Source organism: Prevotella multiformis, assembly GCF_018127985.1.
Lineage (GTDB): Bacteria > Bacteroidota > Bacteroidia > Bacteroidales > Bacteroidaceae > Prevotella > Prevotella multiformis.
On sequence record NZ_CP072358.1, the window covers coordinates 1,326,446 to 1,384,116 of the forward strand.

A 57,671-nucleotide genomic window follows, 5' to 3' on the forward strand; every position below is an offset into this window, starting at 1 on the left:
CCCTCTATATCCAAAACAGCTTACATAACAGGGTCAATAATGAAGACTTAACACTTGTGGTCAGGCTAATGGTAGATGAGACTTTAGAACCTCATTGGGTAGTCAAGGCACGTCCAGGATCAGACTTCGATGATAAGCCCATATCGGGTGCAGACAGATCTATGCTGGCTGTTAACTGCATTTCTGATTTTACAGATAATCAGTTTGCCTATAACCGGCAGTCGCCGCTTTACGCACTTACCAAAGCACAGCTTGATAGTGGAAAAACTATCGAACGATTGAAGTCGGAGCTGATACGTAGCATGTCGCAGAGTACAGACAACGACGTGTTAGATCCCCTAAATACACCATTGGGAGATTTGACCATTTCCGCAAGGCAGCTAGGATTGACGGTAGATACACTATGTGCAAAAATTGATATTAAGGAAAACCCATACACAGGTAATAGCATTTCTTTGCACGAAAATTCACTGCCCTATCGTTTGCATGGTAAGGGGAGCAAGCGGCTTATGTCGATAGCTATCCAGTCGGAAATGACTAAACAGGGCGGCATAATACTGGTAGATGAATTGGAACAAGGCTTAGAACCAGATCGCATCATCACATTGGTGAGGAAGTTGAAAGAGACACAAGCTGGTCAAGTATTCATTACAACCCATTCCCTGCATGTCATATTAGAGGCGGAAGCAAATAACCTCTTCGTATTAAACAAGGGGCATAACACACTTGCCAAGGTTGATAGTAATCTTGATTCGTGTCGTCGTACAAATCCGCAGGCGTTTTTTGCCAAGAAGATAATATGTTGTGAAGGTAAAACCGAGCAGGGATTTGTTCGAGCAATCGACAAATGGATATGGGACACATATCATACAACATTGTCGGCGGAAGGTGTTGTCTTGGTCGATGCTAAGGGTGGAGACAACATGTTTACCTATGCCCTAAAATTAAAGACATTGGGATATGACACATGTATCTTTGCCGATGATGATAAACCAAAAGAACTTGCATCAAAAAAACAAAAGGCTATAGAAGCCGGAATTAGGCTATTTCTTTGTGAAGAAGGCAACTGTATGGAAAGACAACTATTTACAGATCTTCCTTGGAAATACATGTTGAAAGTCATCGATTGTAACCAAGATAATTTTCCTCATCATAACATAAAAATTCCAGCCGAGTTAAAGGAGAAAATAGATTGTGCTGATGATACAACACAAGATGCATTAAGGAACGACATTACCAATTTGTCTATCATGAAGGATAAAGAATGGTTTAAGCACATTCCTGGAGGTGAATTTCTTGGCAGGATGTTTATGGAAGCTTATTCGGATGTTGATGACAATAAACACATGAAGCAAACTGTGTCAAACCTTCTCAACTGGTGTGGAATCAAACAATGATAGATTGGAAAGAATTTATAGATTGTTTTCGTGGTGTGTTGATAGCACCTGCGGGGCATGGTAAGACGACTGCCATAGCCGATTGCTTGTTACAGTGTCCAGAAGATTCTTGTCAATTGGTATTGACACATACTCATGCAGGTATAGCATCCTTGCGTACAAAGTTTCAGAAGAAGAATGTACCTGCAAGTCGCTATCATTTAGAGACCATCACAGGTTTTGCACAACGTTACGTGCTTAATTTTTTCGGGAAGTCGGTTTTACCCAGTGAAGAAAATAAAAATTATTTTGAAGTTGCTGTCGAAAAATGCAAAGAGTTAATACAAAGCAGCATTGTTCAGAATATTCTCAAACTTTCATACAATGGAGTATTTGTAGATGAATACCAAGACTGTACTATTGACCAACATTTGATGGTGTTAGAGCTTGCACATGACCTGCCTCTGCACCTATTGGGAGATCCTCTGCAAGGTATCTTCTCATTTGAGCGCAAACGATTAGTGGATTTTACCCACGACCTTAGTTTTTTCCAGCATTTTAACCTTTTAAACCACCCTTGGCGCTGGGAAGAAACGAATCCGGCATTAGGTTGTCTGATCTTTGAAATGAGAAAGAAACTGGAAACAGGAGAATGTATTGAATTGCAAAATAATCCAGCGATCGGCTTTTATGTAATGCCTTGTACAGAGCAAAATAAATATTCTGTGTTAGCAAATATAATCAAATACCATAACACCGATAATATGCTGATTATTTGTCCTTCTTATACGGCAAAAAATAGGCATGGCCAAGATGTACTAAAAGGAGATGTTAAAGATAGGATAGGTATTAAACAGCGAGCTGATTTTAATAATCAATTCTCAATCTTGGATGCGATAGATGGAAAAGAATACTATGCTTGTGCAAGACAGATAGATGAGTATATCTCTAAATGCAAACGGGGCAGGCGAATACATAAGGTGGCTCGTCTATATAATATTTTATCCTTGCTACATTTCAAAATGAGTATAGTACAAGATTGGATAAACCCTAAGGACAACAGATTTGTTGATAGACAAAAAGACAACACAGAAAATTCCCAAAAACTGAAAGCATTATTTTTGTCATTCGAATCAACTCCTTCACTTCAAAACCTTCAACAAATCATCAGTTTTGTAAGCAATCTTCCTAAGGTAAAAAACTACCATAGGGTATTCCTATATACGATAAACAAATGTTTTGATGTAAGCATAATAAATAATATTTCGATGTTCGAAGCCATGAAACTGCTCAAAACAAGAGTGAGGCATCAAGGAAGGAAAATTCATGGGAAATATATTGGTACTACTTTATTAACAAAAGGCTTGGAATTTGATTCGGTTGTTATTTGGGAAGCAGACAAGTTTGAAGATGCCAAGAATTTCTATGTAGCCATATCTCGAGCGTGCAAGAAACTTATTGTTATAACGGAGAAAACAACCTTAAACCTCACATAGTTTCATAGCAGAAAATCATAGAATGCATAATATCCCAAAGAAGTGCAAGGGATAGTATGCGTAGCACAAATACTTCGCATACTGTCCATTGATAAAACCTCGCTGTCCATTGTAACAAAGGATGACAGCTAATCCCAACCAAAGCCCAATCACACCGTACTGGTACATGAAAAGGGTGGCTAAAAGGCTTTTTGTCACGTTGTTCGTCCGAAAGATATAGAACGCACAGATCAGCAGGATGCCGGAATACTCGTAATCGACGTGTACCCATGTGGCCATTCCACAAACGGCTGCCATCAGGACACACAAAAGTAATGGCTTATTGTCTATCTTATTCATGCCCTCCATCACCACCAGTCCCAATAACAGGGTAAAGAATACATTATGTGTATTGTCATGATTCAGTAGCCACCACGGAATATCCGACACCAGGGCAAAGACGAAAAGATTCACCGCATATTTCCTCACAGAACGAGTATGCACATATCCTTCCACCAGCAGAAAGGCGAAGATGGGAAAAGCCATCCTATCTATCGTTCGCATGGCATCGTAGGCCAAGCCATTGTCCATCAGATAACAGGCTATGTGGTCTAATGTCATGGACACCAACGCAATTACCTTCAATGCGCTTCCTGACAGTCCTTTACCTTGAACGAGGATCATGTCACTTTGTTTTCTTTTCTTTGCCCAACAGTTCTGCAATCATTGCATCCACCTCGTCATTGACACGCTTGAAGTTACGACCGAGCATGATTTCTTTCTCACGGTTGGAGGCAAACTGATAGATTTTCGGCAAGTCGGCATACAGCCTTTCCTCCTTCTTTATCTGCGCCATATCGAAGTGCGTCTTACAAAAATACTTGGAGGTCTTGAACTCCTCCGACTTCTCGATGTCGAAGCCCTGCATCATGCTACCTTCGGTCGGAGTGAAGTCACGTGCTGACTGACCAGCCAGCCAACCCGTGACCAAATCCGCTATCTTCGCTGCCGGAACGAGGAAGTCCAGCCGCTCAGAAATAGACGTGGAAACCTTCTGGTCATTGATGGTGATAGATTTAGAAGTCTGCTTCGCCTTGCCAAACACATCGTTCTGTGCCCATTCCAGCGTTTCCTTGTTACGGGCAGCCCCCATGAAGATATTACCGCATGTGGTGATAATCTTCTGCATACCGTTCTTGCCATAATCCGCCTCCAGCTGTGGCAGCTCCTGAAATCCCAGTGTCACCGCCACCTTGTTGCTACGCGCCGTACCTATCAGGCGGTCAATCTTATGAAAATACAATGTCGGCAACTCATCCACGATGATGGAAACAGGGATATTCCCTCTGCTGTTCACACGGGTAACAAGACGATTGAGCACCAACGCATTCAACGCGCTTACAATCTGCTCCTTTTCCGGGTCGTTGGCAATCACGAGATACGAAGGATTGGCAGGGTCAGAAATCTTCAGATCGAAGTCATCCCCTGTAAAAATCCAATAGGCTTCCGGCGACACTAAACGAGCCGCATTGACACGCAGCGTACCCACCATACCTTCGAGCTGATCCATCGCCTTGTTGGTATAAGCCGACTGGAACGGAGCCATAAGCGAGAGGATTTTCTGATCCTGCATCAGGATGTCGAATACATCGCTGTACTGCTTACCAAGGAACGACAGCACATGCGGCATATCCGAGTATTCGCCGGTAATAGTGTCAGGCTCTACCACCTGCCCCTGCTCATCCTCATACCAGGATGAAGTGATATGCACCCGCTGTCCGTTACGGCTTGTATAGGTAAAGTCATTCAAATCCACGAACATGCCATCCTCATCCACTGACACATCATGGCTCAACTCATCCACAAAGTCCAGTATCGTGTTGCCGTCCTTATCTACAGCCCTGTAGTCATGCCAGTTCTTTGTAATCAACATCAGTTTCTTGCCCTTATACTTGATGTACCTTGTGAGCTTCTTACCGTCCTTGAAACCCGTAGGATGGAAATTCACGAAGAAGTAGATGATAGCAGAGAGGAAGTTGATGGCCGAGTTCTGGAAGAACGCTTCAGAGCCACCTTTCTTGTCGCCACCCTTGTTGAGCGATTCGAGCAAGGTCGCTGCCGTCTCCGCTGCCGCCGCCAAGTCAGGGATGTACTTCCGTTGGATAGGATTGATTCGGTTGGAGTATTCCACATCGGTAAAGTTGACGATGTGGAAACCACAGTTCTCCGGCAACCTGCCCAGCTTCTTGTTCTTGCAATACTGATAGAACAGCGTCTTTCCCAATGTCGGGAACTTATAGTCATACACCATCATGGAAAATCCCTTGGCCGCATGCTGACGTATAAATGGGTCAATGATGCCGAATGACTTGCCAGAACCAGGCGTGCCCAGTACGATGGTGCCACGAAAGGGATTGATGATGTTGATCCATCCCTTGTGCATCCGTCCTTTGAAATAGTAAATCATCGGGATATTGACCGAGTACGGATTCTCATTCAGTTCCTCTGACTGCTGAAACGACTCATTCTCAAAATTAAACCGATCCTCGCCTAACTTGTAGTTGTAGTAGCGTGAGATACCGTCCAGCCCCTGATGCAGGAGCATCGTGCCGATGATGGAAGTCATGGCGTAGAGAACACGGTTGGTCGGGAACCCAAAAGAGAGTCCGCCCCAGATGCCCTTATGGAACATCATGCAGAGCGCAATAAACGTGACACCGATGCCGATAGGATATAGCACCATTGTCTTGACATTGAACTTCAGCGCCTTCTGCGGCCGAGTGCCGATGCACGTCACCCCGATGCAAATCAGTTCAACGAGTTTGCAGGTCGGTACCGTGTTGAACACCTTGAAACGAGCAATCAGCTCCAGGATGAACCCTGTAACACGGTTGTCTGCCATGATGGGCAGATTCATGATTAGCTCCACAATCAAGAAAAGATAAATGCAACTCCTGAACGTGTTGTACATCTGCTGCTGTTCCCTTGTCTCTTCTACAGCCATGACTTTACGGTTTGATGATTACAATACAGGCAAGTAAGATACCATCTGCTCGCTGACCCCATCAGCGTGCAGCATATCCTTATAGTTGATGTCGAGCGTAATGACACGCCCCGAAATCTGTTCCTCCGAAATCTCCAGCTTCAGCACCTTCTCTTCAGGGAAGGTGAGCTTGTCGAGTACCAGCACGTTTCGGTATGCCTTCTTGAAACTCTTGGCACTGCTCAGACTATACACCGGTGTCAGTTCAATCGTCTGCGAGTTGGTGGCCTTCAGCTCCTTCTTATCCGCGAGTTTGATGCGCACCTCACTGATGTCATACTTGATTTTGGTGGCATTGTAGAGCGAGTAGTCGATGAAGAAATAATCCCCGATACTGTAGATGTTGTTCACCCCTGCCTTGATACCGTTCTCCTGAGAATGGATATGCTTGCGTGGCTTACTGGCAAAGATGGCCCAGGCGTATGCCGCCATCTCCTTGCGCGGCATCGTCACGTCGGGATTCTCATACCTGCCCATGTTCCCGGCTTTGATGCGGTAGATGAAGTTGGCTTTGGCTGATCCGGCGGTATAGACCACGTTGAGCTGTACGATGTGCCGCTCACCAATCACAGTAATCGTGCCCACCAGCTCATTGTCGTACATTCTCCCGGAGGGTTTGATGCGCACGATATTGTCCGTACACTGGTTGCCCACAATCTTATTGGTCGAGATGTCCACGAGTTTGATATTCTCAGGCATCAGCAGATGCGTCGTCACCTTCTCGTTGACAAACACCACATCCTTGCGCCTATTCTCGTCAAAGATGTAGCTATCCGTGGGCCTTGCGTTGCGGATATATCTCACCGAAACCGAGTCTACCTCAATGTTCTTATACGTTTTCTGTGCCTGAAGGCTGCCACACAATCCCATGAGGGCAACCAAGATAACTAAAAACTGCTTCATATTTTCTACTATTTGATGAATTGTTGAATGCTACTCAGCATTGGTGTTGACCAGATAGACGATGGTATTGTACTTGATCCGTGCCTTGTTCTTCCGGATATTCGCAGACATGGCAGTGGTTGCCGACTGGTACATGTTCTGAAGGGCTTGCAGGACCACCGCTTCGGAACTCAGTCCACCGCCATACCCACCGTCAAAGTTGATATTACTCTGCAGGGCATTCGCCTTGGCATCCTTCATTAGATCACGGAAGGCAGACTCCGGAACATAAAAGCCCTCCATGCCGTCATTGTCATAGACAGAGAGACCCACTTTGATGAACTTATCCCTAACCAGGATGCTGGTGATAGTGGCCATGACACGCTGCTGACCAAACCCCGTCACCGTACCATAGAGGTAAGTGCCCTTTCTTAGTCTTGTACCTTTGAGCGTCACATCATCGAGGAGCTTGAAGCGGAGGCGCGTACCCTCGTGTGCCTTGGTCGTCTTGTCTATCATGGCACGGATCAGCGGTACATCCGTCGTAGGCTCGGCACTGACGGTATTGAACTTATCCGCATTGCCCTCCATCACTTTCTTGACGATGGCTGGTTTCTCTTCGGGCTTACGATTGGACGCATCAAAAGGCTGTGACACTTTTGACACTTTGACACTTTCATCCTCATCGATGCCCATGATCCGCTCCAGAGATTTCTGTCTGGCAAGACTTCTCTTCTGAATGGCCTCTACCTCCCTTGCATAGTCATCCATCTTTGCTTGTCGGGAGTCACGACCGTAGCTGCCCCCTGAACCATATCCAGATGCGCCTCTGTAGCTACCACCCTCATAGGCATTGATATGTTTCCGGGATTGTGCCAGTCGCTGCCGTAGGGCTTCCGTGTCCTTCTGTCGTTTGGCATTGATAGCATTCTGACGGTCTATCTCGTTCAGCTCATCTTCCCGATAGCCGTTACCGAGCGAGTCCTGCTGCCCTTGGTCCTCACCGATACCGTTCACTGCCGATGCCGCATCTTCCTCATTATAGCGTTTGTTCATTTCCGTCATCTTGTCCCCCATTTCTTCATTGGCTGCCGTGGGTAGGGAGGCGTTGATACTGTCCGTGGCGACACCTTTCTTCGTGTTGTCCGTACCACCGAACACCCCCAACAGTTCATAGCCTAAGAACAAGATAGGCAATAGAATAGCCAAAGGAAAGATATACTTGGGCTGTTTGAAGTCGATGCGCCACCAGCTCTTGCCCTGTGACATGGGCTTCACTACGGGAGGCTCTTTCGGACTTGTCTTTTCCCTTTCGTCGGTCTTATCCCCATTCGCTCCATGCGTTTCAGCATCAACCTCCGTCTGGGCTCCAACCGATGGTTCGTACTCCTTTCCCAGTCCTGCTTTGAGTAAGAGTTTCTTTATCAGTTCTTTCATATCATTGATGTTTTAAGTTTGCCACTATCATTTCAAGTTGCCTGTATTTAGATACGATGAGCATTGAATCCTGATGCGTCTTGACAGGGATATGCACCAAGGAGTCCAACTCCCATTTCAGCCGTTGTCCCCGGAGGGTCAGCTGTCCTATCTCCCGTACCTGTACGTTCTTGCCATTCTGTATGCTCTGCAGTCCGGCAAACATCGGCTGCACATTCTCTATCTCTCCCACAATATCCCTGTTGGGTTGTGGGGTATATAGGGAGACGACAATCCCAAGGCCGAGTGAACAGACCAACGCACTGATGGTCATGGTCACCGTACGCTTCGGGTGTTTTGTTGCCCATGCATTGGCCGCATCTATCCGCTCCTGTAACTTCCACTGATGGGAGAGCTTCCTCACGAAGACTTCCATTTTACCCTTAACCTCCTGTTCCCATCTGGCCTTGGCCTCTTTCGCACGTTTCATTTTCTTCTTCATACCCTTAGTAGTCTAAATCCTTGTTCTCCAGCGTTCTCCAGTTGGTAATCAGCAGACCGTGCGGATTGTTCCTTGTTCGCGGCACATTCTCGATACTGCCTACCGTGATAAGGGAGCGTTTCATATCCCTTGAACGGCGTTTGATGATTTGCGTACCGTAGTATTTGAACTTCCTTGACTGCTCATCAAGCCGGATGGAATCACAGATGATCATGCACACGGCTGAAGAAGAGATGATGTCTGAGTAGAATCCATATTCTTCCATCGCCTGTTTCTGTTTCAGGGCCGTACCGTCCGCCATATACATCGCCTTAGATAGTGTCCATTTGATATAATCATCATCGGGCGGCAGATTAAAGAAGTACTGATGGAAGAGTTGGATGTGCGCTTTCGCCTCCATCACGAAGTTCGTCTCCTGTTTGCTCCTTTCAGCGAGGAAAGGAATGTCACCATCAAGGACATAGATCTGATTGCGTTCTTCTGTTACCAACTTAGCACAGTAGAAGATGCAGCAAGCACAGATCACCGTACTACCTATGACGGTCAGCAGCACGGTAGTCAGCGCAAGCCTTGTTTTCTGTTCTAAACTCTGTATTAACATATCCTGTCGTTTTAGTTTATTTTCCCCTGTTGTATGAATCCCTCATGGAACTGCCCATCTTTGATGCCGCCTTGCCTGCAGAGCTTTCGGTAAACATGTGCTTTGCCTCTTTTGCCATACCAGCCGCAGCGCCGCCCATCACTCCAGCCACAGTTGCCGCACCGCCATCGGAATAGCCACTTGCGCCACTCACAGCACCTGCCACACCTGCTGCTCCGAGGTGCGCCGCACCCGATACCGCAGAGCCTGCCACTGGAGTAGCCGTCGAAACGATACCCACTCCTGAAGAAGCGGCACTTCCCATAGCGCCGCCAACGGCACCTGCCACTACACCACCGGCGGCACTTCCAGCACTCGAACTCACACCACCCGGAATCAGCCATGATGCCACTTCGGGGACGAAGCGGATAATATAGGCGCCTACCAACATTCCCATGGCATACATGCAGTTGGATCCGATGCCCTGTATGCCCAGCGCGCCTATCTGCCCCCAAGAGTCCACCTGTCCTTGCAGGAGTCTGCCGTAAGCAGTAAGGTCCTCGCCCAGGTTATACATCAAGATAAAGTCGATGTAGTACAGGCACATATAGGTAACAAATCCCCATAGCGACAAGGACAGGTATTTGCTAATCCATTGCGACCACGCACTATGCCATGGCGGAACGATGGACAGGGCAAACATGATGGGTGCAAATGTGGCAAGAATCGTCATGAAGATACGCTGGGCTACCAAAATGCCGTAATAGGACATCTGGAAAATCAGCTCTCCGATAAAGCGTATCACGTCGTTAATCCATTCCGACACCTTCGTCTCGGCGGCTACGGTTGCACGCTGCGCATAGTTGTTGATGGTCGAACCCAAGTTTTCCATGTTGTAGATAAGTTTGTCCCACCAATGGGCATCTTCACCTATCTCCTGCACTTGTTTTGCTGTCTCAATACTGTCCTGCACCTGCCGGAGCCGTTTCAGGTAATCTGATTGCTTCTGCGCCACCTTCAGTTCGAGGGCAGCCACCTCCTTGTTCTTACTACTTGCCATCTGCTTGGTGGTTGCCTCCAATGCTTTGCCCGGTCGGGCCATCTCCTGACATATCCATGAGCTGTAAGTGATGCAAATGGAAAGCCCCACGATGCGGAGGAGTTTCATCACATCCATTGCCCTACGACCAAGCATCATCATCCAGCATTCGTAGGAACCCACGCAAAGGGCGAGGCACAAGCCGGTGACACGGGCATAGCCCACGGTGTTGCCCAGTACCGCTGATTTGGGAAAGGTCTCCATCGCCACCAGCAGCTTGTCAAGGCTCTCGTCAATGGAAGGCAATCCCATCGTGAGCAGCTGGCTCGTGATATTCATCAAAATGTCTGTAACCATATTCTTAAACCATGATTTATCGTTTGTAATAGTTTTGTGCCATACCGACAAGATGCACCACCCGGCTGACCATCTCCTCCATCCGTTTCTTGTATTGCTGGTAGGCTTTCTGTCGTTTGGCGTTTTCAAGTTCATATCCCACACCCGTCCGATGGATATAGGCAATGTCCTCGCAAATCAGTTCATTCTGCCGGGTTAGTTCATCGACTTGGAATTTCAGCTTGCCTTTGCTTCTCTGCATACAGAAGAGCAGTCCGTCGGCAATGGATTTCTGCATACGGTCGAAGTCGGCTTTGAAGGATGGGTAAACCAGATCGACGTTCCTGTCAGCGGCACGCGCTACCTCTTCCTTGTATAGTTCTTCCATCTTGACACGTTCCTGTTCTGCTTCCTTCATTTTTTGCCTTTGCGTCTCCTCTGCGGTGATGCGGGTGGGCATGATCCGCTTCACATTCGACTTGCTCTCCTTGAACCGCACCCTCCAGCCGGATTTGAGGAATCCCCATTTCCAATAGGTCTCACCACCGCTGTACTTCTTGTACAACAGGTAATAATACCAATCGGGAGCAAAATCCCACGGTCCGTTCTCCATTGACTTCCATTGCTTTTCCTTCTGGTCATAGTAAGTAGGATGTTGGGCCAAGGCAGGGAAAGAGAAGTACAACAACCCCACGATGGCGAATAGATACTTTCTCATACGCTGTTCCATTTATTGATGACGCCCTCTGCTATCTTATCCGTCACCTCACTGTTGAGAATGTCCCAGATGTAATCGTATCTGAAGCCGCCGACGGTAATGATGCTGCACCATACGTTGGCACCGTCGATGATACCACGCATATTCTCAATGGAAGTTCTTAGTTCCATGACCAGGTGCAGTTTCTCATCCATTGAGGCCTTCATCACATTGATGCCGCTGGCGGCAAGCGAGGCATAAAGGGCTTTGATGTTCTTGATTTCTCTTGCACACGCCATGTTCGCCTCAGTATAGTACCATGCCACCATCGGTTTCTTGAAAGTATATTGAAAGGTAGAACGTGTAAACTGGCTATATTCCTGTATCAAACGGTATATGCTGTTGGCCGTCGAACCCAACGCTCCGGCTAAGATGACGTAGGAATAGCCATTGTTCAGTTTGCTGTCCAGAGTTGTCCTGACATTGTTGAACTTATTGGCACCTTTTGTAATGACGCTCTGCTCACCAAAGCTCGTTGTTACCTTTGCCAGAGCCTTGTCCTCTTCGCTCTTGATGAGTTTGTGCAGACTGGTGAGGGCTTCAATGGTGGCCGGATCCCTCGGCGTGGGGATTACGCTGGCAAAGGTGGGAGCTGCTACCATGAGGCACCATAACAACAGCCAACACCTCTTTATATTCCATGTTCTTTTCATAGGCTCAACCCCATTATACACTCAGACCGTTCCAGTTGTCAATCAGCCCATCTACAGAGTTCCGGGCTGTGATATAGGCAGCCCATGACTCTACGTCAATGGCCATGAGCACATCCCTCCAGCTGTTACCAAACTGGCACATCATTACCATGACCTCCAGCTTATAGTGGATTTCGAGCAGGCGACTATAGATTTTGTTGGCCATCGTTAGTCGTTCGTAGCGATTGAGCAGATTATATCCGTCGTTCTTATCATCCTCTTTGGCCGAACCCAGGGGATTGCGTATCTTGCCGTTGTTTACTATATCCACAAAGTCATGCACCAGACCCTCTGTCTCAGACACAAGGTTGGTCATCTCATTGAGGCATACTACATAGTTCTTGCCCGGCGACTTGCCAAGCTGTCTCAGTACGATAGGTACATCCTTGAATATGCTCGCGGTAAGTGAAACTATCTCGCTATAGTACCTGCTTTCCTCCCCAAAGCCCGTGATGTTCTGCATGGAGAGTTGGTAAAGTTCCTTGATGCTTGCCATTGTAGCAGTATATTGCATCAGCTTCTCCTGCTTGGACTTGATGGAATCCAAACGTCCGTTATGTTTATCCTCTATCAATTTCTGCGAGGCAGCATTTGCCGTTACAGTTGCCGTCGTTCTCTTGTCAATCACCACACGCCAGCCAGCCCGAATGTTCAGCGAGGCAAGGAGCATTGCCAGGACGAGGATTACTCTTGACCTTTCCATAAGCTCATAATATTTTGATGTTCGTTGACCTGCCGCGCGAAATCGAGATGTTTTCCTATCCCTGCCTTTCTGCGGTCCTTCTCTATCTCTGTGATAGCACGTTGGATGTTGCCACCATAATGCTTCGTGTATATTTTGAGAGCTTCCTTTTCCGCCCGTTCCGTGGTGTAGACCCAGTAACATTCAGGCGATTCCTCCACGCCATATACATCAGACACCTGACCACGGCATATCCATACCTCTTTGAAGTAGTTACGCCCCTCGTGGTTGTTGAGCGCATTGATGGTGAAGATCTGCTGTCGCTGCACCTCCGTCAGTCCGAGGATGGCGGAGATATCATCGTAGCGGTCTTTGAACTTGCTCTGGTCAAGCAGGATTTTCACGTCGCTGTTGTTAATGATAGCCTCCTTGACAATCGGAGAATCAATCACATCGTTCAACTCCTGCGTCACTACATCGGCGATGCCGTGGAACTTACGTACTGTCTTATACAGATATTTGATATACTCTGCCATCGTAGGCGAGGCAATCGCTTTCCATGCCTCTTCGCTGATGAGTGCCTTGCGCCCTTTCTTGATGCGCATCTTCTGGAGGAACACATCCATGATGATGAGTACTACGATAGGGAACAGCACCGGGTCGTCCTTGATTTTGTCGATCTCAAAGACGATGAACCGCTCATCGAAGAGCGACTGCTCCAAATCATTGTTCAGCGTACTCTCCAGCTCGCCACCACGGTAGAACTGTTCGAGGATGGCAGCAAAGTTATCGATGTCGAAGACGATTTTCTTCTCCGCCATCAACTGTGGAATACGTTCCAAGGCATATTCATAAAAGGTGTTGAAGGATAACTTCTTGACGCTCATCTTCCGTTTGCGCTCTTCCATTTTCTCTATCTTCCGCTCGATGCGCATGAGATAGCTGTCCTCTATCACCTCTGCCATGAGACGCATGAGCTGACGGTTAGCAGCCACTTTCTCGCCCTCCGTTGCTGCCTTGTCATTGACCAGGGCATGTAACTTCTCTACCTGACGTTTTGCCTTGACTTGATGGGCAATCTCTGCCTCGAAGAATATGTTTTCCTCCTGGGCATATTGTGGAGTGGCTATCGGTTGTTCCCCGTTACTATCACTCCGTTCTGCCTTCTCTGTCTTGGTGTCGTGATAATAGCGATGCTCTACCTTCTCACCATACTTCTCATACTCGCCGTTTTTCTTATCCTCCAGCAAAAGACGATGGCGTAGCCTGTCCTTTTCCTCGGAAGAGAAACCACGGAAAGGGTGGAAGAAGGCATCGTAATACTCCACGATGACCTGGTTGATGATGGCATCCTCTATTTTGGAAGGCAACTCACTGCTCTTGAAGATGAGGAAGATGAGCGATTTGAGAAAGTTCTTCTTCTCTCCGAAGTTCTGTCGATACTCCGTCTTGGTAATCTTAAAGGGATTCATGGAAATGGGATGCTCCTTGGAATAGGTAATATAGGTGCCACCGAAGTAGCTGCAGATGCCCTCGTAACTGTCGCCTGTATCGACCATCACCACATCGGTATTTTGCTCCAACAGCTGGCGTACCACACTGTTCATGTGGAAGCTCTTGCCGCTGCCACTGGGTCCGATGCAGAAGAAATTGGCATTGTCGGTGTATTTGTGAGCACCTTCCTTACCGGTAATGTCTATCGCCACGGGCAGTCCTTGCCTGTCCGTATAGTAGTTTTTTAGCGGCGTCTCCTCCGAATGTTTCAGATGCTCCTTGAAGCAAAGACAAAGAGCAGCGTCCGACAATGTGAGGAAGAGATCGTAGTCTGGATTGAAAGCGTAGCCGTTACCCGGAAAGCTGCATGTGAAGAGTTCCAACTGGTTATAGGCCGATCGGGAGGGCATGATGGTGCAGTCGTAGAGTTTCGTTTCGATGAAGGAGGTAACCGGGGTAATATTATCGTGCGGACAACTGACGATGATGTTGAAATTGGTATATACCATCAGTTTGCTATCCACGGCCAGCGTGTCCAGCAACCGTTCTATGTCTTCCTTGGCGATGCGGTTGGACGGGTCGGGCATGGAGCCGTGACGCTTCGCCTTGCCTTGTAGTTTCCGCATGAGCTTGCGCTGGGCAGGTATTTGGATGACCTGATTGTAGATGACACAATCGGTGTGGGATATCTCTGTCAGGAAGGAGAAAAGATCGGTGGCAATGTAAGTGCCGTTGATATTGACCGAGAGGAACGGCCTCACGAAATTGGGCATATTGATTTCGTCTATATCGACAAGGGGAAATGACTTCACCGTCCGGTCGCCAATCTTCAGGTTCTCGTCCGAGCACTTGAAGTTGGTCATGGAGAATGAGCCCTGTTTAAACTGGAAAGCCATGAAGCGGTGAAGGTATTCGTCAATCTTTTGCTTATTCAGCTTGCGGTGGGTGATACCTTTCTCTTGCAGGATGTCTGCCACCTTTGCAACCTTGACGTGGAAGTCCTCCCATCGCTTGGCATCATATTTTACGAAGGCATTGTGCGTACATTCCTGGGTAATGATAAGAAACGTGCGTATGTCAGTGTATTCCCTCCCCTCAAAGTAGTTGAAGTAGCTTTCGGTCAAAAACTCCTGATTGCCTTCTGTCTCATGGTGATACTTCTGCTTGCAGAAGATGTCTTGCTTCTGGAGAGCATAGCCCTCGCCGAGCGTCTTGACGATATTGGCCAGCACATCCTGAAATAGCCGGTATTGGTCAGCATCTGTACAATACTGCTGCACAGGATTTTCTATCTCAAAGAAAACAGACGGATTGCCCTTCTGAGACCACAGCACCGTGTTGAGCAGTTCTCCGTCCTTATCCCTGATGTCCTGTAACTGAGCAAAGAGTTTATCGAATGGTTTTCTTTTCTGTGCCATAGCTAATTGTGTTTGAAGATTCCATGATAGATGTAAACGCCCTTGTCGTGTCGTTTGGAGTGAAGTCCATTGCGTTGCCTGACATAGATGGTGACCAGTCCGACGAGGGCAAGGACAATCATGGCAATGAAGCCTGCCAACTTACCCAAGATGATGGAGAAAAGGATGAAACCGAGAAAGGATACACCGATGGCGATGGCAGCGAAGGTGAGAAACCTGCCTCTGATGCCCATGAACTCCAGCGGCTTCTGAATACCCTTATATATGGGGTAAAAATCTTCCATAGAAGTTAAAATTGGGCAGGAGCCAGACGCTTTGTTGCAGATCCGGCCCCTGCCGGTTGATCACTTGAAGAAAAGCGGAAGAGCCTCCGACATGGCGATGAAGGCCACACAGCCACCGATAGTGAGCATGATGGTCTTTTTCACATCCTGGTCGCCGTTCTGCATCTTGAAATACACATTGAACGCACCAACGAGCACGATAACGGCAGCGATGGCCTTCATCAGGTTGGAAACAGGGGTCTGATACGAAGAAATCTCCGTGGTGGCTTTGGAAAAGCCGCCCGCACCCTTGCTATTGGCCAACGCTGTTCCTGTACTCAGGGCGAACATCCCCACGCCTACTGCTAATTTCAAAGACTGACGCTCCGCAAAGCTCCAAGCACGTCTGACACATTTTACTGCTTGTTCTCTTAATTGCGACATAATCGACTGGATTAGATTTGAAATTCAATTCCATGTTAAAGCCGTAAGTAAAACAAGTTAAAGTGCTACGTCTGAAATATTAAAGATAAAGGTCAATATGCTGTTATGAAGAAATGCCCCCTCTTTCGGGCTCATACTCTTTCCATTCGGCAAGCAAGCCACCCAGTTCACTGTTCTCGCCTTCCTTTGGCAGGTCCTCCACCTTGACCAGCAGGTTGTTTACTTCAATGCCGCCGGTCATCAGGAGCTCTGCCGTTTGTTTTCGCTTCATGGCAGCCGCCTTCTGTTTCTTGGCAACGGGGCGGGTGATGAGGATGGGCGTAAACTCTCTTACCTCACCGGAGATGTCAATGGCTTCTTCCTGCATTTTGTCGTCTTCGCTGGCAGCCCGCTTACTGTTTGCCAGCAGGTCGTAGGCCACCGTACCGAAGTAATAGCAGAGGTAGCAAGCCAGGATAAAGCCTAAAAATAACTGAAAGTTCATGGACAACCGGTATTAAGTGAATAATGGACATTGAACTGATGCGGTAGGATAGGCACTCATTGGCTGAAACCGCAAGCCCAGCCTCTGCCCGTTGCTCTCACGTATCGGTCTGCGCTTCAGCTCCTCATTATAATATAAGGTGTTGTGGCCTGGGATGACAAGATAGCCACACGACTTCAGGACACTCTTCAACACCACCCGTTTCTTGTTGCCCACCACCTTGATACTGGTTTTCTGTGGCAGTCCGAACAAAACGCGGGCCTTCTCCCGTTTGATGATGCACTTCCTGCTGCGCGACCGTATCTGCCGGGTATCGTCAGCCGTTCTGCTAAGATGATGCTTCTTCACGATTCGTGATACCGTCCGGGTGGATATGCCCGTAAGCTGGGCTATCTCACTATGATTCTGTATGGTGATGTTAGGACTAAAGAATGTTAATTTAGGAAGTCTTTCTTTATAAACATCTGTAATTCAACTAATTTTGCAAGAAACGATGAACTTAATGTTGCTTAAAGATTTCTTTCAAATATTTCCTGACGAAGGAAGCTGTATAGACTATTTTCGTCAGATTCGAGAAGATGTAGGAATTACCTGTCCTAAATGTGGCTATACTGACCATAAATGGTTAGATGGCAGAAAAGCATTTCAATGTAAGAGTTGTGGTTATCGTACTCCCCTAACAAAGGGTACTGTAATGGAAAGAAGTCACATACCCTTATATGATTGGTTCTTTACAGCTCACATGATGACTTCATTCAAGCAGGTCCTCTCTGCAAAAGAGATTCAATATCAATTAGAACGAAAAGATTACCCTGCAGTATGGCTGATGATGATGAAGTACCGTGATATCATGGGTAAAAGAGAGTCACAATATACCTTATCAGCACAGGTAGAACTGGATGTGTCTTACTTTCAAACCTCTGTTATAACAGATCCTGAATCCGAAGATATTGAGAAAGAAACCAAAATGGTACAAACGCCTGTATTGGTAATCGCAGAAAGTAAGCCTGTTGATGAAATGTTGAGCGAGTATCTTACAAATATAACTGAAAACAAGTACGTTAACAAGGCGTCAAAACTTCTCAGGAGGTCTTCTACACAGAAAGTCAAGAAGGTTGTACGTTATGTCAGGATGTTCGCTATGCCCGATAGTAAATATGCCTCCATAAAACCATATGCAGAAAAGGCTGTGAGTCCCACTGCTAAAGTTGTGACTGACGGAGGAACAAATCTTATCAGGTTGAGAGAGCTGTTCTGTCATGAATCTTACAGGGAAACGGAAGGGGAGGTGCATGAGGTGGTGACTAAGGTTTTGCCGTGGGTACATATAGTAACAGGAGAATGTCGTAGTGCAATAGAGGCTATCCATAAGGAAGTGGATCAAAGATTTCTCCAACTCTATCTCAACGAGTATTGCTGGAAGTTCAATCGACGATTCTTCCGGGACAGTAAGCTGCCGAAGTATGATTTGTTTTATAAACTCATAAGGACTGTCGCAAATTACACATCTGATATAAAGTGGAGAAACTATAATACAAGATATTAATATTTGTTAGTCCTAACATCACCACACAGAACACTATGAGAGTGGCTGCTGTATAGCCGCTTGACAGAATCTGCCACCGTCATCGCCTTGGTGACAGGACATTTGCGCAAGCCCAGCTCATGCAGCTTCCGGCGCAGGCAGCTGAGAGAAATACCCAATCGTTCTGCTAAGGAGGCGTTGTTCGTCTCCCTGTAGTGGTCGATAAGAAAATCCACCATTGATGCGGTCCAAATAATACTTTGCCTATACATGATTTTGAAGATTGTTGACAATATAATCGTTACTGCGCAAAAAATCTTTGAGGTAGCCACTGTTGGTGCCAATGAAGGCACGGAGGGCAGCGTTAATGATGTCAGTTACAGACATATTGTTGATGTTGCAGAGCTTCAGCAAATCCACCACCTCGTTGTCTATCTCGTAGTTCTTGCGGTCGTTCTTCTTGACACGGTAGCCGTACTGCTGTGCATACTGCTGGAAAAGTTTCCAACTACCATCGGTCTTGTGGATGTCGAGGGGCGGTACCTTGGGTGCAGTTTGCGAAGGAGATGGAACAGATGGCCTTTTCACCTCATTAAACACCCCGTCAATATCGGGCAGGTTGAGCAGGTCGTTGGTAGGTGGCGTTTGCGAATGGGGAATGTTTGCTTTCATTTTGTCTGCTCTTTAGGTTTGAAGATCTGTTGATACATACAATACTCCGTTAATTTTTATGCTGCGTCAGCATCGAAACTAAATATCTCATTAATACTTTCTTTATTTAAAGGCGTGTTCGGGTTTTTCTCGAACACGTCAATAATTCGTTGCGCATAGTAGGCATTGACCATCTGCGCTTTAAGTCGACCGACGGACGTGCCAAGTTCCTTGCACATGATCTTGGCCAGATTGAGTGCCGTGAATGAAGAGTTGAAGGCAAAGTCAAGTTTTCTCTTGTCGCATACCTGACAATCTGTAAGGCCGAGGAACTGCTTTGCGTCGCGAAAGCAAAACTCCTCTTGGAAACGTGTGGTGTAATATTCCACCACATCGCGTCCACTCATGTTCTCATCCGTACAGAAATACAAGCGCCGACTGCCATTAGGCAACTCGTGGATGACAAGCGAAACGACCCTGTGCAAGGACTCGCACCATGCCTTGAGCGCATAAGCCTTGCCGGAGGTCTCCTCTATCTCAGGCATTTCGACTTCAGACATATCGATGTTCCCCACGTCAATCTTGTCACCTTTGACACGGGGACGGCCGGGTCTTCCCGTGGGTTCCCCGTCCCATGTGTAGAACAAGGCTGCGTCATGGCGCAGGCGGCTCACAACATGGAATCCCATCTTCATTACCTTGTCGATGAAGGGTCTTTTGGAGAAGGCTGAGTCGGCGACAAGCACCTTGCAGATACGCTGTAAGGTTACCTTGTCGTCCTGCAACACCTTGGCATACCAGTCGTATAGGCTCATCTCTTTTTTCTCCTCGCCTTTTTCCAATGTGGTCTGCACCGCCTTGAGCATCATGCACTCATGCAGGTCCACGTCTATCACACCGATGCCGAGGATCTCAAGACCGTGCTTTACCGCACCTGCACAGCCCGTCCAAAACGTACCAACGTATGGGGTATGCTTCCCGGCCTTCCTGATGAAGCTCGGGTCTATGACGATGGCATTGCGACCCTTGCCCTCCTTGAAGGCGAAAGCACTCAGCTACATGTTCATCTCAAGCCAGTCCACGCTGCGCTCTGCCGTCTGCCGACAGCACTGCTCGCCACGATTGCCATAGCGTCCCATCTGCGTGAAATTGCATCTCCTTGGGATGACCATCAAAAGAAAAAGCATTTCTATGACGTTTGTCTGGATACTTTTGCTTAACTTTGCCCCATCTTCGGCACTGAATGCTGCTTTGCAGAGCTTCATATATCGGCTAATCAAGTTGGTTATCAGCATAAACTTTATTGTCTTTTTACATTTGTAAAGTTACTGAAATTCAATGAGATAGCCGATTTTATTGTGTTGTATTTTGTTATTTGATCTACTCTTTTTCAGAGACTTATCATGTTTTCTTTCTGCCACAATTTCTGTTGCCTTAGGGACGAAAGCTTCGCAAACCGTGAAAATTTAACGGACTATTGTACATAAAGTCGAAGGTGGGCGATACGATGTCGTTTTGCGGGCCCATCAGTTCGATGGTGTTGTACCGTTGCATATCCGCCTTGACCTCTATGCGTGGTGCAACCAGTCCGAAGTGGCGGAGCCTCTCCTCGGTCTTATCCCATAGTTCCAGTTCTGCCTTCCGGCCATACCGCTTGTCCCATTTGTTCACGACGAAGATAAACCGGCTCTTCATGATGGGCAGCATACGTTGAAGTTTGATGATGAAGCCGATGAAAGTGGCTGTAGAACTGATGGAAGTCGCCTCAAACTGATAAGGGCATACGATGTAATGACTGAGGGCGAAGATGGGCACCAGACCCTGTTGCGACAAGTTGCCGGGCGTGTCCATTAGCACGGTGCCCTTGTACCCTTCGCACAGACTGGTAAGGAACTCCCTGACATTATTGGTATCTTTGATGTCGAAAGGCTGAACGGTATAAGGCAGTCGCATCCCTTGGTATTTCTCCACATCCTCCTTCCGCTTGGAATAAATAGTCTGCTGCCGGTCGAAATCCACAACGAGTACGCTTTCTCCCTTCGCTGCCAGATAATCGGCAAACATCGTGCAGAGCGTTGTCTTTCCGACACCGCCCTTCTGATTGGCAAAGGTGATCATGATGTTGTCGCTCATTGTCGAGGTTGTTATTAGTTGATTGATAATAACAAACTCCTTTTTGGAAGGCCGGTTATCAAATGGAGTTGGGCCCCAGTAGTGTTATTTCGTGAAATAGGCATCTTGCGGATTAAGCATATGATGAAGGTGCTAAATCTTGAAATCATTGGCAAAGATATTATTTCTGCTTCACACTTGCAAATGGGATTATTGCCGTGAATGGTCTCATTTATAGATGGTTAATATACCTTTGTGTATATGTAATAAGACATATAAATAGAGAATATGAAATATTGGGATGGCACTAAAAGTAGACAAAAAATAAAGATTAAGATAGATTAACGGTCGGTGATTCGAAAGGAGGTGACGAAAATAAGGAGTGGATAGTTTTTAGGGCAGCCAAAGGAGAATATACAAAGAATGTCGTATCTTTGTCGTTGGAAATTAAACAATATCATTATCATAATTTTCCTGTCTATGGAGAAACTATTTGTTGACGTATGTGCCAAGATGCTGTCAATTTCAGTGATGGTGCAGCAAACCTTTGAAAGCCAAATCTCAGAGTTAAAACAAAAGATAGAGGCACAGCAACGACAGTTGAATGGACTCTCTCAACGTGTGAGTAAGGTGGAGCAGTTTAAAGTCGATTTACGTAAAGCGATGGACTTTGGCAAGGCCATCACAGCAATGTAGGGTAGCAGTAACGTAACCAACGAGCTTATCTCACTGATTGAGAAAATAACTACAAGTAAAGAAATAAGAAAGAATAATCAATCATTACAATGGCATTAGAGAACATCCAAAAGATGGAAATCCAAGAACTGAACAAGGAGAAGGCACGGAGGCAAGATAACAAGCAACATTGCCAAAAAGATATTGCAAGGTATTGGCAAGTTTGATGATAGCACGGCTCATCGTGCTATCTGGGAATTGGTACGGAATGCACGTGACCTTTCTCGACATTCTCATATCCGCATTGAACTATATGAGGATAAGTTAATATTTGCGCATAACGGCCGACCTTTTAATTTTGATAGTCTGAGTTCACTCATAAAGCAGGTGTCGTCCGAGGAGAAAGAAGATCCTGATGCCGCTGGGCAGTTTGGTACGGGTTTTATGACCACTCATAAGTTCAGCCGAGTGCTTGAATTGTTTGGATCCTATGAAGTTGCTGAGGGATTATATGTCTCTTTGGAATCTTCTGATGGGAAAGGTTTTGTCATCGATCGTAGTTCGGATGACCTCTCAGGTATGATTGAATCAATGACAAATCAATTAAGTAGGTTGGACGAATTGTTGGATAGAGAGACAACTGCAACAGCAGAGCAGGAAACAGTATTCTTGTACCATTTAGACCGTTCAGACAGAAAAGAGGCTGCAAGAACAGGAGTAGAAGCAGCTATCGAATTGATGCCGTATGTAATGACAATCAATGAACGTATTGAGCAGTGTACAATACAGCTGGAAGATGGGACGAGAATTGACTTCCGCAAAGAGAACGAACAAGATACAGAAGGACTTCACTGTAAGAGAATTTGGAAAGACCGGAAGCCGATAGATATATTCTATTTGCAATCGGAGGATGGTAAGGAAATAGTTATTCTACCTCTATGTCAAGCAACCGAGGCTAAGAAACTGAACAATGTTCCTCGTTTCTTCATCTTCTTTCCACTATTAGGAACCGAGCAACATAGAATTAACTATATATTTCACTCGGAAAAATTTTTCCCTACCGAACCTCGTGACCTAATTGTATTACCGGATGGAAATAGTGAACATCAAAATAAGATTGATGCTGATGTAGCGTTGATTGATGAGATGTGCACAATGCTGTTTGAGTATTTAAGGAAACATAGTGCGAATATATCGGGGAGTATTACTTTGGCACCAGTCGGCTTTGAGACAACCGCTATGAAACCTGCGATGGTAGAATACTTCAAGTCGCTTCATACTAAATGGGTGAACGAATTTCAGTCTATTCCCTTCATTGAAACGACAAATGAACATGTAAGTATCAGTCAAACTGACAAAATTAAGGTTCTTGACCATACCATTGTAGAGTTTCTGAGAAAGGAAGGCCATGAAAAATACCTGAAAGTTATTTATGATTATGCCAGCAAGGTTTCCTGCTTACCGAAAATGGAAGAAATTCTTGATTGGAGTGACATTGTCTTTGGATGGGATCCTGAAAAAAGGGAATGGGTTGTGTCGGTAGAAGATATCGTCAACAATATTATAGAACACAATAATAAGACCGGTTTACTGGAGTTCCTAATGTACTTGAAGGAGAGTGGACAAACGGAGCATTTTCGTAAGGCTATAATTCCAAATCGAGAAGGTGTACTTTGTCCGATTAACAATCTGCGAAATGGTGAGAATATACCCGGCAACCTCTATATGGTCATCAAACCATTAGTGCCAGATTTTACCAATCAGTTGGTGGACGAACAATACGCCAAGGTTTACGATGAATGGGTATCGCCAACACGCGAAGATTTGAAGACTGCACTTAGTGGTTTTGTGAGCGCCGAAGAGATGAAGCCGAAACCTTACAGGGATAACTTAGATGCTGTTATAGATTTCCGCATGACTTTCCCAACGTCTACTCCAGGCAATACACGTTACAAAGCCATGATGATCATCTGTGGTATGCACAATAAGCAACTGCAGCTTAATCATGTTCCGCATCTTGGTGATGTGGACAAGGAGCAGCTGATGTATAATGTGGTGTTCGATTCCCTCGTCAAATGGCAATTTAAGCAGATAGAACTTGCAGCAACGGAAAATGCTAAATGGTACGAACATAATCATAAAATATTGTATCAACTTTTGAATGAACTCTCCAACAAGGAGCGTCCAACTGCCTATCAGAAGACCATGCAGGATTATGCGATTTTTCCTAATCAGAATGGCAAACTCTGTAAGTGGGACACACTGCATGTGTTGGCCGATAGTGAAACATATAAAGCCGAGGATATTGATGACTTGAGTTCATATTACGAACGGGTAAAAGGAGAAGATGTACGTGATAAGTGGGTTGACATCTGCTTCAAAGACTTTGAAAAGTTCACAAAGGATAAAATTAAAGAGAATGTAGCCCGTCCTATTGATGATGCCCTTCAAGAATCGAACTATGGTTCCGAAGTTACTCTTGAAATTATCAAGCATCTGGATAGCAAGGATGAGAACTGGGAAGATTGGTTCACTAATATCAGCAAGAATAAGGCTGAAATTTTTCTCCACCGCATTGACGATAATGATTTGCCTAACGTATATACACTCTTGAAAGATAAAACTAAGATTAAGTCGCTGGCTGAACTCGCCGATGATCCTAGGATGCAGGAGATTATTGATGCTGGTCGGAATACCTTGGCTCAAAAAGATTATGAGAATCGTCATAAAGATTTCATCCGTGATTTAGGAAATTTTGCAGAGAAACTTCTTCTAGAGAAATTACAAGATGCTATCAGCAACAAACAATTAGAAGTCGAGGTTTGTGATCAGCAAGGTGGTCAAGACTATAAGGTCTGGCTAGGTGATAAAGTGGTGTATTATATCGAAGTCAAGTCTCGATGGAGTACCAGCGATTCTGTGGAAATGTCAGCCCTCCAATTCAAAACATCAGTAGAGCAGAAGGAACGCTACTCGCTTTGTATAGTAGATATGACATGGAAGAAGGCTGAAGATATTGCCGTTCGTAAATATGACGATTTGGAGACTTGTATCAGGCATACCAAAGTTTTGCATGATATTGGTAAGCGCAATGAGTGGTGTATCGATAGCGTTCAAGACATCAAAGACCGCCCTCATATCGGAGGGGGGTATAGTTTAGTTGTTCCTCAGAAGTTGGTTGAGCCAAGTGGTACACCTGACTTCTATAATCTCATAGAGCGGATTAGATACGTGATTGATGGTGAGAGAAATGTAAAAAGCAAGTAATATATGTTGTTACTTTCTGGGATAAATCCCCCAAAAACGATAGGCCTGGTTAGCCTCAAAGTTTATATTGGTTATATTGATGAGTCGGGTACAAGCAGCATGGTATCGGAGACTCGACAGGAGCAATGATTTCTCCTCTAATATGGAGTACGCCATAAAAATAGATGATCATTTCGCACAGACACCAGACTTCGATGATTTCACAGGATTGGGTATTGTGGATTTCTATACTGTCGTGCATTTTAATAGTTACCCTTTGAAGAGGCTACCCGAACAGTAATTCGGGAAAATAGCCATCTTCCGCTGAGCCCTATCACGAATGAACAGGCTATTGTGGGGGATAAGATTTCCATACGGAATGAGGAGTAGAAGGGGAATCCTGCAAAAATTGTTCAGATCTTATCTATCTTTTCAGTTTCCACTCTCCATCCACCTCATAACCACCATTACCACCCACTTCCCATTCGGCATTGCGGTCGGAAACCGATGTATGGTGCGAAAGGACATTTTTGAGGATGCCATTGGAACGGTGGAGACTTTGGACTGGAATCGATTGGAGCCCCTGAAGGGCAGGGAGCAAGGCCTTGAAGTCGATACCCTCTGAAGCTAAGTTGAAGATGCACTTGTGCGAGAAATCAACACAATAGTATTGGTCACCTTGCCTGAAAATGGCGAGGTGATTTGCTTTTAATGTTGCCCCCAAGTCAGCCTTATCGGTCGATGTGGCCAGATTGTTCAGCACTTCCACGGCAAAGCCATTGTTGAGGATGCCGTGTGGCTCTATATGAATAAGGTGGGGATTCTCAATCTTCCAGATACGGCAGAGAATATCGCGCTCGGCCTCGTTGGTCGGGCTGAAGGCCTGGACACGACGCAACATGAAGTTGAACTTCAACACCTTCTGCACACTGTCGCTCAGGGCAACCTGTTTACCGTTGAACAGTTTGAAACGCCCCTTGGCAATGCGAGTACCGTACTGCCGCCACAACATTCTGTTGAGTTCGTAGGCTATCATCCGGGGATTATCCTCCAGCATGGCATCCACAAAGAGCTCCACCTTATTGATACGTTCCTCTTCGCTCATGAAGTGTTGCAGCTGCTTGATAGAGAGTACGCTGCCGCCCTTATACACCGCCTGTTCGTGGTGATCCACTATCATGTAATCGTAGGGCTTATCCTTTGAACCGAAGAAGACGAGCGATACACCAAACTTCTTTTGCATGATGTCTGCCAATTCACTGCGGCCAGCAACCATGTTGCGGTACTTCTTCAAGATAGCTCCCAATTGCCTCCGGCGTTTGTAGGTCTCCTTTTCATCAATAACAGAAAACTTTGCTGCCAAATCTTCCTTTCCGATCTTTGTTCGTACCCGTCCGCCACGTGCAATTTCAAGGTGGCCACCACGCTCGAAACATTCATAGCCGGACGCCTCCAGGATGGCTTTGAACTGAGTAAGCGAATTGAACTTGTAACCGAGGGCCTCCTTCAGAAACAGATCGGCACGTAGTTCCTCGTCTTCGCCGACGATCTTATTGATGGCCTCCTGTGAGCGGATGCGCTCGTGGCTGTGGTTTATCTTATGCCCATCGGGAGCCACTTGGCTGGTAACGATATGTAGATGGTTGTTATCGGTATCATGGTGTGCATAGATAAGCAAGAGCTGCCCTTCGTCGTCATAGCCCATTTCGTGGAGATACTGATGGGCAATATCCAAAAGTTGCTCCTGGGAGTATTCATGCCCACGGCAGGAAATGGCCACATGGAACTGTGCCTTGCGGATATGCTCGTTTCTTGCCGAATAGTCAATCAGGTATTGCTGCAACTGTTCAGGAGTGTAGCCGTCAACGGCGCCCACATAGCCGAAGTTCTGCATTTCAAGGAGTACGGCCTGACCTTTGGCCACCTTTCGCTCGTTGTACTCGACGGCATGGAATGTTGTGCTGGAGGGTAGTATGGTTGCAATCATATCGCTTTCTTGTGATTTTGCGTTATCGTGAGAATAAGGGAGCGGTAAATCGGTATTTCCCGATTACGGCTGACCGCTTTATCGTGTTAATCGTTTGGCTATCTGATGCTGTTCCTGTTTTATCGCCGCTAAGAGCTTTTGCAGCTCCATGATTTGAGGAAACAATGCGTCCTCGAAGAAAGGCACCGTAAGTTTGTTATCTATTGCCAGTTCGTTGGCACGCTTGACTACTTGGTTAAAGTTGCCGCCCATCCACGACAAGTCCTGCTGATACTTCTTGTAGAAAGCTATCATCCCGTTGAGGGCTGCTATCTTCCGTTTTGTCCCCGTATCATCAAATTGTTTGATGGCATCCCATATCATGCCGCTTACCGTCTTGTAGTTGGCTGCCTTCTGCTTGATCAGCTCGGCATCCTGTGCCGACATCCTTATCCAAAGTCGTTTTGTCTTTCGTTCCATATCCTTCCGTTTATATTCTGAGTTGCGAAGAATAATCCCCAACTTGACAGAGTTGGCAAGTCACTTTTGTCCGCACAAAAGTACAACTTGCTACCCAAACTCCGTAAGGGAAATGTAGTCCCGCCTCCTGCTTGTCTGACATAAAGTTAGCAAGAAATGACGAGCTACGGTGTTCTCACGGTTCCTTTTTTAAAAAAGTGTTTTCGTGAAGTAGGGATGATGAAATCCCGATTTAGCGATGTAAGGATAAACCGAAGTCATGGGACCGTTCCTTCACAAAATATCGAATGACCGAAGCCGTGGAATAGTGATATTACGAGAATACGTAATCACAAAATACTTATTGATTGTCAATGCTTTAGATGGCGTTTTGCTTGCTATTCTCAGCTATTTTTCGTATCTTTGGTATGGCTAATAATGTTTTAAGATGCAAGTGTTTCTCTTCGTATATATCCTGTTCAGAGCCATCTTCCAGATGATCGGTTGGGTGATTCAAGTCTTTTTGTATGTCTTGTGGATGCTCTTTGGCGGCATCGCCTACTTGGTGAATTATCTGATGGAGCGTAAAACATAAAGCCATACCTCGATGTGGGAGGTATGGCTCTATGTGGGTTGCTGTCAAATTCATCTGATTGCCTTTTGGAGGCTTATGGCATGACGCTCAATGGTCGTTTTCAGCACTTTCGCATAGATTTGCGTAGTGCGTATGTTCTGATGTCCCAACATCCGAGCTACATTTTCGATGGGCACATCATGGGCGAGGGCAAGCGTGGCAAATGAGTGCCGGGCAACATGGAAGGTCAGATTCTTGTTGAGTTTCATCGCTGCCTGAATGAGGTGAAGATAATCGTTGGCTTTCTGATTGGAGATCTTAGGAAGTGAAAAATGATATTTCTTCAGAACTTCCATCCCTGGCTTGAGGATAGGGGTGAAGAACTGGGTGCCGGTTTTCAAGCGACTACCGTCTATGTAAAACAGTTTCCCTTCATGTTCTGTCATCGTCTCAAAATCAAATGCCATAACATCACAGAATGCCAAACCAGTATAGGCTGAGAAGATAAAGAGATCCCGTACGTTTCCCGTTTTCTCATCCAATTTCAGTTTTCGCATCTTAGTAAGCTCCTCTTCTAACAAAGGCCTACGTTCCTTACTCTTACCTCTGCTGAACTTCACCTGGGTATAGGGGTCTGTCGGAATCATGTCGGTGATACGCAGGTAGTGGGTTATCTTTTTGAGATGCTTGTGGTAGGTATGGATAGAAATATCCTCCCGTGTGCCATCGTGCAGCCATGTGTCAAACAGCACAAGGTTCTTGGAAGTAAGGTCTGCGAAAGTTTTCAGTTTGCCAAAACGCTTGACAGCCTCCAAAGTACAGAATTTTTGCTTTCGCGTGCCTTTACTTACATGCTCTTTCTCGATATAGTCTTTCATGTAAGCAACAAAATCCGTCTTCAGGTTGCTATTCCTGCATTCCTGTATGCCATTTCCGTCCTTTATTCCCTGATAGTATATGTCAAAATTACTGATGGTCATGCTGTCCCTGAACAGCGACATGGCAGAAATACAGTTATGACATCGCTTGATTTCCTCCTTCACTGGAGGCTGGGATAAAAATACGTCCAATTCCTCCGGTGTACATTTGCCCAGGCAAATGTACTTGCGTTCGCTTCGGCTTAAATAGATTTGAACTTCTACATAGCCAACTCCCGCTTGCTCAGCTTTTTTTCTCCTGTCAAATACGACAGACACCTTTTCTTTTGCCATTTTAACTAACTTTAATATGGTCGCAGGGGAAAATGGAGGAGAAAGTCTGGAAACGATGAAATTGTGTAGCGCAAATTTGTAGCGCATTTGTGATTTTGTAGCGCAGAATGTAGCGCAAATAATTCCCGATGGGTCTTTTCCCTTCCCGATACATCCCGTTGGGCATAGGATTTAACATTGATATAAAATCCTCTAAACCAACGAGTTGGAACACAAGTGCCTGTGTGTCAAACGAAAAAAGGGGATTCACGAAGAATCCCCTTTTTACCGTTTCTGTGATCCGCATGGGGCTCGAACCCATGACCCCAACATTAAAAGTGTTGTGCTCTACCAGCTGAGCTAGCGGATCTCCCTATGCCTTTTCATAAAAGCGAGTGCAAAGGTAGTGAGTTTTCCCGACAATACCAAATTATTCCTGACTTTTCTTTTGGAATCTTAGGAATCTGTCAGGAATCTGTCTGGAACTCTCCAATAACCTCCGCTCCACGCACCGACGGTGTCTCCGTTATAGGGCCTTACCTCTATTCACTTCCTGCCCCTGTTTGATATTCCATCAAAGTCATCAACGCACGAGACAAACCTCATCATTCCAAATTCCTGATGACCCTTTTGAAATTCCGGCAGAAAAGCATTCCGGCAGGCAGTTGTCTCATGGATGTCCCGCAGAAAACAGCCGGGCAGAAGGATTCTTTCCTGAAATTCATGGCTTGCGGTTGGTGCATTAACGGTGCATTGCACGATATTACACAAAAAAGATAGTATTAGATTTCCCCAATCCATTAAAAAGTAGTATTTTTGCGGTAAGAAATCAACAACGTTACTAAATAAAAAGAAACAAATGAAAATTAACGATTTCAACTTCGCCGGACACAAGGCAATCGTCCGCGTAGACTTCAATGTGCCTTTGGATGAGAATGGTCATGTAACCGACGACACCCGTATCCGCGGCGCACTGCCTACCCTGAAGAAGGTACTGGCTGACGGCGGTGCGCTCATCATGATGAGCCACATGGGCAAGCCGAAGGGTAAGGTAAAGCCGGAACTCTCTTTGAGCCAGATCGTCAAGAACGTAAGCGACGCGCTTGGCGTTGAGGTGAAATTCGCCAAGGATGCAGGCCACGCCGACGCTGAGGCTGCTGCCTTGAAGGGCGGCGAGGCTCTTCTGCTCGAGAACCTGCGCTACTATCCTGAAGAGGAAGGCAAGCCGGTCGGCGTTGAAAAGGGCACCCCTGAGTACGATGCTGCCAAGGCGGAAATGAAAAACCGCCAGAAGGACTTTGCCAAGAAGCTCGCCTCTTACGCTGACGTTTATGTCAACGATGCTTTCGGCACGGCTCACCGCAAGCACGCTTCTACCGCCGTCATCGCTGACTACTTCGATGCCGACCACAAGATGCTGGGCTTCCTGATGGAGAAAGAGGTGACTGCCATCAACAACGTGCTGAAGAACGCACAGCATCCTTTCACCGCTATCATCGGCGGTTCCAAGGTGAGTTCCAAACTCGGTGTCATCAAGAACCTCCTCGACAAGGTGGACAATCTCATCATCGGCGGCGGTATGGGTTACACCTTCATCAAGGCGCAGGGGGGCAAGATCGGCAAGTCCCTTCATGAAGACGACCTGATGCCGGAGGCACTGAACGTCATGGCCGCTGCCAAGGAGAAGGGGGTCAACCTCTCGCTCTCTGTGGCTACCGTCTGCGGCAAGGACTTCTCCAACGATACGGAACGCAAGACATTCCCCATCGACCAGATTCCTGACGAGTGGGAAGGCATGGATGCTTCCGAGGAGAGCATCAAGGCCTGGAAGAAGATCATCCTCGCCTCTAAGACCATTCTCTGGAACGGCCCTGTGGGTGTATTCGAGCTGGAGAACTTCGCAAAAGGTACCGGCGAGATCGCCAAGGCTGTCGCTCAGGCTACCCAGGAGAACGGCGCTTATTCGCTTGTCGGCGGCGGTGACTCTGTTGCAGCTGTCAACAAATTCGGTCTTGCCGACAAGGTTTCTTATGTATCTACCGGTGGCGGCGCCATGCTCGAGGCCATCGAGGGCAAGGTGCTTCCCGGTGTAGCTGCAATCGAAAAGTAAGAGGCGACGCTTTTTAAAGGCATGTCCGGATAAGCCTGCCGTGTCGGTCAGCTGCCGATATGGATGTTGTCAACGCTTTGTGCCTTTTTTGCAATTATGCGGCCTCTTCCGCCTTTTCTTTCAATTGCATAGTCCGCTATGTTCTTTCCAGGAAAAAAGCGGAGTCTGTCCGTCTGAAAGGCAAAAGCCGGCAAAGGGAATTTATAGAACCTGCCTAAAACCAGTCAGGCCACTGTCTCAACATGAGATGGTGGCTTTTTGTTTTCTACACGGTTCCGGGGGGCTGGACTGCCGGGTACGACATTCCCGGCCGTTGGGAACAACATTCCCAGCCGCCGGGAATGACATTCCCAACCGGTTGGGAACAGTATTCCCAGCCGGTCGGGAACAGTATTCCCAGCCGGTCGGGAGCTTTTCCCCTGTTGTCGTCTAATGTTTCTGGTTGTGTAGTTTAATGTTTTCCGGTTGACCGCCTTTCGCCTTCTTCTGAATCTGCCTGACGGGTTAAGAACTTTTTTAATGCTGTTGGCCGTGGTTTAAGGTCTTGGAGTCCAGGCGGCAGGCGACATCTGCCCGCCTGAAAGACGGAAGGGTCTCAATGGTATTTTTTAGGAACCGCCGTAAGTAAAAGGAGACACATGGTTGTATTATAATTGAATCTGCACTGCACTTTGACCTGAAAGATGAGATTGAAAACCCTAATCATGACAACAATGACTTTACTGACAGGACTGACATCGGAGGCCTGTGAGGCAGACAGTGTGCTTTCCGTCGACGGCTTCCCCATGGGAGAAGACGGAATAGAAAAAGGCGTGTCAGCCTGCTATGCCGGCAGAATCGGAGACTGCATCGTTATGGCGGGAGGCTGTAATTTCCCTGTAAATACGCTTGCTCCCGACAGCAAGAAGAAATATTACAAGGGAATCTATGCGGCAAGAATCGGCCAGGCAGACCGGCTGCGGTGGACACGGATCGGCGAGCTGCCGGACGCATCGGCTTATGGCGTAGCCGTAAGCTGTGACAACAGCATGATCATCGCGGGAGGCATGAACGGCAAGGGAAGCCAAAGGGCGGTATATCGCATCACCCTCGTTAATGGCAGGTCGCAGGTCGCATCCTTGCCGGCTTTGCCCTGTACGGCGGACAACATGGCCGGTGCGGTGGTCGGACGCCGTCTCTATGTGGCGGGAGGCATGATGGACGGGCGGCCCTCCTGCCGTGTCTTGTGTCTTGACCTGGACCGTCCTGATGCAGGATGGAAGGAGAGAAAGCCTTTCCCCGGCATCATGCGCATACAGCCGGTAGCCGGCAGCATGGGCGACCGCCGGTTCTGCATCTTCGGAGGATTTGCACCGGCTGCCGCCGGCGCAGAGGCCAGGCTGGCACTGGACGGCTGCGTATATGATGAGACCACGGAGGAATGGCAACCGCTTGAGGGACCGAAGGACGCGTGCGATGAGCCGCTTTTTGTGGGAGGCGGTGCCGCCGTGCAGCTGAGTAAAGACAGTTTTCTGGTAGCGGGCGGTGTGAACAAGGACGTTTTCCTTTCCGCTGTCAATCACCCGCAGGCCGGCTATCTGAATCATCCTGAAGCATGGTATCGTTTCAATCCTTATACCTTATTATATAATAAGGAGGGCTGGAGCATTATCGGTAAAAGCAGGGAGACGGCTCGTGCCGGTGCAGCTCTGGTACCGACACGGCATGGCATCTATGTGATCGGCGGCGAACTGAAGCCAAGAGTGAGGAGCAACAGAATCGTACGAATCCCGCCCCTCTGCTGTCAGAGCCGGTAATCCTTTTCCACGCAAATCATCACCTGTTATGAAGAAATATTATCCCTGGGTACTAGTAGCCCTTCTCTGGTTTGTCGCACTGCTCAACTACATGGACCGGCAGATGCTGTCGACGATGCAGGAAGCCATGAAGGCAGACATCGCCGAATTGAACCGTGCCGAAGCCTTCGGTGCGCTGATGGCAGTCTTTCTGTGGATTTACGGCATTGTGAGTCCGTTTGCCGGCATTGTCGCCGACCGCGTCAACCGGAAGTGGCTTGTCGTGGGCAGCATTTTCGTATGGTCTGCCGTAACATTCCTTATGGGGTATGCCCGGAGTTTCGAGCAGCTCTACTGGCTACGGGCTTTCATGGGCATCAGCGAAGCACTGTATATCCCCTCCGCCCTGTCGCTCATCGCCGACTGGCACGAAGGGAAATCACGCTCATTGGCGATCGGCATCCACATGACCGGGCTCTATATCGGCCAGGCCATCGGGGGCTTTGGCGCGACACTCGCCGCCATGCTCTCCTGGCATGCCGCTTTCCAATGGTTCGGGATCGTCGGGATCGGCTATTCCCTCGTGCTGATTCTGCTCCTGAAAGAGAATCCCAGACATGGAGGGGGGAAGCCCCGTCAGGCAGGAACAAAGGCAGACTGCAATCCTTTCCGTGGGCTCTCGGTCGTTTTCTCCACCTGGGCTTTCTGGGTGATCCTCTTCTATTTTGCTGTACCGAGCCTGCCGGGGTGGGCGACGAAGAACTGGCTTCCGACGCTCTTCGCCGGCAGTCTGGACATACCGATGTCGAGTGCCGGCCCGCTGTCTACCATCACCATTGCCGTCTCTTCGTTCGTCGGTGTTCTTGTTGGAGGCGTTGTCTCCGACCGCTGGGTGCAGCGCAACCTGCGCGGCCGCATCTATACCAGTGCCATCGGGCTCGGACTTACGGTTCCGGCATTGATGTTCCTTGGCTTCGGACACAGTCTTGTCTCCGTGGTAGGGGCCGGTCTGTGCTTCGGCATGGGCTATGGTATCTTTGATGCCAACAACATGCCGATTCTCTGCCAGTTCATCTCCTCCAGATACCGCAGTACGGCGTACGGCATCATGAACATGACCGGTGTCTTTGCCGGTGCCGCCGTCACACAGGTGTTGGGGAAATGGACGGATGGAGGGAATCTCGGCCTTGGCTTCGCCATCCTGGGCAGTGTGGTCGTCCTGGCACTGGTGCTGCAGCTTTCCTGCCTGAAGCCTACGACGGACAATGTGGAATGAAAAAGATGCGGCAGGCCGTATACCCGCTCCTCCCCGTCGGGTGTGGTCCGGGAAGGTGTCCTGTCAAGAAAAACATTATAGACTTATGGAAAAGATAATCGGTTTGATTGATGCACCGTTCACGCCATTCCATGCAAATGGCGATGTCAATCTTGAGCCTGTCGGGGCTTATGCAGCCATGTTGAAGAAGAACGGACTGAAGGGAGTGTTCATCAACGGCTCGTCCGGCGAAGGGTATATGCTTACGACCGAAGAGCGCATGCAGCTGGCTGAACGATGGATACAGGCGGCACCGGACGACTTCAAGGTAATTGTACACGTAGGCAGCTGCTGTCTGCGCGAGAGCGTCCGTCTGGCGGAACACGCTGAAAAGACGGGGGCATGGGGTATCGGTGCCATGGCGCCTCCTTTCCCGAAAATCGGGCGGATCGAAGAGCTGGTGAAGTACTGCGAGACGATTGCTGCCGCCGCTCCTTCGCTGCCGTTCTATTATTATCACATTCCGGCTTTCAACGGCGCTTTCCTGCCCATGCTCGATCTGCTGAAAGCCGTCGACGGCCGTATTCCGAACTTTGCAGGCATCAAGTACACCTTCGAGAGCCTCTACGAATACAACCAATGCCGTCTTTACAAGGATGGGAAGTACGATATGCTGCATGGTCAGGATGAGACGATTCTGCCCAGTCTGGCGCAAGGCGGGGCACGTGGCGGCATCGGCGGGACGACCAATTACAATGGCCGGGAACTGACCGGCATCATCGATGCCTGGAACAGAGGCGACCTCGAGACGGCAAGGGAAAAACAGAACTTCTCACAGGCGGTCATCAATGTCATCTGCCACTTCCGGGGTAATATTGTCGGTGGGAAACGCATTATGAAACTTCTTGGCTTCGACCTGGGACCTAACCGTGTGCCGTTCCAGAACATGACGGACGAAGAAGAGGGGCGCATGAAGCAAGAACTGGAGGAAATAGGTTTCTTCGCACGTTGTAATAGGTTCTGAGTCCGTTCCTGCGGCAGGCAGTCTGCCATGAGGCCATGGAAACAGATCGGAGACAACGGCCTCTCCATGGAGAGGCCGGCATGGGGCACGGTGCTTTTCCGTCTTGTCCGCCGTATTCATTTATACAAGCGCAGGCGGGCGGACAGATTCCGTAGGGGGAAGTCTTTTGTTTTTCCCGGATGGGAACATAACTTGGAAGGGGCCGTACCAGAAGCAGGGAGTGCTTCTGGTACGGCCCCTTTCATATGGGAAAAGGAGACGGGAAAGGCTGTCTGTCTGCCGGCCGGGTCAGGTCGTAACGGTTATCTCGCCGGCAATAGACCGGTTCATACATTCCCGGATATAATTCACATCGTCGGACTTCGCCTGCAGATACATCAGTTTCGTTACGGCCGCTTCGACGGTGCTGTCATATCCGCTGACCACTCCGGCATCTTTGAGCTGGTAGCCTGTGTCGTAACGGTTCATTTCGACCTGTCCGCTGATGCACTGACTGATATTCACCACAACCACGTCCCGCTCGGAAGCCTTGCGGAGTAGGTTCATAAGCCATGGCTGCTGCGGGGCGTTTCCACTGCCGTAAGACCGCATCACGATGCTCCGCAGTTCCGGTGCATCGAGCATGTGGTGAATCAGGTGCTCTTCTATCCCCGGAAAGAGCGAGAAGATGATGACATTGTTGTCCAGTTCCAGATGCGGCACCATCGGTTTTGTGAAATCAGGTTTCAGGATACGGTGCTCGTCGAAAGTGAAGTTGACCCCGGCCTCGCACAGGTGAGGGTAATTGAAAGTGTCGAAAGCGTTGAACTCGTCTGCATTCTGTTTTGTCGAGCGGTTGCCTCTGAGCAGATGCCCGCTGAAGTAGATGCACACTTCGGGAACCACCGGCGTACCGTCTTTATGGTGTGCCGAAGCCAGTTCGATGCTTGTCATCAGGTTTTCCTTTCCGTCTGTGCGGAGCTGCCCGATAGGAAGCTGCGACCCGGTGAGAATGACGGGTTTCGTCAGGTTCTCGAACATGAACGACAGGGCCGACGCCGTGTATGACATGGTGTCTGTACCGTGCAGAATGACAAAGCCGTCATAGTCGTCATAACGGTCGGAGACGATCTTCACCAGCTGCTTCCAGCGCAGGTGCGTCATGTCGGAAGAGTCGATGGGAGGGTCGAACTGATAGGTGTCCACCTCTGTCGGAATCAGTTTGAACTCAGGAACATTGTCAACCAGATGACTGAAGTCTAAAGGTTCCAAAGCACCGGTACGCCGGTTGCGCCCCATGCCGATGGTGCCTCCGGTGTAAATGATCAATACTTTGTTGGTTCTGTTCATTGTGCATTAGTTTGTTGTTTCTACAAAAGTAATATAAGCGATAGCAAAGGATTTTTGCTCCTGATTTGCCGAGCGCAGCTTTTCTTCTGCAAATTTACATAAAAACTGTGATTTATAAGCCGGTAGAATGAAGAAAATGCTTTTCCTTTTAGAGGAAAGAGAGGAAAGATGACAAAAGCATCTAAAATTTATGTGAGTTCAGGACAAAATCATCTTCCTTAGGTGTGGGGTTTCATTCATTCCGGTATTTGCCGCAGATAGGAAAGGTACGAAGGGGTGTTTGATTTTATGGTTACGATTGCCGACTTGGTTTTTCCCGGACCTGTCTTAGAGGGGGAATCACCGGGAAGAGGGTGGATGTGATGGCAGATATTCGGTCGCCGGCAGGGGGGCTGATTTTCGCATCGGCGGGTAAGCGGCTCCGTCAACTGCGGGAAGATTCTGTTTGTATAGAGTCTGTAGGATGATTTTTCCGTACTTCTCTTGGATTTTCTTGTATTATTTATTATCTTTGCTTTCTAAACAAGAATCAATCAACTGTATTACCAATTTATCTTTTAGACTATGGAGAAAAAGTTTTTCGCCCCCTCAGAGCTGATCGTCAATGAAGACGGAAGCATTTTCCATCTGCACCTGAAACCGGAAAATCTTGCAGACAAAGTAATTCTCGTTGGTGACCCTGGCCGTGTAGCCCTCGTGGCATCTCATTTTGAAGATGTAGAGTGTGAGGTGTCTAACCGTGAGTTCCGTACGATAACCGGGACTTTCCATGGGAAAAGGATCACGGCACAGAGTACCGGTATCGGCTGTGATAACATTGATATTGTAGTGAACGAATTGGATGCCCTGGCAAACATTGATTTCAAGACACGCAACGAGAAAGATACCCCGCGCCAGCTTACGCTTGTCCGTATCGGGACCTGTGGCGGCCTGCAGCCTTTTACACCTGTCGGCACTTACATTGCTTCTGTCAAGAGCATCGGCTTCGACGGTCTGCTGAATTTCTATGCAGGACGCAACCAGGTGTGTGACCTGGATTTTGAAGCGCAGTTCAAGAAACAGGTAGAATGGGATATGCAATTGGGGAATCCTTACGTTGCCTGTGCCGATAAGGAACTGACGGACCGTATTGCAGGGGAGGACATGGTACGTGGCGTGACGATCGCCTGCGGCGGCTTCTTCGGGCCGCAGGGGCGTGAACTGCGTCTGCCTCTGCAGGACCCCAGGCTGAATGAAAAGATAGAGAAGTTCTCTTATAACAACATGAAGGTGACGAACTTTGAAATGGAGTCTTCCGCTCTGGCAGGTCTCTCGGCGCTCATGGGACACAAGGCGGTCACGGTCTGCATGGTAATTGCCAACCGACTTGCCAAAGAGGCGAATGCGGGTTATAAGAATACGATTGATGGATTGATAGAGAAAGTCCTTGAAAGAATATAACAGGACTTTTCTGGAAAGTACGTTGGGCGGTCGTCGATAAGAATGTTGTCAACTCTTTGTGTCTTGTCGCTTTGATGTTCTTTTAGCTGTAGGGTCTGTCAGTCTCTCTCAGGCGGAAAGCAGCATCTGTCCGTCTGAAAAACAAAAACATCAAAGGTGTTTTTTTAGTTACGGCCTATGAATAGTTGACAGTCGGGAGGTGAGAATCAGTGGTCGGGTACAATTGCGTGGAGGCTGTCTTTCTGTTGTCAGGTGACGGGCTTCCACCGGAAAAGAACAAGATTGGAAAATTAATATTGAGTAGGATTTTCCTGCAAGAAAGATAATGAGTATAGCATATAAAAAAACAGACGGAGGGCGACAGGAGAGACTGTCGGCCTCCGACTGTGAGCATTCGGCAGCCGCCTCCCATCTTCCGGCTTCCCCCATCTGCGCACCCGCAACCCAGCCGGGTGGCGCCATCGGGATTATCCGTGTGAGTGGGGTAGGGGCGATAGAAGCGACGGATCGTATATTCCGAGGGGTGAAAGGGAGGCCTCTCGCGGAAGCCAGGGGCAACACCTTGCATTATGGAGAGATTCTTGACAAGGAGAAAAAGGCTGTAGACGATGTTCTTGTCAGTGTCTTCCGTGCTCCACATAGCTATACTGGAGAGGACAGTACGGAAATATCCTGCCATGGATCGGTATATGTTCTCAATCAGGTAATGAGGCTGCTCATTGATGCCGGCTGCAGGCAGGCACAGCCGGGTGAGTTTACCCAACGGGCTTATCTGAACGGCAAAATGGATCTTAGTCAGGCCGAGGCTGTTGCCGATCTCATCGCTGCATCCAACCGTGCTTCACACCAGTTGGCATTGAGCCAGTTGAAAGGACATTTCAGTTCAGAGCTGTCCCGGCTTCGGGAGCAGCTCCTGAGGATGACATCCTTGCTGGAACTGGAACTGGATTTCTCTGATCATGAAGAACTTGAGTTTGCTGACCGTGCGGAACTGAGCGCATTGGCAGCGAAGATTCATGATCGGATAGCAAGTCTGACAAAGTCCTTCGAGACAGGAAATATATTGAAGAAAGGTGTTCCTGTAGCCATCATTGGCAAGACAAATGTGGGAAAATCAACACTTCTCAACTGCCTCCTGCACGAGGAGAAAGCCATCGTGTCCAATATCCATGGAACAACACGTGACGTTATCGAGGACACGACGGAGATCAACGGCGTTACTTTCCGATTCATCGATACGGCTGGTCTCCGTCATACCGACGACCAGATAGAGCGGTTGGGCATCAGGCGTGCCTATGAGAAGATGAAGGAGGCTGCCGTCGTACTATGGGTTAATGACCGGCAGCCGACAATTGAAGAATGTCGTGAGATGCGGCATCTTGCTGAAGGGAAGAAGTTGATAACAGTCTTTAATAAGATGGACGATATGCCTGTAAGACCCGGAAGTACGGGGCTTGAGGCGCAGACTGTCTATATATCAGCGAAGTTGAAGCAGAATATAGCAGGCTTGGAAACTGCCATCTACAATGCTGCAGGGATTCCGGAAATCGATGAGAACAGCATCATTGTCACATCTGTCCGACATTATGATGCACTTGTCCATGCGGACGCATCCATCCTCCGTGTCATTGATGCTCTTCAGCTCGGACTTAGCGGCGACCTCGTCAGTGAGGATCTGCGCATCTGTCTTGACCAGCTTGCCGACATTACGGGCGGACAGATCACGACTCATGAGGTCCTTGATAACATCTTCAGGCATTTCTGCATCGGCAAGTGAAGCGGTTTTTCTGCACGGATGGAGAATACTCAGACAGGTGTGGTGATCAACTGTAAGCCAGCTGACAGAGACGTGGACAGGACTAGATGCTGTGAGTTCTGTAAATGAGGTAGTCACCGTCTGCATGGATGGTGAATCTATCTTCGAGTGCCTCGTTAAGTGTACCTTGCCACAGTTCCTGAAAAGGATAGGCATCCCATTTTAGTCCTTCACTTGTCAGTTCTTTGCAGGTTGCGTTGTAGATGCTCACCTGCTGTCCGGGAAAAGATGCGAAACGGGTTGTACCTGATGCAGGGACAAACCAGCCATAGTCCGTTACCATCACCGGGTCGATGCTCAGCTGGCGATGGTAATAGAGCATGAGGGAGATGTTGCCCAGTGTGTGATCCTCACGTTTCCCGGTCGCCCCAAGGTAGCAGAAGCGTGGGCGGATGTGCGTCGGTGCATCCATCTGCAGATGCGAGCGGGCAAAGAGGGTCGCCTTGGTGAGGTCGTTGAATGCCTGTTCCGATATCTGATGATAGATGTGTGCGTAGCGCTGCTTCAGTCCGGCAGAGAGAGAGTCGCCGTCTCCGACGACAGCTGCCGGTTCTATCTCATACTCGATGAGTCCTGCCAATGCACCGTCACATACAACAAGATTTCTGGCTTCCCGCAGGATTCGGAGAGGGAGAACATGATAGGGGAAGTCGCCGGCTGCAAGGATAACTGCCGAGAAACGCTCTGTGCTGGATTCATCTGTCCCTTTTGAAAGAGATCCTTTTGTCTCATCCGAAAAAAAGGAATACCTGACAGGATGGCCGTCTCCTGCTTCTGAGAAAGATTCTTTTGTTTTGTTATTGAATACCATTTGTGCTGATCCTTTTATCTGTTGGTTGAATAGGTTTTCTTCTACCCTGTCTGTCGGCTATATGATTCCCTGCTGAAGGGAATGCCAGACATTATGAATGCCGTGCTGCACATCTTCTACCAGATACTTCTCCCTTTCAGCAGGATGGTGCATCCGGGGTGGTTGGGAGACTTTTTCTCCACTTGAAGTATCCTGCCACGGCGATAATGGCATACAGGGCATACAGTCCTGCGGTAAAAGGAATCTCCTTGTATAAATACAGTCCTGACAGTTCCACATCTACGACGATCCATATCCACCATTGTTCGATGTATTTCTTTGCCAGTGCCCACAGTCCGATGAAGCTGAGGGCGTTGCTGGAACTGTCCCATACGGGGACGGTAGAATTGGTGTAATGGACAAGGACAAAATACACTCCGGCCCATAGCAGGAGAAATACGAGGATGGAGGGGAGTATCAGCCGGCGTGGGTAACGTGTGATGGGAATTTCTTTCTCCTCTTCCTTCTTCTTTCCGAATTTCCAATAAAGGAACCCATAGAGGGCTGCCAATGTGTAGTAGATCTGCATGCCGAAGTCAGCATACAGTCCGGCTTTGTAATAGACGAACATATAGATGACAGGCATGATGATGCCTGTCAGCCAGAGCCAGATACTTGCCTTGTATTCCTGATAGATGTAAATAAGGCCGACAAAGCAGCCGAGCATGTCTAATGTCATGATAAATGGAAATAAATAACGGCACAGTCAATTTTTCCACAGACCGCCAGCCGGCCTCTCCTCCTATCCCTCCCTTCTGGGGGAAGGAAGGAGAGGCTTCTCTTTCTAAAACTTCAGCGTAACATTTCCCATCATATTGAACCCGGCCATTGGGATGAATCCGATCTGCGTGTAGCGGTTTTCATTAGGATGGCCGTCATGGTCGAGGATGGAACTGTAAACCGATCCGCTGGCAGCATAATGACGGTTGAAGATATTGTTGAGGTTCACGCCGAACACGGCTTCTTTCAGGCCGGCAATGTGCCTGGCGGGACGCAGGGTGTAGCTGATATTGACGTTCGTCTGTGAATAGCAGGGCAGCGAACGAGTCATATTCTCTGTATTGTCCAGATACTGACGACTGACGAAATTCGTATGCCAGACAGCATCAAAGCCTTTATAATGGAGGTTTAGCATGCCGTTGAGGATGGCTGACGGTGAGAAGGCCAGGGTTGAGTGTCCGTAGTGGATCTTACGGAAGGAGGCTTCCCAGTCAACGCTTGCCATCTCATCGAAGTCCTTGATGATATTGCGGCTCAGGGCGGCATTTCCCTCGACAGTCAGCCATGGCAGCGGACTCCATCCTGTCTCCAGCTCGGCTCCCATGCGATAGCTGTTTTTGATGTTGGTGGTCAGGTTTGCGCCGATGTCGCTCTGTGCTCCGGTCTGCACGAACTGGTTGTTGTAATCCATATAGTACAGGTTCACACCGGCATGCCAGTTGCTGCCGTCATACTGATAGCCGGCTTCAATGTCCATCATGCGTTCCGGTGTCGGTGCCGGATAGCTGCCGTTGTTGGTGAAGTTGTTGCGCTCCGGCTCGCGGTTGGCGTAGGCAATGGAGGCATACGCCTTGTGTCCGCTGCGGTAGTAGCTGATACCTGTTTTCGGATTGACGAAGTCGTAACGCTCGCTGATGTCCAGCAGCTGGTTCTTATAGCCGTTTCCGCTCTTGTAGAAACGGTCGTTCTGTCCGTCCGTCTGATACTCTACATGACGGTACTGTAGGTCCATAAATACATTCCAGTAGTCTGAGAAGTGGTATTTTGCCTTGAAGAACCCGCTGTAATCATATTTATGCGCATCGGAGTCATAATATTTGTAATCGCGTCCGCCAGACCGGTACTTTGCGTCCGCCTGTTCGTTCTTTATATAGGTAAGGTAGCCGAAGTGGCTGCCACGGAACTGCTGGAGGTTCAGTCCGCCCGTCACATCCCAGCTTGCATCCCTGTAACGGCTGGTATAGACGATGCCGTAGGTGTGCTGTGTGAGCCCTTTGAGGCGTACGAAGTCAGACTTCTTGACGAACTTGCCGTTGGAATCATAGAAGAGCAGTCCGAACTTGGCGAATTTCGCATTGGGCTTCAGTTCGCTGTAATATCCGTATCCGTAGGTGTAATGTAAGGTTACCTGATGGTTCCAATGGCTGGATGGATGGAAAGCGAATGAGAGGAGATTGTGGTTCTGGTAGAAGTTGTCCGTCGTCTTATCCCAGAAAGAGCCGTCACGCATCGTGTAGCGTGCGGTCTGGTAATTGCCGTCCGCATCTTTCGTAAAAGCCCCGTTGGCATCTGTCAGCAGATATTCGTAGAGCGGATTGAACTTCCCGAGCCCCCTCTCGTACAGGTCCTTATAGGTCATGATGCCCGTCTTGGCACCATAAGTACCTTCCATCAGGCTCAGGTCGCTGCTCCCTGTGACGACACCGTTCCATGCCTGTCCTGTCTTCTCGAAGTTGCCGATGTTCTTGTAGCTGATCCGGAAATCATCGCCCATCCAGGTCAGTCCGCCATAGTAGGATCCCGAACGCCCCTTCGTGCCGTGGACATAGCCGTCTGTGGCGGTTTCATGGTAGGCGCCGTCGAATACAAGATGGTTGAACAGCAGGCCCGTAGAGAATTTCACACCGGTATTATAGGTGCTGTAAGAACCATACGAACCGCTCACTTCCACGCCGGGTTCCCTGTTCGGTGCATGGGTCGCCAGTGATACCGAACCGCCGAAAGCACCGTCTCCGTTGGTCGATGTGCCGATACCCCGCTGTATCTGCACGCTTCCCATGAGTGCGGCATAGGAGTTCATGTTTGCCCAGAATACCGTCTGGTCCTCTGGTGAATTGAGGGCCACACCGTCCAGTGTGATGTTGATCCGGCTGCCCGCTGCACCGCGGATGCGCATGGCTGATGTACCTGTTCCAAGGCCGTTTTCACCCCAGGCCAGCACGCCCGGTGTCTGGGAGAGGAGGAAAGGAAGCTCGCGGCCGCCTTTGGAGAAAGCCTCAAGTTCGCTTTCCTTGAGATTGGCAACAGCGTACGGTGCGTTTTTCTGTACACGTACGCCTGCCACGACGACCTCGTCAAGCTGCTGTTGTTTCAGTGTGTCCGTTGTTACTTGTGCCTTTGTCGTTGCCGCACATGTCAGTGCAGCGGTAAACAGGATAATTCTTTTCATATCCCAGATGAATGATATTAAGATGAAGAATAAAGGGGAATTTCCCTACGGCGGCATTATCCGCATCAGGTCAATGGGTATGATCTCAGCAAGCCCAAACGAGCAAGCACCCCTTAGTTCCCATTCTGGAAACCTGTGCAAAGGTAATGAATTTTTGTCATATCTCCAAACAGGAAAGGAAAAAACAGGAAGTGTGTTTTTGTTCGGTTGCCGTAAGAGGAGAGGACAGCTGTTCCTCATGGCTGGTTCAGCATTCTGGTGGCAGTTATCCGGCGATGTCCGGTTTACCCAGAGCTAAAAGGGTCTGTTCCGGTTTGGACAGATCCTTTTATTATGCTTTCAGTTTGAAGGAGTTTTCTATACTGGCTATTTCAGCAAAGAATCCCTTGTCCATCTTCAGCCGGTCTTCTATCTTGGAGCAGCTGTGGATGACGGTGCTGTGGTCACGGTTCCCGACGAGCTTGCCGATGCGGCTTGCAGGCATCTTCGTGTATTTCTGTGCCATGTACATGCTCACCTGACGGGCCATGACAATGTCCTTCTTGCGTGAACGGGAGTTGACGGCGGTCGCCGTGACGTTGTAGTGCGAGCAGACTTTATCCAGAATGTCGTCAATGGTCAGCGGTTCATCATCTATTTTCACGGCCCGTTTGATGACGCGTTCTGCCAGCCTCATGTCGACATTGCTGTTGTAGACGACGCTGTAAGCCAGAAGAGAGTTGATGACTCCCTGCAGGTCACGCACGCTGCCATTGGCTGTCTCGGCAATGAAACGGACGACATCCTCTGGTATGTTGAGGCCGTCACGTTTGATTTTGCTGTGTAGAATATCTATGCAGAGCTGGACATTAGGTTTCTCCAACTCGGCAATCAGTCCGCAGGAGAACCGTGTCAGCAACCTGTCATTCATCCCCTTGAGGTCGACCGGCGGACGGTCACTGGCCAGGATGATGCGTCTTCCGTTGCGGAAGAGGTGGTTGAATATATGGAAGAAAGTATCCTGTGTCTTCGTCGCCGTCGCCCATTCCTGGATGTCGTCGACGATCAGGACATCAATTGTCTGATAGAAATTGATGAAATCATTGGTCGTGTTCTGACGTACGGAATCTGTGTACTGCACCTGAAAAAGGCGTGCGGAGACATACAACACCCGCTTCTGCGGATAAAGCTGTTTCGTGCGTAGTCCGATGGCATTGATGAGGTGTGTCTTCCCGCAGCCAGAAGGGCCGTAGATGAACATCGGATTGAACTGCGTCGTATTCGGATGTTCTGCGATAGACAGACCGATGGAGCGGGGCAGCTTGTTGCTGTCACCCTCCACGTAATTGCCGAACGACTTATGAGGGTCGAGCTGCGAATCAATATCCTGCGGTACGGCATCCAGCACGGTGGGGCTTTGGTTCCCGCGGCTGGTCGGGCGCTGCGACGAGATTTCCTCGGCATCGTCCTGCTGCAGATCCTGTGAGAGATGATGCTCCTGGTCGACCATGACACGATACGTCAGCTGTACTCCCTGTCCGAAGACACGTGTCAGAACCTTACGCAGCAGGTCTACGTAATGTCCTTCCAGATACTCATATACGAACTGGCTTGGAACCTGGACCAGCAGTGTCTTGGAAGCCGGCTTGTACGACTGGAGTACAATCGGGCGAAACCAAGTGTCAAACTGCTGCTCGGTCACATTCTCCTTTATGAGCTGGAGGCAACTATCCCAAAGATTTTTAGGACTGACGTTCATGTCGGTTATTTGAATTCTTATGCCTTTCGGTGAAACGGCGGCTTGCCGGCTGTTCCCCCATGATTTTTCTTTTGCAAAGATAGCAAATTATTTACAAAGAGCATTTAGCCTGTATGTATCTGCGTCGGCGGTTGAACTCCGTAAACGGCTATTTCTGTGTACTTTGCACCTTTCTTCGTCTCTTTTGCTCCTCAACACGCGGTTGTGTAATTCCAATCTTCTGATAAACAGATGTTTCCTGCTGTATGAATCGATTAGTCCCGGGCGGGTGAAACAGCGGCGGAGGTGAGTTGAAGCGGCTGATTTCCAACTTCCTTTCCCCTTTCGCCTGCGGATGTGGAACACCAAGCGAATAATTTAGACTATATTTAAATTACTTGTCTTTCTTGCCGAAGAGAGAGAAATGTACATAGCGTTTCGGATGTGCCTTGAGATTGGTGAGGAGGCTGTCTGCAGAGCGCATGGTGCTGTTGAGGTTGTTGTACAGTGTCGGGTCGTTCATCAGCAGTCCCATCGTCCCCTCATTGCTGTTCAGTTTTTCCGTGAGCGTGTTCATGTGCTCCAGGGTGGCGTTTACCTTCGTCATGGTTCCCTGTACGTCAATGCCGCTCACCTTGTCGTTCAGGGTCGTCATCATCCCGTTCGCCCGGCGGATAGCCCCGCGTGCCTCGGTGATGCCGCTGTTGGCATTCGTCATCATTCCGTTGGCATTGTCCATCACCCTGCCTGCCTTGGCTGTCAGAACCGGCAGCGAACGGTCGGCCTGCGCCAGCAACCGGTTCAGCTCCTGTGTGGAAGTCGTGAGGTTGGCGGTTATCCGGTCCACGTTGTGGATAGAGCTTTTGATCGCAGGGTCGGCCAGCAATATGTTCATACTGGCGAGGATGCTGTCCAGTTTCGGCAGCATCTTCTGTATGGAGGGGACCATGCTCTTCATGTCGCCCAGCGTACCGTCATTGATACGGCCGTCAATGACCCCGTTCTCCTTCAGCATTCTGCTGCTCTTTCCGAAGACCAGGACAACCTTCACATTGCCCATGAGGTCGCTGATGATTTCTGCCTTGGTGCCTTCCGGGATCTTCATGCTCTTGTCAATGTCGACACCGACATCGATAGGCTCTCCCGGCCGTGCATAGTCGTATTCGATGCTTTTTACCGTCCCGACCTTGAAGCCGCTGGCGTAGACGGGGGTCGAATTGGACAGGCCGGTGATGTCGCTGAACATCATCCTATAGTGTGTGTCCGTCGAGAAGACCGACAGCCCTTTCAAGAACTGCATCCCGAAGAACAGTACTACGACAGCAAGTATGGCTACCAGTGCGATCTTTACCTGGGGGGTGAAAACTTTGTTCATTTTTGTCAATTTACTTTTTTCTTTTATTCTTCAGGAACTCGCCGATGGCCTGGTTCGTATCCATGCGGACACCGTCCTTGTAGGCAATCACGAAAGCCTGCGGGAAGTCTTTCTTCAGTTTCTCACGCAGTCGGGCGATCTCATTGTAATTCGTACTGCTCCCGATGGTGTACTTGTACAGGTTTCCCTCCTGGGCACAGTCGATGTCTGTATGTCCGCGGAACTGTTCGCAGCCCGGTCTCATCTGACGGTTGGTGGCGAACACCTGAACCTTGAACACGGGGACATTCTTCTGCTGCTCGGTCCCCGTTCCCTTCTGCCGGGGCTGGCTGTCCTTCTTCTGTGCGGGTTTCTGCACGGCGGCAGGTGGGTTTCTCTTCGGCTGTCGCCTGCCGGTAGCCGGCGCAACAGGACGGGGGGTGTCGGCAGGAAGTGCGGGGATGGCCCGTCCGACGGCGATTCTCTTGTTGTCGGCGGCGCGGAAAGGCACTACGATGTGCGTGTCATACATGTTCTTGTATTTCACGAAGGCTTCGTAGATTCCCTTTGCCATCGCATCGATACCTCCCGGTGAGTTCAGGTATTCTTCTTCGTCAGCCGCCGTGATGAATCCCAGTTCTATCAGGCAGCTCGGCATGTAGCTCTCACGCAGGACGAGGAAGCCGGCCTGGTGTACGCCCTTGTCGATACGTCCGGCAGAGGCACAGACGGAGTTCTGTATCAGTCGTGCCAGTTCGACACTTTTCTCCATGTTCGCATTCTGCATGAACTCGAACATGATGTAGCTTTCCGATGATTTCGGGTCGAATCCCTGGTAGGTCCGCTGGTAGCCGGCTTCCATCGAAATGACAGAGTTCTCACGCATGGCGACATCCAGGTTGTCCTTGGCACGGTGCATTCCCAGTGTATAGACCTGGAAGCCCTTGGCGTAGTGTCCCGGCACGACGGAATTGGTATGGACGGAGATGAACAGGTCGGCCTTTGCCTTGTTGGCAATATCAGCACGCTGGTGCAGCGGGATGAAGACGTCGCGTTTTCGGGTATAGATTACATTCACGTCGGGCAGGTTCTGTTCGACATAGCGGCCGAAGGCGAGGGCGACGTTCAGGTTGATGTCTTTCTCTTTCGAGAAGGCACCGAGGGCACCGGCATCATGCCCGCCGTGTCCCGCATCAATAACAAGTGTGAAGCGTCCGTTCGCAGCCCATGATGCGGTTGCGGACAAGATAAAGAAAACAAAGGAAATCGTTATTTTCTTAAGCATACTTAATTATTTAGAGGACAAAGGTACGGCTTTTCCTTGGGAAACCAAGATTCTTTTTCCCGGTTTTATCATTTATTAAGTAATCGGCGAACCCTGCCTGATGCCGTGGTTCTTTCCGTGAATCAGGGGTGCTGTGTCTGCGGACAGGGCAGGTTTATCTGCCTGTCAGGAGCGGATCTCCCTCATGGACAGGGCGGGGAATCGGTCAGGGATTGTTTTCAGAATCTGCCATGGGAGGATGTCTTCCTGCAGGCACCGGCGTTCACTGCTCCCGTCCGAAGTGCAGTTCGACACCGGCTCCGTTGCAGTCGGCTCCCATCGGGGGATTGAGTTTCACGAGTTTCAGATCGATGCTTTCAATCTCCGGGAAACGTGTTTGCAGCTTCCTGACAAGGTCGCCGGCTGCCGCCTCCAGCAGCTTTGCCGGTCTTCGCACGGCTTCTCCGACGACGTCGAACACCTCGGCATAGTTCAGGGTGTCGGCCACCTCGTCGCTCTGCATGGCATCTGCAAAGGGGTAGCCTATTCGCAGGTCGAGCACATAGTCGTTGCCCACCCGCTGCTCCTGCGCCCCCACTCCGATGTATGCGTGGAAGCGGAGACCTTGCAGGAGAATGTAGCTTGTCATTGGTTTCATCATTGTCTTAAAGGCTGTATTTCCCGGCCGGCTTTCATGACAGGTGTATGTTTGAATTTCCGTGTCGGCCGGTTGCGGAGCGGAGGCTCGTCAGCTCCCGGTGTCTTCCTGCTCTCATACGGCGTATTCTGTTTCCTCTTTCCAATCGCACGGCCTGCCATGTCCTTGCAGGAGGGAGGCAGTGACGGCCCGCCTGAAAGGCAGGAATCCGTCAAAGTCCTTTTCAGGATTCACTTTTATTAATTGCTGTAAACGACTTGCCATCAGTACTTTGAACTTTCAGAGGACGGGCGTTGAAATCTCCGATGGGTATTCGCTGTACGGAACCGTCCGGCGGGAAGGATGTTCCCGGCCGGTCGGGAACATCCTTCCCAACCGGTTGGGAATCCCATTCCCGACCCTTGGGAACAGCATTCCCGACGGTCGGTGGGTCTCGGTCTGTGTAGGCAGCGTCATCTTGTCTTGTCCCTGCTGCCCGCCGGACTGTTGCAGATCGGATTCCTCCGCCTGTCTCATCCGCAGCGGGAGGCGCCGCAGTTGGTGCAGATCAGGCAGCCTTCCTGGTAGACGAGTGTCTCCTGTCCGCAGACCGGGCACTTCTGTCCGGAGGCCTTTGTACCGTCGGTGACATACTTTTTCAGGGCGCGCTCGACACCGTTTTTCCAGGTGTTGATGCTCTCGCTCTTCAGCTGCAGCGAACCGACGAGCTTAATGACATGGTCGATCGGCATACGGTAGCGCAGTACGCCCGAGATGAGCTTCGCATAGTTCCAGTACTCCGGGTTGAACTTTTCTGACAGGCCCTCGACGGTTGTCTTGTAGCCGCGCTTGTTCTCGAACTGGAAGTCGTAACGGTGGCTGCCGTCTTCGGCTGTCTGCTTGATGATTTTCCCTTTGGTGACGCTCTTCGGAAGGGCGATGCCTTCTTCGTCGTCCTGCAGACCGGTGAAGATTTCGTAGGGATAGCCGTCCAGCAGACCGACGAAGGCCACCCACTTCTCCTTGTTGTTCTGGAAGCGCACGACATCGCAGTCGAGTTCTTTCGGACGTATCTCCGTCACCTGCGGGCGTTCCAGGATGTGCGTATGGTGTTCTTCAGAGGAGTAGAGGTCTTTTCTCTTTTCCTCATCGGCGGTCTTCTCTTTTTTCTTGTCTTTCTTGGAAACGGAGATCATCACGCCCGACCGGCTGCTGTCACGGTAGATGGTGCAGCCTTTGCAGCCGCTGCGCCATGCCTCGACGTAGAGTTTGTTGACAAGTGCCTCGTCCACCTGGTTCGGCAGGTTCACCGTCACGGAGATGGAGTGGTCCACCCATTTCTGGATGGCTCCCTGCATGCGTACCTTCATCAGCCAGTCCACATCGTTGGCAGTCGCCTTGTAATAGGGCGACCGTTTCACCAGTCCGTCGATTTCTTCCTGCGTGTACCGTTTCCTGGTGTCTATGCCGTTCGCCTCCATCCACGTCAGGAACTTCCGGTGGTAGACGATGTATTCTTCGAAGGAGTCGCCTACCTCGTCCACGAAGTCGACGTGTACGTCCGTGTCGTTGGGGTTCACCTTGCGGCGGCGTTTGTAAACCGGCATGAAGACGGGTTCTATCCCCGAGGTGGTCTGTGTCATCAGCGAGGTGGTGCCGGTCGGGGCTATCGTCAGGCAGGCGATGTTCCTGCGGCCGCATCGCCTCATGTCCTCATAGAGCTGCGGATCGGCTTCCCTCAGCCGGTTGATGAACGGATTGTGCGCTTCGCGGTCGGCATCATAGATGGCGAAGGCCCCCCGCTCCTTCGCCATGGTCACGGAGGAGCGGTATGCGTTCAGGGCCAGTGTGCGGTGAACGCTGACGGCGAAGTCGGTCGCCTCCTGTGTGCCGTAACGCAGCCCCATGGCCGCTATCATGTCGCCCTCGGCGGTAATCCCTACGCCGGTACGCCGTCCTTTTCCGCTCTTCTCTTTGATTTTCTCCCAGAGATGGTACTCGGTCTGCTTCACCTCGTCAGACTGTGGGTCACGTCTTATCTTTTCCATGATGAGTTCGATCTTCTCCAGCTCAAGGTCGACAATATCGTCCATGATCCGCTGTGCCAGCTGCACATGGCGACTGAAGAGGTCGAAGTCGAAGCGTGCATGGTCGGTAAACGGATCGATGACATACGAATAGAGATTCAGCGAGAGGAGCCGGCAGCTGTCGTAGGGACAGAGCGGGATCTCGCCGCAGGGATTGGTGGAGACCGTCTGGAATCCGAGGTCGGCATAGCAGTCGGGGATGCTCTCTCGGAGGATGGTGTCCCAGAACAGCACGCCCGGCTCGGCGCTCTTCCACGCATTGTGTACAATCTTCTCCCACAATGTCCTGGCCGAGACGGTCTTTGCTGACATCGGCTCGCGGCTGTCGATGGGGAACTGCTGGATGAAAGGTCTGTCGTCGATGGCGGCCTGCATGAACTCGTCGGTGAGCTTCACCGATACGTTGGCACCTGTCACCTTGCCCTCTTCCATCTTCGCATCGATGAATGCCTCCGAGTCGGGATGCTTGATGCTGACGGACAGCATCAGTGCGCCGCGCCGTCCGTCCTGCGCCACCTCACGGGTGCTGTTGGAGTAGCGTTCCATGAACGGGACAAGTCCTGTCGAGGTCAGGGCGGAGTTGTTGACCGGCGAACCTTTCGGGCGGATCTGGCTCATGTCATGTCCTACTCCGCCGCGCCGTTTCATCAGCTGCACCTGCTCCTCGTCGATGTGCAGGATCGCACCGTAGGAATCGGCATCGCCGTCCAGCCCGATGACGAAGCAGTTGGACAGCGAGGCCACCTGGTGGTTGTTTCCGATGCCTGTCATCGGACTGCCCGCCGGAATGACGTAGCGGAAGTGGTCCAAGAGGTCGAACACTTCCTGTGCTGTCAGCGGATTCTTGTATTTGCGCTCGATGCGGGCTATCTCGTCGGCGATGCGCCAGTGCATCTGTTCGGGTGATTTCTCGTAGATATTTCCGTGACTGTCCTTCACGGCATATTTGTTCACCCATACACGTGCGGCAAGCTCGTCGCCGCCGAAATAGGCAAGTGCCGTCTGGAAGGCTTCGTCAAAGGAGTAGGTCTGATTGGTTCCCATCTTTGTCATTTTAGAAATTTTCCGACTGCGAAGTTACGAATTGTTTTCCAAAATAGAAAACATTTGCTTAACTTTGTACCACCAAAATCATACGGAATGAAAACAGTCAATTCAAGGAGAACCATAAGAAAGTACAGCCGGAAGATTGTGCCGGAGAATTTGTTGAGGACATTGCTGGAGCAGGCCGAACGCACGCCGACGATGGGTAACCTGCAGCTTTATTCGGTTGTCATCACGCACGATACGGCGATGAAGGCAAAGCTGGCCCCGCCGCATTTCAACCAGCCGATGGTGGAGGGAGCACCGGTCGTGCTCACCTTCTGTGCCGACTTCCGGCGTACGACGCTGTGGGCGGAGAACCGCAAGGCTGCACCGGGATATGACAATTTCCTGTCGTTCCTCAATGCAGCGACGGATGCCTTGCTGTATTGTCAGACTTTCTGCAATCTCGCCGAAGAAGAGGGACTGGGCACGTGCTTCCTGGGGACGACCCTCTACAATCCCAGGGCAATCATCGAAGTCCTGCAGCTGCCGCGCCTGGTGATGCCTGTCGCTACCATTACCCTTGGCTGGCCCGACGAACATCCTGCCCAGCCGGACCGGCTGCCGGTAGACAGCCTCGTCCACGATGAGACCTACTGCGACTACACCCCCGACCGTATCGACCGGTTCTATGCGGAGAAGGAGAATCTGGAGGCAAACAGGCACTTTGTGGAACTCAACGGAAAGGAGACCCTCGCCCAGGTCTTCACCGATCTCCGTTATACGAAGCGGGACAACGAGGCGATGTCGGCCGGCTTGCTGGATGCCTTGAGGCAGCAGGGATTCCTGTAAGATTGTAAGATGCGGTAGAGAACAATCTGTCGGCGGCAGGGAAACCGTAAGAACAGATGCCCTCGGCCGTCCTACGAGCAATCTTTCTCGTGGGACGGCCGAGGGCATCTGCTTTCTTTCCCCCGTACCGATACATCCTGCCGGAATACCGATGCAGCCTGTCGCTGCATCTGCAAGGGACAGGTGCGTCCGGTGCATTGCCGTATCGTCTGCCCCGTTATGGTATCTCTGCCGTAGCTGTACGGCCGCGTCGGCTGCATCTCTCGTGTTCCAGCAGCCATCTCTTCCTGTCTGTACCGCCGGCGTAGCCGCCCGTCTCGCCGTTGCTTCCTACCACCCTGTGACAGGGAAGGATGATCATCAGCGGATTGCGTCGGTTGGCATTGCCCGCGGCACGTGCCGCCTTCGCATTGCCGGTCTGCCGTGCCAGTTCCTTGTAGGTCACCGTCCTGCCGTACGGAATCCGTGTCAGGGTGTCCCATACACGCCGCTGAAAGACCGTCCCGGCAAGACGTACAGGCAGCCTGAAGGTCTCCCTCTCGCCGGAGAAGTATTCATCCAGCTGCCGGCAGGTCTCTGAGAGCAGGCGGCATTGCCTGTCCCTGTCTTCTGTCCAGTGTGCCGGCCATGCGGTATCCGGCACATCTTCCCAGAGACAATAGGCGAGGACATCATTGTCTGCGGCAATCAGCAGAGGGCCGACAGGGGAGACATAGTGACGGAAACGCATGGGCTATTCCTCCACGACCTCGGCATCTTCAATATTGTCTGTCACCATCTTGCTGCCGGTAACGATCTTGGCTTCTTCGGCTTTCTCGTAGGCTTTCCTGACATGATGCAGGCGGATGAGCAGGGCCAGTTCGATGACCCCGTAGCACATCAGCGTCCATCCTACGATCATCAAGGGCAGGGCGGCGGCCTCAATCGGCTTGCTGATTACGAGAATGGCTACGACGAGGATGGCCGTCGGGAAGAGCCAGAAGTAGAACGGGACGTGTGCATACTGCCGGGAGCGGGAGAGACTCATGAGCTGGCTGACGGCTCCGAGGATGAGCAGTGCTGCTAGAATGTAGACCACCCATGTGATGAAACTGTCGGGCATGAGGGCAAGGATGATGCCGAGAAGCATATTCCCGATCCCGGCAACGGGGAAGGAGGGCGGCTGGGCGGTGTCTTCTTCCGTCTCCGCCCGGGCTGCCCTCCTGGCGGCTTTCTCTTTCTCAATATAATAAACCACGCAGGAGATAAGTCCTGTGAGGAAGAAGAGAACACCGACGAGGATGGTCATCCACGTCATGGTTTCCTCCCGGTATTTAACGAGGAGAAAGCCCGTCGCTAATACGATAATAGCCCTTATGGCTGAAAATTGAAGTACTTTCATGGGTACAAAAATACAAAATAATCCCTGTTTGGAAGATGCCGGTCCTTGACTTTTTACTATTTTTGCATTCAAAATGACGATGTTATGACATTATTGTATCTTGTAAGGCATGGCGAGACCGTAGACAATGCGCACCGCATCATGCAGGGGCAGACGCCTGGACAGCTCAACGAAACGGGGATAAGACAGGCGGAGGAAGTGGCGGAAAAGCTGAAGGACGAGCCGATAGACGCCTTTGTGGCAAGCGACCTCCGGCGCAGTATTCACACCTGCGAACTGATCGCCCGGCTGCACGGGCAGGCCGTCACGACCACGCCCTTGCTGCGCGAACGTGACTGGGGATCGTTTACCGGGAAGTACATCCCTGACCTGTCTCACCTGAACGACCCCTCTCTCTGGCCCGACGACATAGAGAGCCTGGCTGCCTTGAAGGAGAGGGCTGAAGCTTTCCTGGACTGGCTGAGAGAGAAGTATCCTGACCAGAAGGTGCTTGCCGTGGGACATGGAATCATCAACAAGGCTGTTCAGAGTGTCTATTATGGAAAGCCCATGAAGGAAATCAAGCCCATGGGCAATGCCGATATCAGAATTCTGGAACTGTAACGGACTGTCGGCTCAGCCGGGACGGCTCTCAGACAGGCCTCCAACACAAATAGTGTTAGCCCTCAGCACGACCGGTGTCGGGCATCAATACGCCGGCAGGAGACGGGAAGACAGGATACTCCCTGTCGTAAAAAGCGGATGACGGGGGCATGCGGAAAATGCTGAGCGGACTGCGGCCGGTTCTGGAGGTGCCCTCTTGCGTACTTCCTGGTATCTGCTATAAAAAGCGAAAAGGAGCTCTACATCACGTGGAACTCCTTTCCTTCATTTAAATAACTCTCTTTATTTTACATCTCTAATCTGTCCTGAATGCAGACGGGTCATTCTCTGACATCTGCGTTTCATCTTCATACCCTAATGGTCAGATATATTTTCCTATTGATCTTTAGTGCTTAGTATTTAAACCTTATTGAATTTTATAGTTCTCTCTAACTTGTTTCTTCATCTGTAGTTTATGTATCTGTGGTTTATCTGTGTCCGCCGAAAGCTCCGCCTCCGTTCGAGGTGCTTCCGCCGGCTGAGCGGCTTCCGCCGAAGGATGGACTCCCTCCGAAACCATGGCCGGGCGTGCTGAACGTGCGGCTTGGCTCGCTGAATGTACGGTTCGGCTCATAGCTCCTTGTGGCACTGCCGAAGCTTCTGCTCCCGCCGAATCCGCTGTTGTTCGGGCGGGTGACCGTCGTGCGGGTAGAACTCTCACGGGGAGAATAGTATGGGTTGCTGCGCGGTCCGTCGAAGTTGCTGCGCTGCTGGCTGCCGAAACTGCGGGGACGGTCGTCCTGATAAGTGTTGGTGTAAAAGTAGCCGTTTCCACCTCTGTTGAAATCGCCGCGCAGGTAGCCGTCTCTCATCCCATACGCCCGGTCGTAGCCTCTGCCGTAGAACAGATCCCTGCCGTTATACCAGCTTCTGCCGCCGTTCATGCGCCAGCTGTGCGCGCCGCAGTAGGCATTGTAGAAACTCGGGCGGCCGAAGTAATAATAGTCGCGGCGGGGATAGCGGGCATAGATGCCGAAGTGCCAGTAGCCGGCATTCCATCTCAACGGACGGTAGAAGTAAGCGGCCTCGACGTATGCGCGGTACTGCCAGTCGCAGAGGATGTAACTTAAATCCACATTGCGATGCGACCAGTATGCGCCATAGAGGTCGTCTACGGTGTTGACGCTCATGAGGTAGTCGAGGTTTATCTCATAGGCTGCTTCATACTGCTCTTCCGTCAGATTCAGCTCGTAGGCCATCTTGTCAGTCAGAAAGAGTGCCTGTGCTCGAGCCTGCTCGTAACTCATTGCGCTGGTCGATGCGCTGAGCATGAGGGATGCGACGAGTGTAAGAACCATCTTTCTCATATTTTTTGCCTTTTGATCGTTTCATTCATGTGTCGGGTACTGTGCTCCGGAAAGCGTTTCCCTGACTTTCACGATGCAAAGGAACAAAGAATAAAACGGATGATGAAAGGATTTCCCCTACTTGTGGGAGGAATTTCCCTAAAGTATGAATGGGGGAAGAAAAAGACAGGGCGCAGGGCAGGTAGCAGATGGTATGTCAGCAGGGAAATGGCAGGGTATGCCGTGTGTCTTGCCGTCTTTCCGCAAAGCCCCTCTTTTCCTTTGTCACGGTGCATGGGTCTTGTCATGTGTGTCAGGGTAAGATGTGAAACCTGTTCGCCGCTGTCTCCTGCCTTGTCACCTCTTTTTAGAACCGGCCTTATTAAATATTGTCTAAAACATTTCCAAATACGGAAGAAAAGTCCTAATTTTGCAAAGGATAGACTGTGTCCGGCAAATGGAAAGCACGCTTTCCTTGCCCTCTTCGGTCTTGTTCTGCAGAAAACAGAGAATGATGGAATATCATGTAACTTGTAGCAAATGCCATCGTGTGTTTACGATTACGGCGGAAGGCGGTGATTCGATGCATTGTACCTGTCCTTATTGCGGACAGGGACTGCACGTGAACCTTCCGGCAGTGGCGCAGCCCGTTGTCTCTCCCGTGGTGCAGCCGGCTGCCGGTCAGGAGGACAGGCCGGGAGGAGGCATCTGGCTGAAGATTCTGGTGACGGTGCTGACCGTCCTTGTCGTCGGCGGGCTGGGAATCTTCGGATTTGCCGTCTGGCAGGACAGACAGGAGGCGGCAGAGCAGGAAATCCGTTTACAACGGAAAGCCCATGCCGACTCGCTGATGCAGATCCGTGCACAGCAGGATGCGCAGGCACGTGAAGACCAGCGCAGGGAGAAGCAGCGGCAGGCGGTATGCAGTTTCCTGCTGTCGTTCTATCGGAAGGCCGTCTTCACCACCGATGACGATCCCTCCTACTATGCCCGCTATCTTACACCTTATTGTCGCCAGATGATCTTCGGGGTGGATCCCGGTGATGGGGCGGAGGACAGATGGGAGAGCTGGTGGGCTGCTTTCGGCAATTTCAACAATGAATATGATTTTGAAGAGCTGTCCCGTAATCTGCGGATAACTCCCGTGGATGACAACTGGTACAGAGTCAGGCTGTCAGAGCATGGCCTGACGGAGACCCGGAATATCCGGGTCAAGGTTTCGGACGGGCATATCCTCATCGATGATGTACGGTGAGATTTCAAAGAAAGGAGAACAGAACATGCAATTTCAGATAGCCTGCAGACATTGCCGTCGCCCGTTTGCCATCGAGGCGGAGCCGGGCAGGACATTAAGGTGCAACTGCCCTTATTGCGGA

49 protein-coding genes, 1 tRNA gene, 2 pseudogenes and 1 riboswitch (2 of these 53 running past the window's edge) are annotated in these 57,671 nt (G+C 49.7%); of the genes and pseudogenes, 15 read left to right on the forward strand and 37 right to left on the reverse strand.

Annotated features, from left to right (window positions below):
• Positions 1 to 1,397 carry the 3' portion of an ATP-dependent nuclease gene (locus J4864_RS11470; RefSeq protein ID WP_211814956.1) on the forward strand. It extends 271 nt beyond the left edge of the window, so only the last 1,397 of its 1,668 coding nucleotides appear in the window; its start codon lies beyond the left edge, outside the window; its stop codon occupies positions 1,395 to 1,397.
• Positions 1,394 to 2,872, forward strand: a complete 1,479-nt coding sequence (locus J4864_RS11475) for a UvrD-helicase domain-containing protein (RefSeq protein ID WP_211814957.1) — start codon at positions 1,394 to 1,396, stop codon at positions 2,870 to 2,872. Before J4864_RS11470 ends, J4864_RS11475 begins: the two co-directional genes overlap by 4 nt.
• A 15-nt stretch (positions 2,873 to 2,887) precedes the next feature.
• Here J4864_RS11475 and J4864_RS11480 read toward each other — a convergent pair whose 3' ends face one another.
• From J4864_RS11480 to J4864_RS11550, 15 genes and pseudogenes are all read right to left on the reverse strand, one after another.
• Positions 2,888 to 3,535: a TraX family protein gene (locus J4864_RS11480; protein ID WP_211814958.1), complete on the reverse strand. Its 648-nt coding sequence runs from the start codon at positions 3,533 to 3,535 to the stop codon at positions 2,888 to 2,890.
• Between the two features lies 1 nt (position 3,536).
• A complete protein-coding gene (locus J4864_RS11485) occupies positions 3,537 to 5,855 on the reverse strand; it encodes a type IV secretory system conjugative DNA transfer family protein (protein ID WP_211814959.1) in 2,319 nt (772 codons plus the stop codon).
• An 18-nt stretch (positions 5,856 to 5,873) separates the two neighbouring features.
• Positions 5,874 to 6,797, reverse strand: a complete 924-nt coding sequence (traN, locus tag J4864_RS11490) for a conjugative transposon protein TraN (protein WP_211814960.1) — start codon at positions 6,795 to 6,797, stop codon at positions 5,874 to 5,876.
• Between the two features lie 30 nt (positions 6,798 to 6,827).
• Positions 6,828 to 8,213 carry a conjugative transposon protein TraM gene (locus J4864_RS11495; protein WP_211814961.1) on the reverse strand — a complete coding sequence of 462 codons (1,386 nt, stop codon included), beginning with the start codon at positions 8,211 to 8,213 and terminating at the stop codon, positions 6,828 to 6,830.
• A 1-nt stretch (position 8,214) separates the two neighbouring features.
• Positions 8,215 to 8,694: a hypothetical protein gene (locus tag J4864_RS11500; protein WP_211814962.1), complete on the reverse strand. Its 480-nt coding sequence runs from the start codon at positions 8,692 to 8,694 to the stop codon at positions 8,215 to 8,217.
• Between the two features lie 4 nt (positions 8,695 to 8,698).
• Positions 8,699 to 9,295, reverse strand: coding sequence for a conjugative transposon protein TraK (gene traK, locus J4864_RS11505; RefSeq protein ID WP_211814963.1), 597 nt, complete (start codon positions 9,293 to 9,295; stop codon positions 8,699 to 8,701).
• Between the two features lie 16 nt (positions 9,296 to 9,311).
• Positions 9,312 to 10,670 (reverse strand): TraJ family protein, encoded by a 1,359-nt coding sequence (locus J4864_RS11510; protein WP_211814964.1) that lies wholly within the window; start codon positions 10,668 to 10,670, stop codon positions 9,312 to 9,314.
• 16 nt (positions 10,671 to 10,686) lie between these two features.
• Entirely contained in the window at positions 10,687 to 11,367 is a 681-nt protein-coding gene (locus J4864_RS11515; protein ID WP_211814965.1) for a DUF5045 domain-containing protein, read from the reverse strand.
• The gene (locus tag J4864_RS11520; protein ID WP_211814966.1) at positions 11,364 to 12,059 is read right to left on the reverse strand and encodes a hypothetical protein; all 696 of its coding nucleotides are present in this window, start codon (positions 12,057 to 12,059) and stop codon (positions 11,364 to 11,366) included. Before J4864_RS11520 ends, J4864_RS11515 begins: the two co-directional genes overlap by 4 nt.
• A 13-nt stretch (positions 12,060 to 12,072) precedes the next feature.
• Entirely contained in the window at positions 12,073 to 12,801 is a 729-nt protein-coding gene (locus J4864_RS11525; protein ID WP_211814967.1) for a hypothetical protein, read from the reverse strand.
• The gene (locus tag J4864_RS11530) at positions 12,783 to 15,692 is read right to left on the reverse strand and encodes a TraG family conjugative transposon ATPase (protein ID WP_211814968.1); all 2,910 of its coding nucleotides are present in this window, start codon (positions 15,690 to 15,692) and stop codon (positions 12,783 to 12,785) included. Before J4864_RS11530 ends, J4864_RS11525 begins: the two co-directional genes overlap by 19 nt.
• 2 nt (positions 15,693 to 15,694) lie before the next feature.
• Positions 15,695 to 15,976, reverse strand: a complete 282-nt coding sequence (locus tag J4864_RS11535; protein WP_211814969.1) for a DUF4133 domain-containing protein — start codon at positions 15,974 to 15,976, stop codon at positions 15,695 to 15,697.
• 60 nt (positions 15,977 to 16,036) lie between these two features.
• Positions 16,037 to 16,399, reverse strand: a complete 363-nt coding sequence (locus tag J4864_RS11540; RefSeq protein ID WP_211814970.1) for a DUF4134 domain-containing protein — start codon at positions 16,397 to 16,399, stop codon at positions 16,037 to 16,039.
• A 103-nt stretch (positions 16,400 to 16,502) separates the two neighbouring features.
• Positions 16,503 to 16,883 carry a hypothetical protein gene (locus J4864_RS11545; protein WP_211814971.1) on the reverse strand — a complete coding sequence of 127 codons (381 nt, stop codon included), beginning with the start codon at positions 16,881 to 16,883 and terminating at the stop codon, positions 16,503 to 16,505.
• 12 nt (positions 16,884 to 16,895) lie between these two features.
• A pseudogene (locus J4864_RS11550) lies at positions 16,896 to 17,288 on the reverse strand (DNA-binding protein); the annotation flags it as partial.
• 97 nt (positions 17,289 to 17,385) lie between these two features.
• On the opposite strand from J4864_RS11550, the gene J4864_RS11555 reads away from it, so the two are divergent.
• A complete protein-coding gene (locus J4864_RS11555) occupies positions 17,386 to 18,429 on the forward strand; it encodes an IS1595 family transposase (protein ID WP_211815427.1) in 1,044 nt (347 codons plus the stop codon).
• 32 nt (positions 18,430 to 18,461) lie between these two features.
• Here the strand turns inward: J4864_RS11555 and J4864_RS11560 are convergent.
• From J4864_RS11560 to J4864_RS11575, 5 genes and pseudogenes are all read right to left on the reverse strand, one after another.
• Positions 18,462 to 18,680 (reverse strand): annotated as a pseudogene (locus tag J4864_RS11560) (DNA-binding protein); the annotation flags it as partial.
• Complete coding sequence (locus tag J4864_RS11565; RefSeq protein WP_211814972.1) at positions 18,673 to 19,080, reverse strand: lipase; 408 nt, start codon at positions 19,078 to 19,080, stop codon at positions 18,673 to 18,675. The gene J4864_RS11565 and the pseudogene J4864_RS11560, both read right to left, overlap by 8 nt.
• A gap of 56 nt (positions 19,081 to 19,136) precedes the next feature.
• A complete protein-coding gene (locus tag J4864_RS11570; RefSeq protein WP_394371021.1) occupies positions 19,137 to 19,955 on the reverse strand; it encodes a transposase in 819 nt (272 codons plus the stop codon).
• Positions 19,956 to 20,114: 159 nt separating this feature from the next.
• Positions 20,115 to 20,324, reverse strand: coding sequence for a hypothetical protein (locus J4864_RS11875; protein WP_246479485.1), 210 nt, complete (start codon positions 20,322 to 20,324; stop codon positions 20,115 to 20,117).
• Positions 20,325 to 20,493: 169 nt separating this feature from the next.
• Positions 20,494 to 21,192: a ParA family protein gene (locus tag J4864_RS11575; RefSeq protein WP_211814973.1), complete on the reverse strand. Its 699-nt coding sequence runs from the start codon at positions 21,190 to 21,192 to the stop codon at positions 20,494 to 20,496.
• 459 nt (positions 21,193 to 21,651) lie between these two features.
• Between J4864_RS11575 and J4864_RS11580 the strand changes: the two genes are divergently transcribed.
• Both J4864_RS11580 and J4864_RS11585 read left to right on the forward strand, forming a co-directional pair.
• On the forward strand, positions 21,652 to 21,867 hold the full coding sequence (locus tag J4864_RS11580; protein WP_246479486.1) for a hypothetical protein: 216 nt from the start codon (positions 21,652 to 21,654) through the stop codon (positions 21,865 to 21,867).
• 183 nt (positions 21,868 to 22,050) lie between these two features.
• The gene (locus J4864_RS11585) at positions 22,051 to 25,113 is read left to right on the forward strand and encodes a sacsin N-terminal ATP-binding-like domain-containing protein (protein WP_211814974.1); all 3,063 of its coding nucleotides are present in this window, start codon (positions 22,051 to 22,053) and stop codon (positions 25,111 to 25,113) included.
• A 403-nt stretch (positions 25,114 to 25,516) separates the two neighbouring features.
• On the opposite strand, the gene J4864_RS11590 is transcribed toward J4864_RS11585, so the two are convergent.
• The 5 genes from J4864_RS11590 to J4864_RS11610 all read right to left on the reverse strand — a co-directional run bounded on the left by J4864_RS11590 (position 25,517) and on the right by J4864_RS11610 (position 29,651).
• Entirely contained in the window at positions 25,517 to 27,079 is a 1,563-nt protein-coding gene (locus tag J4864_RS11590; protein ID WP_211814975.1) for a relaxase/mobilization nuclease domain-containing protein, read from the reverse strand.
• 78 nt (positions 27,080 to 27,157) lie between these two features.
• Positions 27,158 to 27,538, reverse strand: a complete 381-nt coding sequence (locus tag J4864_RS11595) for a hypothetical protein (protein WP_211814976.1) — start codon at positions 27,536 to 27,538, stop codon at positions 27,158 to 27,160.
• 358 nt (positions 27,539 to 27,896) lie between these two features.
• On the reverse strand, positions 27,897 to 28,166 hold the full coding sequence (locus tag J4864_RS11600; RefSeq protein ID WP_211814977.1) for a hypothetical protein: 270 nt from the start codon (positions 28,164 to 28,166) through the stop codon (positions 27,897 to 27,899).
• Positions 28,163 to 29,389, reverse strand: a complete 1,227-nt coding sequence (locus J4864_RS11605; RefSeq protein WP_246479487.1) for a site-specific integrase — start codon at positions 29,387 to 29,389, stop codon at positions 28,163 to 28,165. The genes J4864_RS11600 and J4864_RS11605 overlap by 4 nt, the downstream gene beginning before the upstream one ends.
• Before the next feature lie 189 nt (positions 29,390 to 29,578).
• Positions 29,579 to 29,651: transfer RNA gene (locus J4864_RS11610), tRNA-Lys, on the reverse strand.
• A 489-nt stretch (positions 29,652 to 30,140) separates the two neighbouring features.
• Between J4864_RS11610 and J4864_RS11615 the strand changes: the two genes are divergently transcribed.
• From J4864_RS11615 to J4864_RS11630, 4 genes are all read left to right on the forward strand, one after another.
• Positions 30,141 to 31,391 (forward strand): phosphoglycerate kinase, encoded by a 1,251-nt coding sequence (locus J4864_RS11615; RefSeq protein ID WP_007366600.1) that lies wholly within the window; start codon positions 30,141 to 30,143, stop codon positions 31,389 to 31,391.
• A gap of 704 nt (positions 31,392 to 32,095) precedes the next feature.
• Positions 32,096 to 33,187 (forward strand): cyclically-permuted mutarotase family protein, encoded by a 1,092-nt coding sequence (locus J4864_RS11620; RefSeq protein ID WP_211814978.1) that lies wholly within the window; start codon positions 32,096 to 32,098, stop codon positions 33,185 to 33,187.
• Between the two features lie 28 nt (positions 33,188 to 33,215).
• Entirely contained in the window at positions 33,216 to 34,442 is a 1,227-nt protein-coding gene (locus tag J4864_RS11625; RefSeq protein ID WP_211814979.1) for an MFS transporter, read from the forward strand.
• 85 nt (positions 34,443 to 34,527) lie between these two features.
• Positions 34,528 to 35,445: a dihydrodipicolinate synthase family protein gene (locus tag J4864_RS11630; protein ID WP_211814980.1), complete on the forward strand. Its 918-nt coding sequence runs from the start codon at positions 34,528 to 34,530 to the stop codon at positions 35,443 to 35,445.
• Positions 35,446 to 35,733: 288 nt separating this feature from the next.
• Here J4864_RS11630 and J4864_RS11635 read toward each other — a convergent pair whose 3' ends face one another.
• Positions 35,734 to 36,774 (reverse strand): asparaginase, encoded by a 1,041-nt coding sequence (locus J4864_RS11635; RefSeq protein ID WP_211814981.1) that lies wholly within the window; start codon positions 36,772 to 36,774, stop codon positions 35,734 to 35,736.
• A 564-nt stretch (positions 36,775 to 37,338) separates the two neighbouring features.
• On the opposite strand from J4864_RS11635, the gene J4864_RS11640 reads away from it, so the two are divergent.
• Together J4864_RS11640 and mnmE are read left to right on the forward strand one after the other, a co-directional pair.
• The gene (locus tag J4864_RS11640; RefSeq protein ID WP_211814982.1) at positions 37,339 to 38,214 is read left to right on the forward strand and encodes a nucleoside phosphorylase; all 876 of its coding nucleotides are present in this window, start codon (positions 37,339 to 37,341) and stop codon (positions 38,212 to 38,214) included.
• Between the two features lie 325 nt (positions 38,215 to 38,539).
• The gene (gene mnmE, locus J4864_RS11645) at positions 38,540 to 39,991 is read left to right on the forward strand and encodes a tRNA uridine-5-carboxymethylaminomethyl(34) synthesis GTPase MnmE (RefSeq protein ID WP_246479489.1); all 1,452 of its coding nucleotides are present in this window, start codon (positions 38,540 to 38,542) and stop codon (positions 39,989 to 39,991) included.
• A gap of 82 nt (positions 39,992 to 40,073) precedes the next feature.
• Here the strand turns inward: mnmE and J4864_RS11650 are convergent, their stop codons facing one another.
• From J4864_RS11650 to J4864_RS11685, 8 genes are all read right to left on the reverse strand, one after another.
• Positions 40,074 to 40,841, reverse strand: coding sequence for a thiamine diphosphokinase (locus tag J4864_RS11650; protein ID WP_211814983.1), 768 nt, complete (start codon positions 40,839 to 40,841; stop codon positions 40,074 to 40,076).
• A gap of 136 nt (positions 40,842 to 40,977) precedes the next feature.
• The gene (pnuC, locus tag J4864_RS11655; RefSeq protein WP_211814984.1) at positions 40,978 to 41,559 is read right to left on the reverse strand and encodes a nicotinamide riboside transporter PnuC; all 582 of its coding nucleotides are present in this window, start codon (positions 41,557 to 41,559) and stop codon (positions 40,978 to 40,980) included.
• 105 nt (positions 41,560 to 41,664) lie between these two features.
• Complete coding sequence (locus J4864_RS11660) at positions 41,665 to 44,049, reverse strand: TonB-dependent receptor (protein ID WP_211814985.1); 2,385 nt, start codon at positions 44,047 to 44,049, stop codon at positions 41,665 to 41,667.
• Between the two features lie 25 nt (positions 44,050 to 44,074).
• Positions 44,075 to 44,174: riboswitch (TPP riboswitch) on the reverse strand.
• A gap of 206 nt (positions 44,175 to 44,380) precedes the next feature.
• On the reverse strand, positions 44,381 to 45,787 hold the full coding sequence (gene dnaA, locus J4864_RS11665) for a chromosomal replication initiator protein DnaA (RefSeq protein ID WP_007366588.1): 1,407 nt from the start codon (positions 45,785 to 45,787) through the stop codon (positions 44,381 to 44,383).
• 373 nt (positions 45,788 to 46,160) lie between these two features.
• Complete coding sequence (locus J4864_RS11670) at positions 46,161 to 47,141, reverse strand: MlaD family protein (RefSeq protein ID WP_211814986.1); 981 nt, start codon at positions 47,139 to 47,141, stop codon at positions 46,161 to 46,163.
• A gap of 10 nt (positions 47,142 to 47,151) precedes the next feature.
• Positions 47,152 to 48,405 carry an N-acetylmuramoyl-L-alanine amidase family protein gene (locus J4864_RS11675; protein ID WP_211814987.1) on the reverse strand — a complete coding sequence of 418 codons (1,254 nt, stop codon included), beginning with the start codon at positions 48,403 to 48,405 and terminating at the stop codon, positions 47,152 to 47,154.
• Positions 48,406 to 48,667: 262 nt separating this feature from the next.
• Positions 48,668 to 49,042, reverse strand: coding sequence for a dihydroneopterin aldolase (gene folB / locus J4864_RS11680; RefSeq protein ID WP_040554320.1), 375 nt, complete (start codon positions 49,040 to 49,042; stop codon positions 48,668 to 48,670).
• 512 nt (positions 49,043 to 49,554) lie between these two features.
• Positions 49,555 to 52,152 carry an adenosylcobalamin-dependent ribonucleoside-diphosphate reductase gene (locus J4864_RS11685; protein ID WP_211815430.1) on the reverse strand — a complete coding sequence of 866 codons (2,598 nt, stop codon included), beginning with the start codon at positions 52,150 to 52,152 and terminating at the stop codon, positions 49,555 to 49,557.
• Positions 52,153 to 52,248: 96 nt separating this feature from the next.
• On the opposite strand from J4864_RS11685, the gene J4864_RS11690 reads away from it, so the two are divergent.
• On the forward strand, positions 52,249 to 52,986 hold the full coding sequence (locus J4864_RS11690; RefSeq protein ID WP_007366581.1) for a nitroreductase family protein: 738 nt from the start codon (positions 52,249 to 52,251) through the stop codon (positions 52,984 to 52,986).
• A gap of 217 nt (positions 52,987 to 53,203) precedes the next feature.
• Here J4864_RS11690 and J4864_RS11695 read toward each other — a convergent pair whose 3' ends face one another.
• A complete protein-coding gene (locus J4864_RS11695) occupies positions 53,204 to 53,716 on the reverse strand; it encodes a methylated-DNA--[protein]-cysteine S-methyltransferase (RefSeq protein WP_211814988.1) in 513 nt (170 codons plus the stop codon).
• Positions 53,717 to 53,719: 3 nt separating this feature from the next.
• Positions 53,720 to 54,367: a DUF308 domain-containing protein gene (locus J4864_RS11700; RefSeq protein WP_211814989.1), complete on the reverse strand. Its 648-nt coding sequence runs from the start codon at positions 54,365 to 54,367 to the stop codon at positions 53,720 to 53,722.
• Between the two features lie 84 nt (positions 54,368 to 54,451).
• Here J4864_RS11700 and J4864_RS11705 point away from each other — a divergent pair, with 84 nt between their 5' ends.
• A complete protein-coding gene (locus J4864_RS11705; protein WP_211814990.1) occupies positions 54,452 to 54,970 on the forward strand; it encodes a histidine phosphatase family protein in 519 nt (172 codons plus the stop codon).
• Positions 54,971 to 55,437: 467 nt separating this feature from the next.
• Here J4864_RS11705 and J4864_RS11710 read toward each other — a convergent pair whose 3' ends face one another.
• Positions 55,438 to 56,316, reverse strand: coding sequence for a hypothetical protein (locus J4864_RS11710; protein ID WP_211814991.1), 879 nt, complete (start codon positions 56,314 to 56,316; stop codon positions 55,438 to 55,440).
• A gap of 493 nt (positions 56,317 to 56,809) precedes the next feature.
• Here J4864_RS11710 and J4864_RS11715 point away from each other — a divergent pair, with 493 nt between their 5' ends.
• Together J4864_RS11715 and J4864_RS11720 are read left to right on the forward strand one after the other, a co-directional pair.
• Positions 56,810 to 57,550, forward strand: coding sequence for a hypothetical protein (locus tag J4864_RS11715; RefSeq protein WP_211815431.1), 741 nt, complete (start codon positions 56,810 to 56,812; stop codon positions 57,548 to 57,550).
• A 25-nt stretch (positions 57,551 to 57,575) separates the two neighbouring features.
• On the forward strand, positions 57,576 to 57,671 hold the 5' portion of the coding sequence (locus J4864_RS11720; protein WP_211814992.1) for a hypothetical protein. Its footprint extends 225 nt past the window's final position; only the first 96 of its 321 coding nucleotides appear in the window; its start codon is at positions 57,576 to 57,578; its stop codon lies beyond the right edge, outside the window.

Bases quoted from the DNA above. Each gene is read 5' to 3' on its own strand.
- J4864_RS11475 (WP_211814957.1), top strand. From the start codon at position 1,394: ATGATAGATTGGAAAGAATTTATAGATTGTTTTCGTGGTGTGTTGATA.
- J4864_RS11480 (WP_211814958.1), bottom strand. From the start codon at position 3,535: ATGATCCTCGTTCAAGGTAAAGGACTGTCAGGAAGCGCATTGAAGGTA.
- J4864_RS11485 (WP_211814959.1), bottom strand. From the start codon at position 5,855: ATGGCTGTAGAAGAGACAAGGGAACAGCAGCAGATGTACAACACGTTC.
- traN (WP_211814960.1), bottom strand. From the start codon at position 6,797: ATGAAGCAGTTTTTAGTTATCTTGGTTGCCCTCATGGGATTGTGTGGC.
- J4864_RS11495 (WP_211814961.1), bottom strand. From the start codon at position 8,213: ATGAAAGAACTGATAAAGAAACTCTTACTCAAAGCAGGACTGGGAAAG.
- J4864_RS11500 (WP_211814962.1), bottom strand. From the start codon at position 8,694: ATGAAGAAGAAAATGAAACGTGCGAAAGAGGCCAAGGCCAGATGGGAA.
- traK (WP_211814963.1), bottom strand. From the start codon at position 9,295: ATGTTAATACAGAGTTTAGAACAGAAAACAAGGCTTGCGCTGACTACC.
- J4864_RS11510 (WP_211814964.1), bottom strand. From the start codon at position 10,670: ATGGTTACAGACATTTTGATGAATATCACGAGCCAGCTGCTCACGATG.
- J4864_RS11515 (WP_211814965.1), bottom strand. From the start codon at position 11,367: ATGAGAAAGTATCTATTCGCCATCGTGGGGTTGTTGTACTTCTCTTTC.
- J4864_RS11520 (WP_211814966.1), bottom strand. From the start codon at position 12,059: ATGAAAAGAACATGGAATATAAAGAGGTGTTGGCTGTTGTTATGGTGC.
- J4864_RS11525 (WP_211814967.1), bottom strand. From the start codon at position 12,801: ATGGAAAGGTCAAGAGTAATCCTCGTCCTGGCAATGCTCCTTGCCTCG.
- J4864_RS11530 (WP_211814968.1), bottom strand. From the start codon at position 15,692: ATGGCACAGAAAAGAAAACCATTCGATAAACTCTTTGCTCAGTTACAG.
- J4864_RS11535 (WP_211814969.1), bottom strand. From the start codon at position 15,976: ATGGAAGATTTTTACCCCATATATAAGGGTATTCAGAAGCCGCTGGAG.
- J4864_RS11540 (WP_211814970.1), bottom strand. From the start codon at position 16,399: ATGTCGCAATTAAGAGAACAAGCAGTAAAATGTGTCAGACGTGCTTGG.
- J4864_RS11545 (WP_211814971.1), bottom strand. From the start codon at position 16,883: ATGAACTTTCAGTTATTTTTAGGCTTTATCCTGGCTTGCTACCTCTGC.
- J4864_RS11555 (WP_211815427.1), top strand. From the start codon at position 17,386: ATGTTGCTTAAAGATTTCTTTCAAATATTTCCTGACGAAGGAAGCTGT.
- J4864_RS11565 (WP_211814972.1), bottom strand. From the start codon at position 19,080: ATGAAAGCAAACATTCCCCATTCGCAAACGCCACCTACCAACGACCTG.
- J4864_RS11875 (WP_246479485.1), bottom strand. From the start codon at position 20,324: ATGAAGCTCTGCAAAGCAGCATTCAGTGCCGAAGATGGGGCAAAGTTA.
- J4864_RS11575 (WP_211814973.1), bottom strand. From the start codon at position 21,192: ATGAGCGACAACATCATGATCACCTTTGCCAATCAGAAGGGCGGTGTC.
- J4864_RS11580 (WP_246479486.1), top strand. From the start codon at position 21,652: ATGGAGAAACTATTTGTTGACGTATGTGCCAAGATGCTGTCAATTTCA.
- J4864_RS11590 (WP_211814975.1), bottom strand. From the start codon at position 27,079: ATGATTGCAACCATACTACCCTCCAGCACAACATTCCATGCCGTCGAG.
- J4864_RS11595 (WP_211814976.1), bottom strand. From the start codon at position 27,538: ATGGAACGAAAGACAAAACGACTTTGGATAAGGATGTCGGCACAGGAT.
- J4864_RS11600 (WP_211814977.1), bottom strand. From the start codon at position 28,166: ATGAATTTGACAGCAACCCACATAGAGCCATACCTCCCACATCGAGGT.
- J4864_RS11605 (WP_246479487.1), bottom strand. From the start codon at position 29,389: ATGCGCTACAAATTTGCGCTACACAATTTCATCGTTTCCAGACTTTCT.
- J4864_RS11615 (WP_007366600.1), top strand. From the start codon at position 30,141: ATGAAAATTAACGATTTCAACTTCGCCGGACACAAGGCAATCGTCCGC.
- J4864_RS11620 (WP_211814978.1), top strand. From the start codon at position 32,096: ATGACAACAATGACTTTACTGACAGGACTGACATCGGAGGCCTGTGAG.
- J4864_RS11625 (WP_211814979.1), top strand. From the start codon at position 33,216: ATGAAGAAATATTATCCCTGGGTACTAGTAGCCCTTCTCTGGTTTGTC.
- J4864_RS11630 (WP_211814980.1), top strand. From the start codon at position 34,528: ATGGAAAAGATAATCGGTTTGATTGATGCACCGTTCACGCCATTCCAT.
- J4864_RS11635 (WP_211814981.1), bottom strand. From the start codon at position 36,774: ATGAACAGAACCAACAAAGTATTGATCATTTACACCGGAGGCACCATC.
- J4864_RS11640 (WP_211814982.1), top strand. From the start codon at position 37,339: ATGGAGAAAAAGTTTTTCGCCCCCTCAGAGCTGATCGTCAATGAAGAC.
- mnmE (WP_246479489.1), top strand. From the start codon at position 38,540: ATGAGTATAGCATATAAAAAAACAGACGGAGGGCGACAGGAGAGACTG.
- J4864_RS11650 (WP_211814983.1), bottom strand. From the start codon at position 40,841: ATGGTATTCAATAACAAAACAAAAGAATCTTTCTCAGAAGCAGGAGAC.
- pnuC (WP_211814984.1), bottom strand. From the start codon at position 41,559: ATGACATTAGACATGCTCGGCTGCTTTGTCGGCCTTATTTACATCTAT.
- J4864_RS11660 (WP_211814985.1), bottom strand. From the start codon at position 44,049: ATGAAAAGAATTATCCTGTTTACCGCTGCACTGACATGTGCGGCAACG.
- dnaA (WP_007366588.1), bottom strand. From the start codon at position 45,787: ATGAACGTCAGTCCTAAAAATCTTTGGGATAGTTGCCTCCAGCTCATA.
- J4864_RS11670 (WP_211814986.1), bottom strand. From the start codon at position 47,141: ATGAACAAAGTTTTCACCCCCCAGGTAAAGATCGCACTGGTAGCCATA.
- J4864_RS11675 (WP_211814987.1), bottom strand. From the start codon at position 48,405: ATGCTTAAGAAAATAACGATTTCCTTTGTTTTCTTTATCTTGTCCGCA.
- folB (WP_040554320.1), bottom strand. From the start codon at position 49,042: ATGAAACCAATGACAAGCTACATTCTCCTGCAAGGTCTCCGCTTCCAC.
- J4864_RS11685 (WP_211815430.1), bottom strand. From the start codon at position 52,152: ATGGGAACCAATCAGACCTACTCCTTTGACGAAGCCTTCCAGACGGCA.
- J4864_RS11690 (WP_007366581.1), top strand. From the start codon at position 52,249: ATGAAAACAGTCAATTCAAGGAGAACCATAAGAAAGTACAGCCGGAAG.
- J4864_RS11695 (WP_211814988.1), bottom strand. From the start codon at position 53,716: ATGCGTTTCCGTCACTATGTCTCCCCTGTCGGCCCTCTGCTGATTGCC.
- J4864_RS11700 (WP_211814989.1), bottom strand. From the start codon at position 54,367: ATGAAAGTACTTCAATTTTCAGCCATAAGGGCTATTATCGTATTAGCG.
- J4864_RS11705 (WP_211814990.1), top strand. From the start codon at position 54,452: ATGACATTATTGTATCTTGTAAGGCATGGCGAGACCGTAGACAATGCG.
- J4864_RS11710 (WP_211814991.1), bottom strand. From the start codon at position 56,316: ATGAGAAAGATGGTTCTTACACTCGTCGCATCCCTCATGCTCAGCGCA.
- J4864_RS11715 (WP_211815431.1), top strand. From the start codon at position 56,810: ATGGAATATCATGTAACTTGTAGCAAATGCCATCGTGTGTTTACGATT.